Source organism: Cupriavidus sp. 94F1 (assembly GCF_057798875.1).
The window spans coordinates 113,187-155,980 of record NZ_JBYOJT010000012.1 but is presented as its reverse complement, the minus strand read 5'-3'; the positions used below and the strand labels follow the sequence as shown (position 1 = coordinate 155,980).

The window sequence follows — 42,794 nt, the reverse complement described above, 5'->3', positions numbered from 1 at the left end:
CTGCCGCGGCGTGGGTAGGGTGAATCCGCCATTGGCGCTGATCACCTGGGTGTCGCCATTGGTGTCCGCGAGCTGCAGGCTCTTACCGGTGGCAAGGCCCGACACCGTGCCGCCTACCGTATAGGTCGGTGGCAGCGCGGCATTGCGCGTCAGCGCAGCGTTTGCGCAGAGTCGCCCGCCGGCCGGGGCGTCGGCGCAGGCGGTCAGTGTTGCAGCGCCGGCCGCGGTGGCCGAGTTGGGACTAGCGACCTGGGCACTGCGGCCGTCGGCGGCTGGCGTCGCCACGAAGCTCGCGTCATCGCTGGTCCACGACCAGTGGGTGAGATCCGCTACCCCGTCCACGCCGTCCGACCGGCGCACGGCCACCGTCACAGTCTGTGCCGCGCCGCCCGCGCTCACGGCAACGGTGGCTGGACTCAGCACGAGGGTATACGACTTGGCAGGCGCCGCCTGGACCACCAGGTGCGTGACGCTGGTGATGCGGCTGCCGTCGGCGAGCGTCGCCGTGGCCGTGATGTCGGCTGCGCCGGCGGCCAGGGTCTGGACCGTTGCATAGGTGCCGACCGGCGTCGGAGCGGCCGCCATCACCGACGCCGACACCGCAGCCGGCGCCTTGTCCGAGGCAGACACCACGGTAGCCACGGTTAGGTCGGAGGACGTCCACGCAAAGCTGGCGCCTTTCAGCTCGCTGCCGTCGGCCGCCAGTAAGCTCGCCTTCAGAGTTAGCGTGCCGCCGGCGACCGGCGCGGCGCTGCCCGTGTCGACCACGAGGCGCGAGGCCGCCGGCGTGGCGGCCGGTGTCGGGGGACTGTCGTCGGAACCGCAGGCGGCGAGCAGCGCCGCGGTGAGCAAGGCGAGGCCGGCAGCGCGCGCGCCGGCAAGAGCGTGTGGAAACATGGACCCAACCCGTATTTATATAGAAGTGGCCGCCCTCCCTTTCCGGGGCGCGCGGCCAGTGGCGCCCTCGTCGGGGGCTTGCGCGCGACTGTAGCAGCGCGAGAGGGGCGGCACATCCCCCAGTTGGGGGTGACTCATCAACAAGGAGGTCTATAGGACGCTTTATTTGATAAGGGACCTTTTTTACGGTTCTTGATAACCTTTCATATCAAGAACCGAAAGAACACTCTTCCATTAGCCAATATGGGTTACTGCTCGCTTGGAGAAAGCGCCGAGCGCGTCTTGATCTGCGAGGTGACGACTCGCCAAAGAGTGCCCTTTTTCTAAGCCACCGACCCGGTTCGCTGCATTCCGCAGGCTTTTCAGCATGGCGGCCACGGCGGATCGCTTGAGACCGTCATCGCGCCAGTACATCGACACCGACCCAAAACAGGCAAGCCGCAACGGCATGATCCGCAGGGCGCCCAACTCTTCCAGCCGGCGCACCGTGCGGTGCAACGCCAGCCCGATCATGTCGCTGTTGAGCAGCGTGAGATTGAAAACGGTGGAGTTGACTTTCCACTGCGGAAGGCGGCAGCCGGAAAGCCGGCACTCGGCAGCGCGGGCGCCCGCAGCAAATCCAGCAATGCGCCAAGCACTGCGTCTTGGTTCCGAAGGCTAACGAGTGCAATCTCGCCTATTACATATGGATAAATTAGCACACGCCCCTCAGTTATCAGCATCGAATCAGAAGCGATGAGGTCGTCGATCCAAACCGAGGTGTCGGCAAGAATCATTCGATTTCTTGCCGACGACTTGGTACCCCTTCGATGCCCGGCTGGCTCCCGCCGAGGTTCGCCGGTCGTTTGGCGGCTTCACGTTGGATCAGGGCCTTTAGCGCTTCGCGTACGAGCGCTGTCTTCTCCTTCAACCCTGTGTAGGCTTGGGCCTTGGCCAATAAATCATCATCGAGCGCAATCGCGGTACGCATGGGAACCTCTTACTTTAAGCATCAAATGATGCCTACAATCTGGCGCCTATAGCACTTCGGCGCCTTTGGATGAACGCTGTTTGCAAATTTAATGCAAAAACATACAATTCGACGGGGCTTCGTGCATCCAAAACCGTACATGGCAAAAAATGCGCAACAAGCCACTTCATAATCTAATGGCGCAAGCGCCACGTGGCCAGCCGATGGACACACAGATGCTCCGCGAAATTGGCGTGTCTGAGCGCTCCCTTAGTCATATGGTCAGCGAAGGGTGGCTCGAACAGCTTGGGAGGAGCGCTGGAGTTGCCCCTGTAACTCAGGACACTCGAACACCGTTAGGTTGATGACGCAGCAGCCCTTCTGAACTCGCGGGGCGAGCGGTATTTCAGGGCTTTGTGCGGGTGACGCTCGTTGTAATGCTCAAATGCAACAGCCAGACGCGACGCGAGAGCGCCGTAGGTGCGTCAGGCTTGTCCATATAAGCGACGTAGTTGTGTTTCATGGTCTTCACGAACGATTCGGCCATGCCATTGCTTTGCGGCGAGCGCACAGGCGTTGTCAGCGGCTCCAGGCCCAACTCACGTGCGAAGTGTCGCGTGCGACGGTCAATATACGCCGAGCCGTTGTCCGTCAGCCATTCGATGGGCTGTGTGGTTTGCGTGGTTCCGAAGCGCCTCTCCACGGCGGACAGCATCACGTCGCGCACCACGTCGCCGCTATGCCCGCCGGTCGTTGCTGCCCAGCTAATCGCTTCCCGGTCACAGCAGTCCAACGCAAACGTCACACGCAGCGGCGTGCCGTCGTCACATCGGAACTCGAAGCCGTCGGAGCACCAGCGCGTATTACTTCGGTCCACGGCCACGCGGCCGTCATGCCGCCGAGTGTCTCGGCGCACGCCAGGCCGGCGCAGCAGCAACTCATGTTCGCGCATCACACGATACACGCGTTTGTGGTTGATGCACGGCGCGCTGGCCTGTTCTCGACTGCGCTGCAGCAGCGCCCAGATGCGCCGATAGCCGTAGGTTGGCAGGTGCGCGACGTGGGCCTGGATTTCTTCGACCAGTTCCGTGTCGTCAGTCACTCTAGCGCTGCGACCATCTTGCCAATCGTACGGGCGAACCCGTTTCACCGCCACACCGGAGCGCGCTACGCCGAGAACTTCGCAGACCGTTTTCAATGGTCGTCCCCCGGCAGCAAGGGCGAGCGCGCAATCAGGTTTTTTGAGCGGCCCCACTCAACAGCCTCCTTCAGGATCTCGACTTCCATCGTCTTCTTCCCAAGCAGGCGCTGCAGTTCCTTGATTTCCTTGATGGCGGAGGCCAGCTCCGATGCCGGGACTACAGTTTCGCCAGCTTGCACCGCTGCCAGACTGCCTTCCTGGTATTGCTTGCGCCAGCCGAACACCTGGTTCGGGTTCACGCCGTGCCGCCGCGCCACGGCTGACACCGATGCGCCCGGTGCCAGTGTTTCCTGCACGATGGCGATTTTTTCCTGAGCCGTGCGTCGCCGACGACGTTCCGGCTCGGTCAGAATTTCGATGGGTTCCACGTAATGACTAGGCTTACTGATAGACACAAGACTATCCCTTATTTTAAGAGAGTCCTCGTGTCCTCAGATACGGGGGGCCGCTCCAAGCGCCTACTTACTTCGAGGCGACAAACCCACCCGTGACGGAATACTGGCGTTCTTGGGCCGTCGAGTCCAAGGTCTTCACGTCGGGGGAAAAACCGCTCTGGATTGGCATGGCGCACCCCACAACATTGCATTCGGCGAGAACGTCATGCTCTGGGGTCAGAGTTCATACCGGTTTCCGGAATGGGTCGGCAAGTACCTCACCTACACGTACCAAACGACCAATCTGTTCGACAATTCGCTCCCCTACGACCAAGGCCTCAAGCCAATATCAGAAGAAAATCCATCTGTTCTCGTCTCCGTGCCAGAACGCGCCTTCCTGGAACTCGTCAGCGATGTAGGGAAGGGACAAACCTTCGAGGAGGTCAAGAACATCACCGTCACAATGCCAAGCCTTCACCCTGCCGTCCTCCGCAACTTCCTGGACCATTGCACACGGTTAAAGGTTCTCAAACTGGTGAAGACGCTCGGCGAAGAAAGCGGCCTCGCTTGGACGCACAACCTGAACGAGCATGTCCAACTACGCGTGGAAGCTAAACAGGCGGCAAGGAAGCTGATAGCCAGCGTCATCCAAAGGCCATGAATAACAGCTACCTCATTGCCGATCGGGCGTCGGGAACCGACGCCAGGCTGTGAAGAAGGCAACCCTTCAGTATATAAATCTCCGCGGACAAACGAGGGTTGGATGACGGTCGCTGGCTATATCAGTCGGCGCTCAATCTGCAGCTTGAGGGCGTGGTCGGCCTGGCCCAGGCGACGGTCACCGCCTATTCGACGCACTATCACCGGCTCGACATGCTGGCGCACGTAGCCATGCGACAAGACGCAGGCAACTGGCTGGACAGCGACGAAGCGTTGCCAAGGCAGGAGCTGCTGCGTTCCGAGTTTTATACGGACTACCTAAAACCGCACGGCCAGGCTCAGATCCTCGCACTGATGATCAAGCGGAATGAGCACGGCCTCTGCGCTATGGCATTCCAGCGTTCGCGCATCGAGCAAGGAGCCCGTCAGCGATTGGCTTCGGACGAAGCCGGGATTTTTGTCGGCGCCTTACCGCGAGATCCCAGGTGGCATTTTCCGACGATGGTTCGCTCGCCGCGTATGTCAATGGCCGCGGCGAGTTCGTCTTGCGGAAGCTCGCCAACGGGGAAGAACAGGTGCTCCGATCCAACTTTCCGCTGGACGACATCTATTTCTTTCAGATCCTCGGCAACCGGTTCATTGCCACCTCCGGCACGAATTCCGAGGTCTTCGACGCGACCGGCAAATCCCTGGCAGCGTCGTACCGGCAGAGCGCTGCAATGGTCGGCAACCGACTACCGCCCGCTATGTTCGGCGGCACTCGCCGCCTAAAGCGCCTACGGTCTGCTCCAAAGAAAACAGCCGACATCGTCGGCTGTTTTCCTTGCGGGCCCGCCTGTGGCGTCAACTCGCAGACCTACTGTCGTATTACTGCTTCTTGACGGCGGCTGCGGGCGCGGCGTTTTCTGCCTTGACCGTAGCCTTCTCGGCCTTGGCCGGCGCAGCAGGCTTCTCGGCGCTCACCTTGGTTGCCTTGGCGTGCTTGGTGGCGTGCTTGTGGGTCGCGGTAGCGGCAGGTGCTTTCGCAGCCGGCGCCGTAGCTGCCGGAGCGGCCGGCGCCGTGGGAGCGGCCGTGGCGCCGGCCGGGGCAGCACCCTGAGCAAAAGCGGCGCCAGTGATGGCGAAAGCGGCAATGGCAGCGAACAGCTTCTTCATGATCGACAATCCTTCTGAGAGGTTTAGGCGCTGCGATGTGCCGCGCTTAGCCAAAAAACGGGGCAGCTTCACGCTCAGTTGACTGCTAACTCGTGACAATCCGTAACTAGTGTTTCCGCAGAGGCAAGGCCGCGTTACAGACGACCCAAACGTGTCGCAATCAAGGGCAACCATCCGTAGAAGTCGACCCCGCTGCCGCACGCCTTACGATCTGCAATTGCACCTTATTGATATCGCAAGGTGGGGGGCTGCTACCGGCCAGGAACTCCGAGCATGCCCCTACGGATGGTGCCAGGAAGAGGCCGCCTTCCGGAGCGACCGAACCGCCCTCCTCGCTCGCCCTCAACGCTAGAACCTCCACCGCAATCCCAACGTGCCGGTATGGTCCTGGTTGCCGCCACCGAACTGGCCGGTATAGCGCAAGCCAAGCGTGGCCATGGGCGAAATGGCGAAGTCGGCGCGCAGTTCGGCCAGCGCCGCGTTCTGCGCAATCGGTGCACCCGTCACCGTGAAAGGCTGGCTGCCATCGAAAGCCAGCGTGGTAGCCGGGCGTACGTCGCCAAACGCATGGCGCCAGCCGGCTCCGACGTAGAACGCCGCGTCAGTGCCGCCAAACTGGACGCGGGCGCTGGTACGCAGGCCGAGCGTTGTGGTGGTCAACGTGTTGCTATCGCCAGGGCTGTGCAGGGCCGCCGAGCCGCCCGTCTCCGCGAAGCTGCGCGTGCGTGTGTCGCTCCACGCCATGCCCCCGTACGGTTCGAGCTGGATGGTCGCCGATAGAGGCACGGCGAAGCCGGCTTCCGTGAAGACTTGCGCCGTGCTGGCGTGATAGCTGGCGGTTAGGGACTGCACCGTACTTCCGCCGAGGCTGGCCTGACGATCCGTGTCGGCGTCGTGCCAGCTATAGGCGGTACCGAACAGCCATTTGAGCTTGCCGCCGCCAAGCGCGAATGCGCGGCCGCCGTAGAGCGTGGCGCTGAATGAATCGGTGATGGCGCGCGACGACCGTTCGCTCACTCGCAGCGTACTGTTGGCGTAGCCGAACGCGCCGCCGATGCGCCAGCCTTGCCCCACCGCACCGTCGCCACCCAGATAGAAGCCGCCAGTCTGCTGGCGCACGCGCGCTGCATCCGCGCTCCCATGAAAGTTCTGCCAGTTGCCAAGCACTTCCACCCACAGCGGCTGGGCGGCGGAAATGGGCAGTGCCGCAGCCGGCAGGAGGCCGCCAAGCTGGGCGATGGGCGCGCCGGGCAGCATGCCGGCGGACAGGCTGTCATTCAAATGCGCCAGCGGCAGCGCCCGCGCCCCACCCGCCAGGGTCATCAGACCCGTGGACACGCTGGCGTGGGCCTCCCCGGAAAGGCTGTCGAAGACGGCCGGCGGCGCGCCCTCGGGCAACGTCACCACGGCTTCGTGCACCGGGTTGCTGTCCGTCAGGGTCTCCAGTGCGTTAGCCACGGCACGCTGGTTGCCGGTGACTGCGGCATCGGCAAAGCGCATCGCACGCGCGGTGCCTCCACTAGTGCCACCACCTGCGCCCGGAACGAGCGGCGAGACGGGCGGCACGGGGTCCGTCACCACCTTGCGCGTGAGTGCCAGGGTGACTTCATTGGCGCCATAGGTCAGCGTCGGGTCGAGGAACGCGTAGTTCGAACTGATCGATGCAAAGCGGCCCTGCACCGTGCCGGCGGTCAGGATGCTATAGCGGCGCGTGGACGCGAAGTTGCCGTCGGGGCCGACATGGACCACCGCACCGCCCAGTGTGGCTGTACCGCTCACCGCAACGCGGTCGCTGGCCGACGATGCCGGGTCGGCTTCCACTCGATAGGTCGAACCCGACGCCAGCGTCAAGTTGCCGTTGACCGTCAGCGTGCCGATGGAATTGCCCGGTGCCAGCGTGCCGCCCGATGCAATCACGGTACTGCCGACGCTGCCAGCGCCGCTCAGCGTGGCGCCGTTGTTCACCGTGACCGCCCCTGCCACACTGCCGTTCACGGCCAGCGTGCCCGCGTTCACCGTCGTCGCCCCGGTATAGGTATTCGCGCCGCTCAGCGTCAGCGTGCCAGCGCCGATCTTGACGAGCCCCCCGCCGCTGCCGCCACCGGCCCCGCCATCCTCGATCGTGCCGCTTACGGTGGTGGACGTGTTGTTGCCCCCCACGGTCAGGACGTTCCGGCCAAGCTGGAAGCGCCCCGCCCCGGCGATGGCGCCGGCGGTGATCCGATGGTCGAACGCCGGACCGGACGTGCCCGAGAAATCGACCCAGCCCCCGGCCTCCGTCACCAGCGAGGCGTTGCCAGCGGTACTCCAGCCCCAGAACTCGGTGTAGCTGCCACTGCGGGTCGTCACCTGGCTGTTACCGCCGGTGCTGCCCTCCTGAAACGACATCACGCCGCCGTTGTTGACGATCGTCGCATTGGCCGCCGTGCTGCTGCCGAGCAGGTATGTGAACCCGCCGAGGTTCGTCACCTGCGCATTGCCAAGGCTGCCTGCGCCGAAGAGTTGGATGTAGCCGGATCGATTGACCACCTGCCGGCCACCGAGATCAAAGTTCCCATACAGGCGAAGCGTGCCGCCATCGACACTGACCCCGCCAGTGCCCAGCGCCCCATTGACGTTTGCGCTCAGCGTGCCAGCACTGACCAGCGTGCCACCGGCATAGGTGTTCACGGCGTTCAGGTCGAGCGTGGCGCTCCCCGCCTTGGTCAGACTGCCGGGGCCGTCGATGACACCGTTGTACGTGAGCGTGCCGTTCGTCACCTCGAACGTACCGCCCCCCGCCCCGAGCGTCGTTGCGCGCGCCGTGGTCATGGCTGCGGTAGTCCGCAGCGTGCCGCCGTTCAACCCAAGTGTGCCGGCTGGCGCGCCAAGGTTGGCGTCCGAGGCAATCGCCAGCGTACCGCCCAGGATTTGCCAGCTTGTGATATCGGTGTTGGTACCGGCGAGGGTCCAGACCGAGGCACCGATTTTTTCGAAATGCTCAAAGCCACGATAGAGGCCGGAGTTGCCGATGCCGCCGGTCAGTGTGGCAGTGCCGGCGTCGCCAGCCAGCGCCAATGTGTCGTCATTGCCGTAAGCGTCGATTTGCCCCACGGTGCTGTTGGTCCAGAACTCGAAGCGGTTCGTGCCCCCCGTGAACTGGACAGCCGGCACGCCGAGGCCACCTGCTGCGATGGTCCCCTTGTTGACGATGGTTAGATTGCTGCCGCGCACGCCCATGCCGTCGATCCCTCGCATTCCGTCAGCGGCCCGCGAACCATCGAAGTTCGTGCCGCCCGCGCCGCCCAAGCCGCCCGTACCGCCCCTGATCGTGCCCTCGTTCATCAGCATGGACCCGCTGGCCAGCTCCATGCCGGTCGCGCCTATGCCACCCTTGCCGCCCCGGCTGCCGTAGATATCGTAGACGCCATCGCCGCCGTTGCCTCCCACCCCGCCGTTGCCGCCCGCCACCACGGCATTGGCTTCGATATGCACCGTGGCAGCGGCGCTCACCAACATGCCGACACCACCGTCGCCGCCGTCGCCCGCGCCTGATAGGCCCGGCATTGGCATCGGCTTCGAGCCCCCGCCATTCCCGCCATTGCCACCCCAACCGCCGTACACCCCGCCACCCGCCTTCACCAAAATCTCGGCGCTCCCCGCGTGGATCAGGCCGTAACCACCCTCGCCACCGCCACCGCCGCCACCTGGGTAGCTCGCTAGCGGGTCGGTCAGATCCCGTCCACCGTTGCCACCTTTGCCGCCGTTGCCGCCGCGCACGCTGGCCGAGATGGTCGTGGGCACAGCGCCCGTCACCATGCCATCCGCACCCCCGCCGCCGCCGCCACCACCACCGCCTGTGAACAAGGCATAGTCGAATTGACCGTCACCACCATTGCCGCCGAACTGGCCTGGCGCGGTACCCGCTGTGCCCGCCAGCCCCAGCGGCGTTGTCTGAGACGGACTGATGCCACCCGAGCCACCGGCCCCGTTTCGAGCGCCACCGCCGCCGCCAGTCCCATCGCCATCGAACACTGTAAGGCCGCTCTGCCCTGCCTGGCCCGCGAGGTAGCCTCCCCACCCACCCGGTAGGAAGGCGGTGTAGCCCCCGGCACCGCCGTTGCCGCCAGCGGCTTGTGCCGGCGACGCGGCGAGGGACATCATGAAGAGGGAGACGGCGCCGGCAATGGCGCGCAGGCACGGCTGTTCACCGGCGGAGAGACTCGAATGTCTTGTCATGCGGATTTTTGGCCGGCCAAGCCGGCGCCCCTTTTTGCGCGCGGCAGCCGTCTGCTTGCTGGCTATGTCCGCGCTTTCATTGTTTTAATGTGCGGGCGCCCGTGCGAACCTCAGCGGCGTCGGCGAAAAGCCGCAACGGCATAGGCGACTGGTCCCTCGGGACCGGATTTTCGCATTTTACGGATCGAAAGATGCGTTTACGAGGCTTGGAAGCGCTGCGGCCTGCAGGCTCCGTGTTGCTTTTGAACCACTACGAAAGGCTTCTGTCGATTCCGAGGCATCATCGATCAAACGTCGACTGGCATAACCGAGCGGCGATAAGAGGTGCCGGCTACAGATGCAGAAGCGCCCTTCAACGCCACCCGAGACCGGGAGACACCTGCTGCAGAACGGTCTCAATGACGTGGGCGCAATATTCCACGCCGAGCTGGTTCGGGATTGTCAGCAGTAGCGTATCCGCCGCGGCGATGGCCTCATCCTTTGCCAACATGTCGATGAGTACGTCAGGTTCTGCAGCGTAATTCCGCCCAAAAATCTTCTGCACGTCATCCTCGAGGAAGCCGAAGGTATCCGCGGTCTGCGTGCCACGGCCGAAATAGGCCCGGTCCTGCTCGTTGACCAAGGGGAAGATGCTACGGGTAACCGAGACCCGCGGCTCCCGGGTATGACCTGCCTCTTTCCATGCGGCACGGTAAGCGCGAATCTGCTCGGCTTGCTGGATATGGAGCGGACGGCCGGATTCGTCGTTCTTCAGCGTCGAGGTCTGCAGGTTCATACCCATTCTGGCGGCCCATTGCGCGGTCGCATTAGAGCCCGAACCCCACCAGATGCGGTCCCTGAGCCCATCGGAATGCGGCTCCACGCGTAGCAGGCCGGGCGGGTTAGCGAACATCGGACGTGGATTGGGCTGCGCAAAACCCTTGCCTTGCAGGACTTCGTAGAACACCTCTGTATGCTGCCGTGCCAGATCGGCGTGGCTTTCGCCTTCGGCAGGCGCGTAGCCGAAATAGCGCCACCCGTCCACGACCTGCTCACCGGAGCCTCGGCTGATGCCAAGCTGCAGCCGGCCGCCGGAAATCAAATCAACCGCACCGGCTTCCTCCGCCATGTACAGAGGGTTTTCGTAACGCATGTCGATGACCCCCGTGCCCATCTCGATGCGTGTGGTTCTCGCGCCGACTGCCGCAAGCAGCGGGAATGGCGAGGCCAACTGCTGCGCAAAATGATGGACGCGGAAGAATGCCCCATCCGCGCCCAGTTCCTCGGCGGCGACAGCCAAATCGATCGACTGCAGCAACACGTCTGCAGCGGTTCTTGTGCGAGAGCTTGGGCTTCGGCCCCAATGGCCGAAAGAGAGAAATCCGATCTTTTTCATGGGACTGCAGTGTTGTTCCGATTCGGGTTGGCGCGGTCGCGCGTTGGTCGATCAGTCAGCAGGGCCTACAGGATGGCAGATCATTCCGCCGGGAAATCTGTCGACGCCGAGAGCGTCTTCCATGCCTCCGTCTCTGTCGCCACGTACGCATTCTTGCCGGCGATAGCTTGCAGCGTATCGGTGCCGAGCGGCAAGCGCAACGGCGGTGTTTCCGCGTTAACCAGCGCGACGACAGCCGTTGCCAACCGCTCTGGATCGCCGGGCTGGTTGTGATTGATGCCAACGGCAAGCTCGCGCAGCTTGCCCGAGCTCTCGGCGTAGTCGTCGATGACGTCCGTGCCGACCACAAGCGACGATGTGTCCAGGAAATCCGTGCGGAAGAATCCTGGCTCGATCATTGTTGCATGGATGCCCAGCGGCTTCAGTTCCGCGTGCAGCGCTTCCGTAATGCCCTCGACCGCGAACTTCGTCGAGCTATACACGCCCACGCCCGCTGACGCCTGATAACCCACGATCGACGACAGGTTGATAACGTGGCCCGAACGCTGCTTGCGCATCGTGGGAAGCACCGCTCGTATCACGCCTAGCAAACCGAAAACGTTGGTTTCATAGATCCGACGGACGTCGGCGTCGCTCGATTCTTCGATGGCAGCAAGCAGCCCGAACCCCGCGTTATTGATCAGTACGTCGATGCGACCGAACCTGTCGATGGCGGCATCGACAGCCGCCTGAACTTGCCCTGCGTCCGTCACGTCAAGGCGGAGCGCCAGCAGCGCGGGCGAATCGCCCAGCCGCTCGACGATTGCGGAGGCGTTGCGACCTGTTGCAACAACCGCATTGCCATCGGCAAGGGCAGCCTTCGCCATCTGCGCGCCTAGGCCGCGCGTTGCACCGGTGATGAACCAGACGCGCTTGAAATGTTCATTCTTATGGGTAGTCATGAGTTGCTTCCGAGTTAGAGGGTAAAGTTCGATGATTGGGCTTAGCATTGCTGGCGTGACAGGACCGCACCGGCTCGATCTGGGATCACTCCGGGACTTCTGGCAGCGACAGCGAGCGCCGTCGCGACACTCAACGCCAGAACGCCGATTAACGCGCCAACGACACCGATCTCGGGCAGGCCAAGCGCGCCGATGACGTTGCCGCCAACGACCGCACCCATGCCGATTCCGGCGTTGAAGATGGAAACGCTGAGCGATGCCGTTACGTCTTGGAGCGCAGGAGGCACTGCACGAATCGTCCGCACGTGGTTGGTCACGAACCCGGCCGCATGCGCGGCGCCCCAGATCGCGAGCGCTGCCATGGCAGCGAGACGGCTATCGAGGAGGTAGGGAAAAGCCGCCATGGCGAGACCGGCGATGACAACGGCGGCAACTGCCGCACGTAGAGGATTCACATCCACGAACCGGCCCGCGATTTCATTGCCAACGACGCCCGCAACGCCGAACCCCATCAGGATCCAGCCGGTCGAGGTACTGCTGAAATGCCCGACCCGCGTCAGTAGGTCGGCGAGGTAGGTGTAGGACGTAAACATGGCCGTCAAGGCGAGAAAAGACATCGCCAGATGGCTCACGATTTTGGGTTGGATCAGCGACCTGAAAGACGCATGGGTGGTGTCCTCGGGCAGCGCCTCCATGCGGGGAAAGAACTTCCACATCAGGAGCGACATGGTGGCGCAGAGTGCGGCGCCGGCGGCAAATGCCATCCGCCATCCAAACGCGTCGGCCAATATCGTGGTGATAGGCGATCCGATGACGCTGGCGATGGACACGCCGGCGAATACTGTGGAGATGGCGCGCACCGCATGATCAATCGGGGGGGGGGGCGCCAACCGCAAGGGCCGGCGCGTGGAGACTTTTCCAGAGGCGGCGGCGCGATACCGGCCGCCCTGCTTCTTAGAAATCCTGCACCGTGGGACGGATCACGATCTCATTCACGTCGACGGACGCAGGCTGGGCGATGGCATATGCGATAGCCTGCGCAATTGCATCGGCCGGAATGGCCATCTTGTAGAAATCGACGACGAAATCGCGGCTTGCCTTGTCACCGGAGCCGAACTTGAGATCGGTGTCGATCGCCCCAGGCGAGATCACGGTGGTGCGAATGTTGCCCCCCACCTCGTGGCGCAGCCCTTCCGAAATGGCGCGAACCGCGAACTTGGTGCCCGAGTACACCGTACCGCCCGGGCTGAAGACCTTCAGCCCAACAACCGACGCGATGTTCACGAAATGACCCGATTGCTGCTGCTCGAATATCGGGAGCGCAGCAGCGACGCCGTAGAGAAGCCCCTTGATGTTGATGTCGATCATGCGTTCCCATTCTTCGGTCTTCCGAAGCGTCAGGGGCGCGATGGCCATCAGCCCAGCGTTGTTCACCATCACATCGAGACGGCCGTGCTGGGCGACGACATTGCTGACTAGGCGATCGACCTGCGCCTGGTCGGTGACATCGACGTGGTGCGCGGACGCCTTGCCGCCTTTTGCCTGGATATCTGCAGCGATTTGCTTGAGCTCGTCTATGCGACGCGCGGCCAGTGCGACGGTTGCGCCTTGCGAGGCCAGCAGCCTTGCGGTGGCTTCTCCGATTCCACTCGATGCACCGGTGATGAGGACGACTTTGCTTGACATGACTGTTCTCCAAGGGAGGTTGAACTGCTTGGAGACAAGTCTCGGCTACGGCGCGATTTTTGATTAGACTAGAATATCTGGAATCTCTTTTCCACGTATGCAAAAGTCGCCATGACCGAACTTACGGATCTGAACGACATCGCCGTCTTCGTGCGTGTGGTGCAGCTCGATAGCTTCAGCCGCGCAGCGCAGGCGCTGGGCATGCCGGTCTCGACGGTGAGCCGGAAGGTCACCGCCCTGGAACAACGCCTTGGCGTGACGCTCTTGCAACGTACGACGCGCAAGCTCAGCCTGACGACGCAGGGGCGCGCTTACTACGATCAGTGCAGTGAGCCGTTGAGTCACCTGTTCGACGCGGAGCATGCGATAACCGAGACGCAGCGCAAACCGGAAGGGCTGCTGCGAGTATCGGGGCCGGTAATGCTGGAATATGAGCCCTTTTACACATTTCTATCGGCGTTCTTGAACAAGTATCCAGGTATCCAGGTGGACCTTTACTTCACGAACCTGTTCTTGGACCTGATCGCAGAGAACGTGGACGTTGCCATTCGCTTCGGCGATTTGCAAGACTCCAGCCTGATCGCGCAACGCGTAGGAAGAAGTGTGCGGTATTTGGTTGCGTCGCCGGAGTATGCGCGGACTCATGCCCTCCCCTCTCGGCCAGAAGACCTCAGCGAGCATCCATGCGTTCTGATCAATGCCCGGAACAATGAGACGGACTGGCACTTGATGAGCGGCCGAAAGTCGGCAAAGATCCGGGTGACCGGCCCTGTCGCCGCACGTGACTTCCACATCGTCAACGCATTTGTACGCCGCGGGCATGGTATCGCGCTCCTTCCTTCCGGATATGCCGATGCGCAGATCGCCAGCGGTGAGCTTGTGCGTATCTTGCCGAACTGGTCATCGCCGGAGATATCGGTGCACGCCGTTTATCCGACGCGCCGCTTTATGCCGTCGAAGCTAAGAGCTTTTCTTGAGGAGTTGAAGGCTTGGGACAGCCCTCTTTGGCTTCCGCAGTGAGTCGCGAGCCCTAATTGCAATCGGGGAGACTTCCGAAGACGGTGGTGAGCAAGCCGGCGTGGAAACCCTCAGCAGCGGCCCGTTCGACGACGCTGGCAAACGTCGCAAGAATTGGTTAGAGGAAAGCGTGGACAGTACGGCCGCTCGGCTCGCCGCGTCGGCATTCTCGGTCCGCGTGGCGATGCGTTTTGACGCCTTCTTCTGGAAAGACAGTCGGTGGACCACGGAAACACTGCTTCCCCTACCGTCTGTCCCAGGCAAGATGCGGCCGCATTTTGCCTGGGACACCCGGAGGCTTCAGCCACTTCGTTGCCTCTATGGCTGGGCAGACTACTCCCGGCTAGAGCGCTTGCCGGGGGGACTTGCACCCACTGGAGCGCCTCCTAAGCACGGCGCACGCCAGAAGCCATCGGTCGACCACGCATCCCATTCGAATAGCCGAGATCTCGGTCTCCCGCTCAACGACCGGTTATCCGCCAACGAATCGCCGATGGCGCCGCCTCAAGGCTGCAACAATGGGACCCTCGACGGGACTGGTTACATCGTAGACAATTGATCTTCAATTCTCCGACGATGTCCTAACGACACAATCGCAATGATCGATCTGTTCAATCGCATCAAGGAAGCAAACAAAAATACGAAGGCCTATCACCACGATTCGAGCGACACATCGCTTCGCGGGCATGAAGCTGAACACGAGGTATGCAACGCGCTGGCGCCTCGATTGATCGGCACCGGATGGGAGTTGGTCAATGGCGTTCGTGTCCCTGACCCAACCGCGAAGCGTCGCAGGGAGATGGATTTCGTTTTCACTGGCCCCAACGAGGCAATCGTTGTGGAACTGAAAAACTGGACCGGAGAGGTTAGCTTAGGCCGCGACGGGAGTGTGATGCAGCGCAACCGTAAGGGCGACTTGATCAACGGCGGGAAACTGTTCGAGGACGTCGCCGATCGCACTGAGATCCTGCGGCTTCACCATATGAGCAAAGGCCGGACACCCGTAGCGATGCGACATTTCGTCGTCTTCTACGATCCTTACGGCAACCTCTGGTTGGATGACGCGATTGCCAGTCGCCCGGACGTGCTCCGATTCGAAGAGTTGGAAGACCTCATGCCCAACGGTCAGGAACCATTCTTGCTTCGGCTGCTCCATGCGCTGATGCGCTTCTTTGGCTGCAAACCACAAGTGGGGGAAGCGCCGAGCCCCTCCCCCGAGATCGTCGCGTTTCGCCAGTCGCTTGCGGAGTTGGGCGGTTGGGATGTGATCTTGCTCCATGGTGGTCGAACGCTTTGCGGGGACATCCTGAGTATTGGCAAACATCGTTCGGACGAAATAGAAGGCACTAATTTCAATCGCAAATTAGTGTCTCGGGCGGAGTTTGACGTTGACCGGAGCATCGTGGCCTCTATCTTTCGTGCCCCTTCTCCTTATGCCCTGGTGTCATCGACGGGGCGAGATGCCTCTAACAAGGTATGGAATGTCCCTACGTCAGCACAACTGACCTTCCACCGTGCCGGAGATCGAGAACCCAGCGTTTATGAGGTCAGGAACATGCAGGCCATCCAGTTCGGCTACCAAGCGAAACCGAAGACCACCTTCAGCTTTGACGATTTTCGTGTGGGAATGAACGTGGTTGGCAAAGTCACCGCCATCAATGACAAGGGCGTTTTCATCGACATTGGCTACCGAGAAGAGGGAGCGGATCGTCACGCGCGAGCTAACCCGATCGCATCGGGCCCCGTAATTGTTGGCCAGCGGATTCTGGCGCGCATTACCCGTCTGATTGAAGATAGAAAACTTGTCTCTATCGAGATCCTCGAGCCGCGGCTTGGATAAGGCGCGGCGACTTACGATGGGAGAGCCCGTAAGGGGCAACTAATTGGCCGTTACTGTTAATGCGCCTTTGTGTTGTTCAAGAGCGCAGTGACTAAAGGCTCAGAGGTAGGATTTGCCCCGGCTCTCAGGCTAGCATCTATCGATTGACATTGAACGGCCGTTTCCCGGATTTCTGAAGGCAGGTCAGCCATCAAGAGACATTGCATCGGCGTTATCAAATGATCGAAGTCCGGTACATAGCCAATGGAATATGGGCGAACGGTTTCAAGAGGCATGGAAAGTTGCACGCTGCTGGCACGCTCCACTGCCCACATCGGCTACCCCACGATACCGCTAAGCCGGCGTGATTGCACGAACCTCATTGCCTGACTTGGTGAAAATGTCGGTTCTCCAGTGGAGAGACAGTAAGCGCAGCCACCAACTCGCGACGGCGTGCAGGACACGTCGCAGCCATCTTTTCATTGCGTCGTTGAGCATCAAGAGTTCCGAAGTAACCGCCTTTCATATAGACACCCTCATTCGCTCCCAGAACGCAGTCAGCGGCGCCGTCTGGCCACCATCGCACCTCATACTGACGGAGACGCAGTTCCTGCTCGCAGCCTGCAAGTGCAAGACTGACACGAGCGGTAAAAATTCCGAGGCGCGTGCCTGCCACGCTCAGCCCCCTAGCATCCGCCGATACTCTGCTTCCAGGTGCGCATCGACACGCTCGACATCGAGACTCCCTTGCCGCACCAAGGCAGTCAACTCCTTCAAGGCCAGGGAACCAAGCCGCACCCACGCAATCAGATTACTGCGCAGCATGAACTGCACCAGGTCACCGCCTGATCGCAGCGTGGCATCCGCGACGTCCACCAGGCACAGCGCACCATGGGCGACCAGCAACATCCGGCGAAGCTCCGAGACGCTCGCCGAAGGGATGCAATCCCGCCACGGGCGCTTGTGATAGAAGCGCTGCTTGATCACCCATAGCAGGCGCGTCAGCATTTCTGTTATCAAGACCGGAATGGCCATCGCCAAGCCATGGCGCAGGTCGTAGCCGTCCTCGAACACCTGGACCGCAATGGTGGCGAAGGTCTGTCGGTGCTGTCCGAATTCGCCAGCGTCGATGAACTGCAGCAGCGAATAGAATGGAATCGGAATGCCGGATCCCCGTCCGGATGCGCCGGAAGAGCCTGCCACATCGGAGAACAGGTGTCCCAGCCAGTTGGCAAAGCCCGCGAAAAGCTTCGCGGCCAGCGTGCCGCCCTGCAACTCGAAGCTCTCGGTATCGATAGTGATCAGCTTCCCACCCGACACGAAGTGCGCCGTGTTAGTGAATTGTCCGAGGATGGAGAAGAACAGCCCCACCAGGTCTGGGGAATGCCCCAAACTTTTGATGTGATGGTTCATCGTGCTCATCCTGAACGCGCCGTTCACATCGCCACCATGCCGGTGGTCATAGTTCACGCGATACAGGCGCTCCAGGTATCCGATCGCGCTGGCGGTCGGATCCTTGCCATCGCGCGCGCCCTTCCAGCCCACCATGGAAGCGAACTTGCGCACCGCACTGTTGACCCATTCGTCCGTAACCTTCGTGAGTACGCCTTGTCCTGGCAGACCAACAAAGAGAATATCGATGATGCCGCCGATCAGGCCCACCGTTCCCGCGATCATGTAGTCGTACTTGTCGCAGCAGGGCCCCTGAATCGAGAACTCCGTCTTGATTCGCTGCTCCAGGGCTACGCGCTGCGGGGGCGTCATTAACTGGTTGAATGGGCTTTCCAGGGCGCCCAACTGGTGGCGTGACCGGTACGACTCCATGTCGACCAGGTATTGCGCCCATCCGGATGCGCCAGCGTCTGGCGCCCCGATGGTGTCGAGCAGCGCGATCGCTGGCGCGGCAGGACAGCCGTCGCCGGCAGCGTCTTTGGGCGCGTCGAACCAGAGGTCGGCCTCATCAAAGACGATCGTTACGTGCTCACTTGCCTGCATCGAGAGGGTGGCCACGGCGATCGCCTCGTCCAGCAACACTGCGTTCTGGCGTTGCGATGCCTGCATCGCATCCATCGCCAATTCGAGCTCGCCAAGCTTCCTGTCGGCCTGCTCAAGCTGATGCGTCTGGATGAGGAGCGCACGCGCCTCGTCGTCAAACTTGCCGGAACGACTCACGAGAAGAGCCCTGCGATCTTGTCTTTCGCCCTGCCTGCCGCGTCCATGGCCGATCCCATGAGGACGTCACCAACGTTAAAGTAGCCGATGGCTTCGAATGCCCGCGCGAGTGTTTCCAGCTCACGCGATGTGTGCGTGCGCCGGATGACCATGTGGTTAACCTTCGACTCCGTCATCTCTCGCTCCTCGTAGAAGCTCACGATAAAGTCGTAGAGATCTGCCTTGGTCGGCTCGCGGGTGAGCATGCGTAGTTTGTCCAGATCCAGGTTGGCGGCGCAGCGCAAGCGCGTCGCGCTGCTCTGAACGTCTTCGGCACGGTTCCTCAACACCGTACCTGCCGCCGTCATCTGGGTAATGACGTTCAGCAACTCCTTGACCTTCGCGTCCTGTGTACCGTGCGCCTGGACCGTTTCGTTCAGGCGCGTGGTCATATAATTGATATCGCCGATCAGCAGCGAGATAGTACTTTGCGTCTGCTTAATGACTTCCTGCAGCATTAGCTCCCGGCGTCGCGCGCGCGTGAGTTCGTTCGCGCCCGTCAGCTTCTTGATACCCGCGTAGGTACCCACCCCGATGAGGATTGCAACCCCAATGCCGGTGGCCATGCTCGAGAGGCCGAGAAATCCGCCCATGCCGAGCGCGGCGAGCCCGGACGTCATTCCCGCCGCCGATAGACCGATCACCGATCCCGACAGGTAGACGGCAGCCAGGGGCGTGCCGACCGCGGCGGCTCTGGCCGAGATGTCCTTCAGCGCCGCGACGATCTGGTCATCCGAGAAATCCTCGTTGATCATGTTGTGATCGTTGCGGATCACACGCTGCGCTAGGTCGATCTCGTCGTCCGTCACCTTCCAGAGGCTCCGATGGTTATCGAGAAATGCGAACTCCTTGACATCCTTGCCGCCCGTGCTCAGGTAGACGTTAATCAGGTCCTTGACCAACGAGACGTGGACTGAGCGCTCTTGGCCATCGGGACAGGCAGCGTCGAGCTCGCCAACCAATGCCTCGACCGGCACGAGCGCCTCAGGCGAGGCCATGTACCCGCGCAGCGCAAAGCGCGAGTCCGTGGTCAGCTCAAGGCGCGTCATCAGCATCAGGATCTCGGCGAACTCGCGACGGTCGATCGTGGCGTCGTCGGCTACCGCCATGTTGACGATCAGCTTCAGATAGGCAATCTTCAGCGTCTCGCTCATCTCGCTGATCGGCAAGAACTGCTTTTCTTCCTTGTATTCCTCGAACGACTGCGTGGCAGAATTCAGAATCTTGGCCAGCAGCACATAGTCGCACTCCAGCAGGTTCTTGAACTGGACGCTCCCACCGCCCTTAAGCGAGACCGCGATCCCTTCCATCTTCGTGTCGTCCTTGGCCGTGGGCAGCGGGCGCACGGCGTCCACCTTCGCGTACGGAATCCCGATCGGATCTCCGAACGTCTCCCGATATACCACGCGTTCGCCAGTGAACAGCAGACCCTCTTTGGCACTGCCGAACAAGGTGTTGTCAAACAGGGCCACGACGTGGGACGGGACGTGGGAGATGCTGTCGCCGTGCGAGAACGCCTTCACGGCGTTGTTGAGCTTCTTTTCCGGAATGTCCGGTGCGACCAGCATATTCTTCGAAACCTTGCCAAGGTTGTCGCGCAGAAATTGATTGATATTGGTCATCGTAGATTGTGTGCTGCAATGAGAATGACAGTCTTGCTTTTCGCCCTTGGGACTGACCAGCCGTTGTAGCGAACGTGATCAACTCCTATCGGCCAGCCTTCCCCGCACTGAAGCCTACTTCGGTGGGGTGGGCCTTCCCGATCTGTAGGATTCGCACGCAGGCATCAGGGCACCGGATAGTGTGCTGACCAGCGACTGTCGTTTCGAGGCGGAAGCGGCCGCGAATCACCGATGCCTTCGAAGCGGCCCTCGCGATCCACGATCACGCGATATCCCCATTTAGAGGCCGTGCCCAGGTTTCCCTGTGTCCATGCTCGCCTCGTTCCGTGGGAAGCAGCATTCCGGCCTGCGAAGGCCCGACGCACCAAGGTGCCTCGGCGGGCGCCGCGCGACTTGAGCAGTGTCCAGCTCGTACGCACGTTGACCCTGGCCCACGCAGTCGGGCCGTTGGTTGTTTGACGGCTTGGCGAATCACGTTCTCGACGGGCCCCGGTTCCGCGACGAGGCACCTTTGGTCGTCTTGGGCTTGGGCCAGCCGAGTAAGGGTTAAAGGAGACCCTCCAGGGGGCCCTTCGAAATCGCCTTGTATGCAACCGAAAGCGCACAGGTAGAGGCCGCCACTACGATCGCTCCGAACAGGGTCGTTGCAAGCCAGGCGCCAAAGGCCGCCATCGCGGTGTCGAGCAGCAGCGTAAAAGTTGCCCAGAAGGCAGTGAAAATGATCATTTCGTAGACTCCTCAGGTTACGCGGTTTCCCGCTCGTGCGTGGCCGTACGACGGTAGCGCCACGTCGCGTGCAACAGCAAGGTCAGTGTCGTATGGCAACTGGACAAATTCTGTCCAGTCGGCGGAGTCGTCGCCTCCCCGAGGATTCGTGGAACGATTACGGTGCGTTGATGATCTTCTCCACCCCTACCTGGGCGCAGGTAGCACCCACTACGAAGTTCGCTGCCTTCCTCAGCGTGCGGGGCGTGTTGTCCCGCCAAATCATGGGTCTCTTCTAATGTATTGCCCTGGAGCTCCACGGACGTCGCCCCAACCTCTTCAACATGGCCTTCGAAGCGCCACTCTGTAGCGCTCATTTGTAGAGTAAGTCACCACGGTCCATGGCGATTCGGAACCACCGCATAGCCGGCGAACCGGACAACCAGTGTCCAGTACGGGGGTAAGCCATCCTGGACAGCCACTGTCCACCTGGAGGTTAAGACTCGGAGCATCGCAACAGATCAGGTCGAACCCATGCCGAAGCTTTCCTATCGTGAGGACCATGCCAGCCCCCCGAACCATCCGATCGGTCCCGGTAATGCCGACGAAGTCGGCCACATCCCACCAATGCGGTTGTCGGTGCAGCGCTGGGGCATTGCCCGCGACGCACTTCGAGCCATCGTGGATACGTTGAATGCCGCCGATCGGCGTATCGTCTGGTCGGACCATAACGATGGCGGGCCCACTGACCTAATCGTGCATATGGTTAGCATCGAGGGTCTTGCCGGACCGTCGATGCAGGCACCGTGGAATCTCATGGGTCCCGTCGAGGCGTTGCGCGTGGCACGCGAGCAAGGCGTTGCGGCCGTCGTGCTGGTCGAAGGCGAAGCGCGACATCTGCCAATGGTCCGCACGGGATGCTGGATCACGTCGAGTTCCTGCAGCCTCGTGACCGCCGCCCGCATCCTGGCAGGTGCGGCCATCATCGACGTGAGCGAAGTAGATGAAAATGCCCGGTGGAAGCGGCTTGCCTCGCTGGCATCGTGTAACGTGCTGGCGCGCCTGCATCGCGTTGTTGGTGCGTCTCCCACGACCTTGGCGTCAAGCGTCCGGACGTTGATCGACAACGCCCAGCGTGGCGGTTACGCGGCCATGTCGTATGCCAGCATCGGGGCCGCGTCGGACGTTGATATGGAAGTTGCGCATAGTAGTACGCCAACGCAGGTATTGCGTTCGCAACTAGCCAACACCGAAGCCGATGTGTTACTAGCCTATGCGTGGCCAGACCTCTCGTCGTCAGCGGCCAACTTCGCCTCGCCGTAGGCGCCCAGCGCGCGCCGCAACCGACCCGCAATGTCGGCGCGCAGGGCCGCCGGCGAGACTACCTCAACTGCATCCGCGCGTTCCAGCAGCAGATTGCTCAGTGCGATCGAGGGCGTGACGGTGGCCGTCAGCATGAACCCGCCGTCCATCTCTGTGATCGCTTGGTCCTCCGAAAATTTCAGCTCGCGGAAGGGGCTGAGGAAACCGCCCGCCTCGCGCACGCGGAGCACCATTTGCACGGGCGGTTCGGAGAAAAACTCGAAAGTCCGCTCGTCCCGTACATATGCGTCGAGCGAGAATGCCGCATCCCGTGCCAGCACGGCATCGCATGAGGCCGCGGCGTGAATTCGGTCCATGCGCAACAGGTGTCGCTTGGTGCCACCATCGGTACGCGGGCGGTCAGCCACTAGGTACAGGACCGGGCCTTTCTCCACCAGCGCAAGCGGCAATATGGTGAATTGCCGGGGCTCCACGGTGGAAGTCCGTCCATTCTGATAGTGAATCTTGACACAGCCATCCTGATAGAGCGCGTTGAGCACAGCATCCAGTACACCCTCGCGAACCTGAGGCGCGATCAGCGGATAACGTCCGTCGAGCCGTGTCGTCTTGCCCATCCATGCTCGGGCCGTTGCTAGCCGCGCGGCCGCCACGTTTTCTTCCAGCACGCGCACGGCACCGCGGAAGTAATCCGCCAAGCCATCCGTTACTGTGGCCGGCAAATGTGAATTAGCGAGTTGCCGCAGTTTCAGTAAGGCGACGGCCAGGTCCACCGGCGGCCGCAGTGCATCCTTGTTGACAGCGACGGCCGACATGGCGCGCCATTCGCGATTGGCATCTTCGCCACGGCGCTGCGCTAGTTGATGGTTTTCTAGTTTTAGGAAGGACCGCGTGACCTTCTTCGGGTAGGCAGAAGCATCTCGCGCGGCGACCTCACGAATCAGGTCCCCCGACCGCTGCCATCTTCCGGCGTGCGCGCGAAGCACCTTCAGCACCAGATAGTCGAAATCGCCTAACAGCATGGGCACTACGGAGGGAATTTGCGGGGCGCCTACTTTAGGCGAACATGGCCCCCCGTGTCTATCCCACCGTAGCGGGTCTGCCGTATAACCGACTACGTTCAGCGCGACGCCGACCGCACGGAAGGCACTCATACGACATTAACCTGACTGGAGTTGATGGACTCCCGGGTTACCAGACTGGGCTCTCCGATCCGATTCGACAGGCCTACGAAAAGACCGGGACGGTTCTCAATGAAAGTTGAGGCTCTGAAGTACCACTCCCTACCGACGTGGGGAGCAAAGAAACCCGTCCTGCATCAGGATGCCGGACGTGTGTGCGATGATCCGCTCGGCAACCTCGATCGCCGCAGATCCGGAGACATACCGCAACAACATGACAAATTCATCGCCACCTAGTCGGCCAACCAGGTCATGGCTTCGGGCGTCTTGCCTGGTTAGCGAGCAGAGACGGGGCTGACTCTCTTATCGTCGTCCCGCGCTGCCTCCCTTAGCGTCGGAGTCTGTAGTGCGCTGCCCGAACAAGCTTTCGCGGCGCTGTATACAGGCGTGGCGTGGCCCAGTGGCTGTACACGACCCTTCCCACCTGTCGCGCCCGGGCGCACGCAAGGCCATCGGCGCCGTCGCCACGCCAGATTTTTGACCGAAATGGCTCTCATTGACTGCATCCCGTACTTTCGGCACCAGAGTCGTCTAAAATTCATGTGATCCGAAGCGCGCAGAGGCTGAATTGCCCCCATCCCGGGTGGGGCCACATCGCCATCTGTCCTGACATTGAATCGGCTATGACAAAAGAGCTTGTCCGCGTACAAAGCGGCGTTCCCGGCCTGGACACGATCCTCTGCGGTGGCCTGGTGAAAGGCGCCGCCTATATCGTTCAAGGCAGCCCTGGTGCCGGAAAGACCATCCTGGCCAACCAGATCGCATTCAACCAGATCCGCGATGGCGGCCGGGCGCTATATGTGACCCTCCTTGCCGAGTCGCACGACCGGCTCTTTCAAGCCCTGTCGATGTTCGACTTCTACGATCCGTCTGCAGTCGGGCGGGATCTGTTCTATATAAGCCTGTTCAAAGTACTACGTGAGGAAGGGCTCGCCGCACTGGTCAACGCATTGCGCAGTGAGCTTGCACGGCATCACTGCACGACCCTAGTGCTCGATGGACTGCTGATCGCAAAAGACAAGGCGGAGTCCGCGCTTGACGTCAAGACATTCGTGGCCGAACTGCAGAGTCATACCGCTTTCACTGGTTGCACGGTGCTATTCCTGACCAGCGCCCCAATCGACGATGTGAGCCCAGAGCACACCATGGTCGACGGGGTCATACAGCTCAAGGAAGAACTAGTAGGTATCCGCACGGTCCGCCAGCTGCGCATTTCCAAGTCTCGAGGCAGTGCCGCCCTGGGTGGCTTGCATCAGTACCGGATTTCGGAGACCGGCATTGACGTGTATCCCCGGCTGGAGGCACTTCTTGGTACGCCGTCTAGCGAGGAATGGCTGCGCGACGAGCGCATTGCAACAGGCGTACACGGCCTGGAACAGTTGATCGGAGGCGGCCTGCCCCCTGCGGCCGTCACCCTCCTGATGGGCCCTGCCGGCAGCGGCAAAACGACCTTCGGGCTGAACTTCCTAAGTCTCGCGACGCCCGAGAAGCCCGCGCTCTACTTTGGCTTCTATGAATCGCCACAACGACTGAAAGCCAAAGGCCGAGCACTCGGGATTGATCTGGAGGCACTGGAACGCGCCGGTGCGCTCATTGTCCTTTGGAACCCGATGACCGAAAACCTGCTCGACTCTCTCGGTCATCAGCTTCTCGATACGGTTCGCCAGCGACGCGTGCATCGCCTGTTCATTGACGGTATGACCGGATTCGAACGGGCGGCGGTTTATCCAGCGCGGCTGAGCGAATTCTATACGGCCCTGACGAACGAATTGCGCGCCTTGGGTGTGTCGTCCGTCGCGACGCTGGAGATGCGAGACCTCAATGGGCTTGCCGGTACAGACCCCCTTCCTGAATTCACCAGCTTGATGGACAACCTTGTCTTGTTGCGACAGGCAGGCATGCACGGCGAACTGAGGCGGTTTATTGGCGTGGTGAAAATGCGCGACAGCGCTTTTGATACCGCTTTCCACAATGTCGTCATTGGCCCGGGGGGCTTGCAGGTTGCGAACCGCTTGATCATCCCTGGCGATACGGTCGACAAAGACTCCGGCATCGCACCCCCCAGTGTCCAAGCGCCCTCGGGGGCCTGAGTATCATGGCTACAGTAGTGGTCATCGACGACGAGACCATGAATGCCGACGCCCTGGCATTCGTGCTCACGGCCGAGGGACTGGAGGTTCGAACCGCAGCGGACGGCGAGGCCGGATTGCGGCTGATCTCGGACCTCCGGCCGGATGTCATAGTCACTGATTTCATGATGCCGATCATGACAGGACTTGACCTAGCACGCGCTGTTCGGGCGGACGCCTCGCACGCAAACTCTAAAATTCCAATCATTCTCTTCACTGCGGCACAGGCAGAAATCGGGCGCAGCCATCCTGATTTGTTCGACGTTGTCTTTGAAAAGCCTTGCTCGCCCAAGGAAATTGTTGCGGCAGTGCTTCGTCTGGCGAAACAGCAACGCAACACGTGAATGCCCGCCTGGTACGCGTCACTGGCTGCTTTTGGCATCATCAAGGCTGATGCCAATCGCTCCAAAGGCGTTGCGGGCACGGAGACCATAGATTGGAGCAAGGGCGAAGGACCCAGCCGCGCGGTGCGCGAATATCTTGCTGCGCTCGAAGAGGTCAATCAAGCGCCAGCCGCTGAGCCCGCGACTGCGCCGAAGAGTATTTCGCTGACTGATCCAGCGTCGCGGTGGACCGCCGCACCAGGTGGTCCAGCCTTCTTCGCATATTCGACCAACTACCTGATAGACCTGCACGCAGGAATCATCCTCGATGTGGAGGCCACGCCTGCGCATCGAACCGCAGAGGTCGAGTCAGCGAAGACAATGATCGATCGTGTCGAAGAACGCTTTGCACTCAAGCCTGATCGCCTTGCGGGTGATATGGCCTACGGGACAGCGCCGATGCTTGGTTGGATGGTCGAAGAGAAGGCAATCGCGCCGCATGTTCCGGTTTGGGACAAGACCCGCCGCGACGACGGTACGTTACCGAGGGACGACTTCAGTTGGGACGAGCAAGCCAATGAGTACCGCTGCCCCGGTGGGAACGCGCTGCGCAGCGATTGGCGTGCATTTTTGAACCCCCGCACTCACGTCACGAAGGCCGACACGGTCATCTATCGAGCCAGTCAGCATGACTGCGGCGGATGCGCGATGAAGAATCAATGCTGCCCGAACATGCCATTCCGCAAGATAGCGCGCAGCGTCCATGAGAATGCGCGTGACGTAGCACGGAAGCTTGCGGGAACAGCCGAGTACAAGCAGTCGCGCCGGGATCGAAAGAAGGTGGAAATGCTATTTGCTCACCTGAAACGAATCCTGAAACTTGATCGCTTGCGGCTACGGGGACTGACTGGAGCCCGGGATGAGTTCTTACTGGCGGCAACAGCGCAAAACCTGCGACGAATGGCAAAGCGGTTGATGCCACTCGGTGAAGATCGGGATGCGATGGCGACCTAGAAGCGATGCGGCGGGTCAAAAGACCCTCGAAGTTCGAGCGCGAAGGCTCAACGCGAGTCTCTCCGCACGCGCATACCTCTTCTGGCCGATGCTGAAGTCGGGTTTTTCAACAGAATCGGCCATGAGCAGTCAGTCGGAACGTTGTCCTAATCAACACGGGGAACTCCATGAAGGCGGCGGGGCGGTGCCCATACGAGAATCGGCGTAGTCATGTCAAAAGCTTCGCCGGCATTAATTAGAAGCCGCAGGATCCGGATGCTTCGTAGCCACGACAGCACATCGATATAATCAGCCCTTCACTTCAATTCCGATTGCTGGCATGTATATCCTGATCACAGGGGCGGCAGGCTCCGGCACATCAACGTTGGCTACCGCCCTTGGCGAAGCTACCCACGCGCGTGTCCTCGAAACCGACGACTATTTCTGGCGCCCCACCGATCCACCGTACCAACAGAAGTTCGGAGCCGAGGAACGCTGCTCCTTACTGCTGAACGACTTGCACGGGAGTCCCGAAGCTGTCGTGGCGGGCGCTGTAATCGATTGGGGCCAAGAACTTGAGAATGCTTTTGATCTTTTGGTCTTTCTCTACCTTCCCACCGCTATCCGTCTAGCTCGGCTCAAGCTGCGTGAAGAGCGCCGCTTTGGGCAGGCTGATCCGGAATTTATGGCGTGGGCCGCCCAGTATGACGCTGGCACTGCAGAAGGTCGTAGTCTTGAACGCCACAGGCAGTGGATGAAGAAGCTGAATTGCCCTGTGCTCTGCTTGGAGCGCGACGAATCGGTAGAAATCAGGCTGCAGAGCGTTCTCGCAGCCCGAAACGCCATCATCCAAGGAAGCCATTAGATATGAAAAGCCAATCTCGTTTTAGCATTTTTAACCACGAAATCGACACGGACGCAAAGGTGGTCCGGTCATTTCAGCGTTATCCGTTATGAACAAGGCGCGCCTCGCTCTCAGCGTATGGCCCCATCGCCGGATCCGCGCCATAGTCCAGGCTGCTGGAAATACGGGCCGGGATGCTCGGCGCGCGACAGATGGCGATCATCAAATGAGCGAAATCCCGGCACACCCCCGTACGCTCCACGAGCGTATCGATCGCCGACGTCCCCTCGTTGGTCGACCGTGAAAGAAAGCACACATGGTTGCGCACCCACCCCCGTATAGCATACGCGCGCGGGTAGCCTTGCCGCATGCCGCCAAACTCGCGCATCGCAAATTCCATCATGCGGTCAGATTCGCAATAACGGCTCGGGGCCAGGTAGGGCAGCACTTGGAATGGCAAGTCGGCGACCGCGACCTGCGATAGCGTTTCGCCATCATCGAGCCGATGCTCGATCTCCACCACGGCCTCATACCGAATTCCCAAGCGGCCCTTGTTCTTTACTCAGGACACGTTGCTCGCTGTCTCACGTACCTCGCTAACTAGACGCCGTATATTGACCCGGCTGAGCCACCTGCTGAGGCCGACCGTTCACAAAAGTACGCTTGCAACGCTTTTATGATTCGACTATATTCGAATCATGGAAACCGATAACGCCCTCGAAGCGCTTGCCGCGCTCGCCCACGCCGTCCGTCTGGCTGTGTTCCGCCTGCTCGTGCAGGCCGGCCCCCAAGGCCTGCCGGCTGGCCGCATTGCCGAACTGATGGAGATGCCGGCCTCCTCGCTGTCATTCCATCTCAAGGAATTACACCGCGCCGGTCTGCTGGCCAGCCGCCAGGAGGGCCGCTCGATCATCTACATGGCGCGCTTCGAGACCATGAATGCCCTGCTCGGCTATCTCACGGAGAACTGCTGTGGCGGCAATCCGTGTTCGCCGGTGTCCTCCTGTTCCGTCGCCACGGAGTCCTGAACCATGAAGCGCTTCCACGTCCATGTCAGCGTGGCCGATCTGCCGGCCAGCATCCGCTACTACTCGGCCCTGTTCGCTGCCGAACCCATCGTCGTCCGCGACGACTACGCCAAGTGGGCGCTGGACGACCCGCGCGTGAACTTCGCGATCTCCAATCGCACGGAGAAGCTGGGGGTGGACCATCTGGGCATCCAGGTGGAGACCGACGCGGAGCTTGCCGAGATGCAGGCGCGCCTCGCCAGCGCCGACCTGCCCATGCAGTCCCAGTCCGAGACGAACTGCTGCTACGCAACCTCGAACAAGCATTGGTCGGTCGACCCGACGGGGATCGCCTGGGAGTCGTTCCACACGCTCGGCAGTGCGCCGACGTATGGCGAATCGCGTGACCGTACCGCCGAAGCCGCCGCGTGCTGTGTACCAATCCCGGTGACCGTCACGCCGAAGCCATCCGCCAAGACCGCCTGCTGCACCCCGGAATCCGGCTGCTGCTGAGTACTCGCTAACCCGCCTCCCCCATCGAGCCTCATACGAGGAGGCACCTGCTCGCCCGAACGTCGCCCAATCACCCAACGACCACATGCCCGACAAGACTTTCAACGTACTGGTGCTGTGCACCGGCAACTCCGCCCGCAGCGTCATGGCCGAAGCGCTGTTCAATGTCCTCGGCAAGGGACGCTTTCACTCCTACAGCGCCGGCAGCCATCCCTCTGGCACGGTCAACCCCTTTGCCATCGAGCGCTGCCAGTCGATCGGCTACGACACATCCGGCCTGCGCAGCAAGAGCTGGGACGAGTTCGCCCTGCCCGACGCACCCAGGATGGACTTCGTCATCACCGTCTGCGACCAGGCCGCGGGCGAGGTCTGCCCGATCTGGCCGGGCACGCCCATCACCGCACATTGGGGCTTCATAGACCCCGCCGCGATTCAGGGCTCGGACGAAGAGAAGCGCAAGGTCTTCGACCAGGTCTTTCGTCAGATCCTGACCCGCGTCAGCCAGTTCGTGAACCTGCCATTGCACGTACTGGACCATAACGCCATCCAGAAGGAGATGCGCGCCATCGGCGAACAGCCTGTAGAGGCCGGGCAATGAGCACCGCGCAGCGGGCCGCGGGGGCCGCGCAGCCCAGCGCCATTGGCTTCTTCGAGCGCTACCTGACCGTCTGGGTGGCGCTCTGCATCGTGGCGGGCATCCTGCTCGGCCAATGGCTGCCACCGGTCTTTCAGGCCATTGGCGCCATGGAGGTCGCACAGGTGAACTTGCCGGTCGGCGTGCTGATCTGGATCATGATCATCCCGATGCTGATCAAGATCGATTTCGGTGCCATGGGCCAGGTCGCGGGACACTGGCGCGGCATCGGCGTGACGTTGTTCGTGAACTGGCTGGTCAAGCCGTTCTCGATGGCGTTGCTGGGCTGGATCTTCGTGCGCCATCTATTCGCTGGCTGGCTGCCCGCCGAGCAGCTCGACAGCTACATCGCCGGCCTGATCCTGCTGGCGGCGGCACCCTGCACAGCGATGGTGTTCGTCTGGTCGCAACTCTGCAAGGGCGACCCCTACTTCACGCTGTCGCAGGTGGCGCTCAACGACGCGATCATGGTCGTGGCCTTCGCGCCCGTCGTCGCGCTGCTCCTGGGTCTGTCGTCGATCACCGTGCCGTGGGACACGCTCATCACTTCGGTCGCGCTCTACATTGTGGTGCCGGTGCTGATCGCGCAGGTCGTCCGCAGGGCGTTGCTGGCACGAGGCGAAGCCACCTACAAGCGAGTGGTCGGTGCGCTGGGGCCCTACTCGATCACCGCGCTGCTCGCGACGCTGGTGCTGCTGTTCGGCTTCCAGGGCAATGCCATCGTCGAGCAGCCGCTGATCATCCTGCTGCTGGCCGTACCGATCCTGATCCAGGTCCTGCTGAACTCCGGCCTGGCCTACCTGCTCAATCGCAAGCTCGGCGTCGCCCACTGCGTGGCGGGCCCATCGGCGCTGATCGGCGCAAGCAACTTCTTCGAGCTGGCCGTGGCCACCGCCATCAGCCTGTTCGGTTTCCAGTCGGGCGCGGCGCTCGCCACCGTCGTCGGCGTGCTGATCGAGGTCCCCGTGATGCTGTTCGTCGTCGGCGTGGTCAACCGTTCGCAGCACTGGTACGAATCGCACTGAGATACCCCATGACCGTCACCATCTATCACAACCCCGCCTGCGGCACATCGCGCAACACGCTCGCCATGATCCGCAACGCCGGCATCGAGCCGACCGTCGTCGAGTACCTGAGCACGCCGCCCGACCGGCAGACCTTGCAGGCAATGATCCGCGACGCCGGGCTTACCGTGCGCGAAGCCATCCGCGAGAAGGGCAGGCCCTATGCCGAGCTTGGTCTCGCCGACCCGTCGATGACCGATGGCCAATTGCTGGACGCGATGCTGGCCCATCCGCTCCTGATCAACCGGCCCTTCGTCGTCACCGAGTTGGGCGTACGGCTGTGCCGGCCGTCGGAGCTGGTGCTAGACATCCTGCCGGCGCCGCAGCAAGGCGCCTTCACTAAGGAAGACGGCGAGCCTGTCATCGACGCGCAAGGGCGGAGAATCCAATGACCGCGGATCTTCCCAATATCGTCCATGCGGTGCTCGATACGCCTGAGCTCTATAAGCTGGAACCGCCACGCGTCAGCACCCACCCGCCGCGCATCCTGCTGCTCTACGGTTCGCTGCGCGAGACTTCCTATAGCCGGCTGCTGGTGCAGGAAGCCGAACGGATTCTCCAGCACTTCGGGGCGGAGACCCGCGTGTTCGACCCGCGCGACCTGCCGATGGCGGACAGCGTGCCCGCTGATCACCCCAAGGTGGTCGAACTGCGCAAGCTCTCCGAGTGGTCGGAAGGCCAGGTCTGGTGTAGCCCCGAGCGCCATGGCACGGTGACGGCCGTCTTCAAGAACCAGATCGACTGGCTCCCGCTGGAGATTGGCGGCATTCGCCCGACCCAGGGCCGCACGCTGGCCGTCATGCAGGTGTGCGGCGGCTCGCAGTCGTTCAACGCCGTCAACACGCTGCGCGTGCTGGGCCGATGGATGCGCATGATCACGATTCCGAACCAGTCGTCGGTGGCCAAGGCGTACCAGGAGTTCGACGGCAACGGCCGCATGAAGCCGTCGTCCTACTACGACCGCGTGGTCGACGTCATGGAAGAGCTCGTCAAGTTCACGCTGCTGGTGCGTGACCGCAGCGACTACCTGACGGACCGCTACAGCGAGCGCAAGGAAGCCGCGCCCGCCAACGCGACGACGCTGGCAGCGGCGGCCATGCAGCACGAGAACGAGGCCCAGACCGGCGACACCGACAGCAGCGAAGTGGAATAACCAGGAACGGGATGGCCATTGAGCCGAGCAGTAGCGTGATCGCCAGGCTGGGGATTGCCCAGACGCTGGCCTGGGGTTCGACCTACTACCTGCCCGCCATGCTCGCAACGCCCATGGCCAAGGATCTTGGTGTCTCCACGCCGACGATCTTTGCTGCCTTCAGCGTCGCACTGGTGGTGTCCGCATTGCTGGGGCCCGCTGCTGGGGGCATGATCGATCGCACGGGAGGACGATCGGTGCTCGTGGCCACAAGCCTTTTGTTTGCTATCGGACTCGCCGGGCTTGGCCTGGCACAGGGCGCCGTGGGCCTCTTCGCCGCCTGGGTGATTCTGGGTATCGGCATGGGCGCCGGGCTCTACGAAGCGGCGTTCGCCACGCTGGTAGCGCTGTACGGCAACCGTTCGCGCGGCGCGATCACCGGCATCACACTCATCGCCGGCTTCGCCAGCACGGTCGGCTGGCCGCTCTCGACCTACATGGAGGCGCACATCGGGTGGCGCGGTGCCTGCCTGTCCTGGTCGGCGCTGCATCTCACGCTTGGGCTGGCCCTGAACCTGAGCATGCCGCGGATGGCAGCCGGAGCGAATGCGCCCAGCGAAGCCGTGCCATCAACGCGTAGTGATCGGCCGCACCCGGGTGACGAGCGTTCGCAGCGGACGGCTTCCTATGCGCTGACCTTCGTTTTCGCGGCGACCTGGTTTATCAGCACAGCGATGGCCGCACACCTTCCGCGGCTGCTGCAGGCGGCTGCTGCAGGCGGGTGGGGCGTCGTTGGCCATGGCCGTGATGGTGGGCGCGCTGATCGGACCCGCGCAAGTCGGTGCCCGGATCCTGGAGTTCGGCCTGCTGCGCAAGGTCCACCCCTTGCTGTCGGCGCGGATCGCGGCGGCGCTGCATCCCATCGGCGCATTGGCGTTCGGTGTGGCCGGGGCGCCCGCGGCGGCCCTGTTTGGCGTCCTACACGGGGCGGGCAACGGCATTCTCACGATTGCCAAGGGCACGCTGCCGCTGGTTATTTTCGGGCCGGGCGGGTATGGCCACCGTCAGGGCTTGTTAATGGTGCCGGCCCGCGTCGCCCAAGCAATGGCGCCGTAGCTCTTCGGCATGCTGCTCGATTCCTTGGGCGCTAGGGCGCTCTGGGTGTCGTCGGCTCTTGGATTCGCCTCGATCCTAACGCTATTTCTTCTGCACGGACAGAGGCGCACGGCAGCCGCCGCTGCATAAGCCACGGTTCGCTTGCTTTCGAACGACCGCTCTGCGGCGGTGTCCTGCCTCTGGGAGCGCAGTTGCTGGCTGGCGGGAATAGGCTGTCACCGCCCACTCATCAAGACCCACCTCTGTCCCGGACAGAAGCTCGGCGATTGAATCTCGGCAATCAGTGAATCGGCAAGATCCGAAACTGCCCCCGCACGAAAATGTTGGTCCTATGCTTGCGCTCTTCGGAGCCTGCTGTGCCCTCGCGCGCATCCTGAGAAAGATTGGCAACTCGCTGATCCATGGAGATCTCCGGCCGTCACATGCTGTAATCCCCTTTTCTGCCATGGAGATACGCGATGGATGACCATACCCAAATTCTCGTCTGCAAATGCGGCGTCACCGTCCGGATCCGCGAACTGCACTTCGAGATTGGAGGCAACCAGGCCTTGGACTGGGCGCCATGTCCACTGTGCTATCGGAAGCTCTACCAGATGAGCGTCGAAGGCGTCGTGTCAGCGGAGTTGGTTTCGGAAGCGGAGTGGGACTAGCGCCCGCCACTTGAGAGGTTCCGGCACAGGCGCAGAATGGGCTCCCATCCACTCCAGGAGTGAGTCATGACTACCTCCCAACCATCTGTAAGCCGCCGTGCCCCGTGGAACAAGGGAAGACTAACGGGGCAAAAGCCTCCTCTGAAGCTGTCCGAGATTTGGGCAATCCGTACGCGCCTTCAGCTCACCGCTAGCACGAGAGACTTGGCGTTGTTCAACCTCGCCATCGACAGCAAGCTGCGCGCTTGCGATTTGATTCGTCTCCGCGTACAAGATGTCAGCGTAGGAAGCCAAGTTGGCATGCGTGCGACGGTCATGCAACAGAAGACGCATCGACCCGTGCAATTTGAGATTACTGGACAGACTCGGGAATGCCTCCAGGCCTGGATACGCGCACGGGGATTGAGCTGTGGCGACTTCTTGTTCCCCAGTCGTTTGCGCTCGTCGCCCCATCTATCGACCCGACAATATGCGCGGTTGGTCCATCGCTGGATAGCGTCAATCGGCCTTGACACTTCCGCTTATGGGACGCATTCAATCCGGCGAACCAAGGTCTCGCTAATCTATAGACGGACCAGAAACCTGAGAGCTGTCCAACTGCTCCTCGGGCATACAAAGCTCGAGAGTACCGTCCGGTATCTGGGAATTGAGGTAGATGACGCCTTGGAGATTGCTGAGCAAACTGAAGTCTAACCATACTTCTGGCCGGCAGGCGGGCGCTTGCCGGCCAGAAGCGGTCCGTTGATGGGTCCCGTGCCAATGACCGTTTAGCAATCCGTTTTCAGCCATAGATGCGAGAGCCAGCACAAATCTTCAGACCACGATGCGGAGGCCACGTGCGCTACGCTGGATTGACATGGCAAAGGTCAGAGGCAAAAAAGTAGGCGCTGTCGCGCTCAGCCGCCACGACCAGACAGCTCTGGGCCGGAGGCAACTTCGCTTTCGGCCAGGCTTCGCGCATTTCGCAGGCGGAGCAGTTCCGCATGGCAGAGGCGCAAACACTGCAAGGTCCGCATTGCCAGCGCGACGTCGCCCCCGTCCTTGGCGGCCGCTCGGACGCGGCAGATCTGGCAGCGGATGCGCTCACGCGCTCGCTGAACTTCATCGCCTAGTTCGCCGGCAGTCCGTCCGTATCTCGCTTCATATATCGCCCCGCACATGCCACGCCCCGTCGGCCTGTCCCATTCCCACGGTACCGGAAAGCCGTTCCGTCTCGCATATCCACAACGCATGGATTTTGAACACCAGACCCGGTCCGGTCGTGCCTGTGCGGGGGTGGAGACCCATCGCCGGCTTCGCACACCAGCGGACGAAATTTCCCAACCGCCCGACCTTGCCTACTCTCAATAGAGCCGCATGCCCTGCAATAGCCGGCGCCGGGGCGCCTGAGCCGCTGTACTTAAGGCGATGCGCGAACGGCGGTGCTGCAGTCGATCTGAGCAGGATTGTGGAAACAGTAGAGGCGGACGCGTTGACAGGACGATGCACTCGGAGCGCGTCGAAGTCGCTGAGCGCCGTACATCTTCCAGACCGTCCACCGCAGATGTATCGCTGTCAGGGACCGCAGAAATTGGACAAACCGAGACAGCATCAAAAAAGACACTCACTTGAACACGCGCCTATTGTAGTTCCACTCGCGCAGACGGACTGGCACGGACGACGCACCTGGAGCTACCTTATGGTCAAGATCTATGGAAGAATGCGCACGGCCAGTGGCTATGCGATTCGCGACTTCCTTCATCGCAGCGACATCCCTTTCGAATGGATCGAACTTACTTGCGATGAAGATGCCGCATCGCTTGCACGCGTGCAGCATCTGTCTGATCCTCGCTTGCCCGTGTGCGTCTTCAATGATGGAACACGGCTCGAAGGCCCTACCATCCGGCAGATCACCGAAAAGCTCGGCTGGTTTGCCTACCCCTCACGCTCGGAATACGACCTCGCCATTTACGGCGCCGGACCCGCAGGACTGAGCGCGGCGGTATATGGTGCATCGGAAGGGCTACGCACGGTGCTGGTGGAGCGGTGGGCCCTCGGGGGTCAAGCCGGTAGCAGCTCGAAGATTGAGAACTACCTCGGTTTTCCGGATGGCATCGGCGGCCGGGAACTCGCCGACCGTGCCCGCGCCCAGGCAATGAAATTCGGCTCGGAGATACTTCTTGCGCGTGCCGGCATGCGCGCGGAATTTCCGCCGGGCAAGGGCATCGTCCACCTGGAAGACGGCACCCGCATCACGGCTCGAACGTCAATCTGCGCGACCGGCGTGACGTATCGAAAGCTGGGGCTGGCAGACGAGGAACGCTTCTTCGGCTCCGGCCTTTACTATGGCGCAGGCGCGAGCGAAGCGGCGCTGATGCATGACGAGGACGTCTACATCGTCGGCGGGGGAAACTCGGCGGGCCAGGCGGCGATGTACTTCGCGCAGTCTGCCAATCGCGTCTGCATGGTCGTGCGCGACGCGTCGCTCAAGCATACTCTCTCGCAGTATCTGGTGGACCGCGTAAACTCTGCACCGAATATCGAAGTTAAGACATGTACCGTTGTCACGGCGCTTGTCGGGGACGAGACGCTGCGTGAAGTCACGCTGACCGATGCGCGCACCGGCCAGCGCCGCAACGTGAAGACACACTGGCTCTTTGTCTGCATCGGCGGCGTGCCCCAAACAGAATGGGCCGAACAGGTGGGCATCGTGCGTGATGAGGCGGGTTACCTCGTCACCGGTCCAGACCTGCGCGAGTTCGATCACGGGCTGCGATGGCCTCTGGAGCGCGCACCTCTACATCTTGAGACCAGCATGCCGGGCGTGTTCGCTGCGGGAGACGTGCGACACGCGTCGATCAAGCGTGTGGCATCGGCAGTAGGTGAAGGGGCAATGTGCGTGGCACTGGTGCATCGCTATCTGAACGGCGGCTGAACGGCCGCGCCCGGTTGTTCCGAGGATGGCCGAGGCTCGCAGGCGACCCGTGCAAGCGGACATCGCCCAGAGCCTTCCATCACGCGTATCACACGTGCGCCGGTTTCTCCTCCTGGGTCTGCCGCGCCGCCTCCGCATTGGCGGCTGCCTTCTGCACGCGCACCGCATTCGCGCCAGAGTCGTAGGTGATCGTCACCTTGTCGCCGTCGCGCACATCGCCACGCAGCAGCGCATCGGCGAGTTGAGACTCCACTTCCGCCCGAATCTTGCGCTTGAGCATCCGTGCGCCGAACTCGGGGTCGTACCCAATCTCCGCGAGATGATTACGCAGTGAATCGTCGAACGACAAGTTGATATTCTGACCGGCCGCTGTGCGCTTCACGCGCGAGAGTTGCAGATCAACAATACTGCGGATCTCCGCCTTTCCGAGGGCGTGGAACACCACCACTTCATCGATGCGGTTCAGGAACTCGGGTCTGAAATGATGGCGCAGCACTTCCATCAGCCGGTCGCGCAGCGCGGGATAGTCGAGCTGCTTCTTGTCGGCACGCATGTTGTCCTGAATCATCTGCGATCCAATATTGCTTGTCGCGATGATGATCGTGTTCGTGAAATCCACGAGGCGTCCCTTTCCGTCGGTGAGACGGCCTTCGTCGAAGAGCTGCAGCAGAATATTGTGCACCTCGGAATGCGCCTTCTCGATCTCGTCGAGCAGCACCACGCAATAGGGGCGGCGCCGCACGCGCTCAGTCAACTGACCGCCTTCCTCATAGCCAACATAACCCGGAGGCGCTCCCACCAACCGCGCCACGGTATGCCGCTCGGAATACTCACTCATATCGATGCGAATCAACGCGCTCTCATCGTCGAACACGCAGGCAGCGAGCGCTTTGGCGAGTTCGGTTTTGCCCACGCCAGTCGGCCCAAGAAACAGGAAACTCGCAGTCGGCTTGCCGCCTTCAGTGAGACCGGCACGTGACAGCCGCACAGCTTTCGCGACGGCGCTGACCGCCTCATCCTGGCCGACCACGCGCTCCCTCAGGCGCTCCTCGAGACGAAGCAACTTCTCTCTGTCCTCCGCGGTGAGCTCTGACACCGGCACGCCGGTGAGCGACGCCACGACCTGCGCGATATCCTCCGCCGTCACATTCTGCGAACTCGTGCCGCGTTCCTTCTTCCACGCTTCTGTCGCATCGTTAAGGCGCTCCTGCTCGGAGTTGAGTTTCTCTTCCAGTTCCTTCGCCTTGTCGAACTGCTTCGCGGCACTTGCCGCATCCTGTTCCTGACGGGTGCGCCGGATACTTGCCTCGATGTCGTGCAACTTCGTCGGCCTGGAATTGGATGCGATACGCACGCGCGCGGCCGCCTGATCGAGCAGGTCGATCGCCTTGTCTGGCAGGAATCGCGCGGCGATATAGCGGTCCGACAGCTTCGCCGCAGCGGCGATGGCCTCCTCGGTGATCTTTACCTTGTGATGCGCCTCGAGGCGGTCGCGCAAACCGCGCAGAATTTCGATGGTTTCCGCGACGCTCGGCTCGGGTACGTTCACCGGCTGAAAGCGGCGCTCGAGGGCGGAGTCCTTCTCGATGTACTTCTGGTATTCATTGAGCGTCGTGGCGCCTACTAGGTGCAGTTCGCCGCGCGCGAGCGCCGGCTTGAAGACGTTACCGATGTCCAGTCCACCCTCTCCGCCGCCCTGGCCAGCGCCCACGATCGTATGCAGTTCATCAATGAAGACAATCAGCCGGTCCTGGTTCTCGACGATCTCATCGAGCACCTGCTTCACGCGCTCTTCGAACTCACCACGGTATTTAGCCCCCGCGACCACACTGTTAATGTTCAACTCGACGACACGCTTGCCGCGCAGTACTTCCGGAACCTGGTCCTGCGCGATACGCTGCGCGAGTCCTTCCACGATGGCCGTCTTGCCGACGCCCGGCTCGCCGATCAACACTGGGTTGTTCTTGCGCCGGCGGGCCAAAACCTCAATAGTCGTTTCGATTTCCTTATCGCGGCCGATCACCGGATCGAGCTTGCCGCGACGCGCGAGATCGCTGAGGTCGCGCGCGTACTTGTCCAGCGTTGGCGTGGTGGATCGTCCCTCGACGGTCCCTTCCTCGGCGCCCTTGCCGACCACCTTGACAGTCTTCTGCCGGAGCGAATGCGACGATAGCCCGTACTTCCGCAGCAACTCGCCCGCGAAACCATCTTCCTCTTCGACGAGCCCGATCAGGATATGCTCCGGCCCAACATAACTGTGACCGAGCTCCCGCGACGCGGTGAGCGCGCTCTCCAGTGCGCTTTTTGCGCGCGGCGATACGCCGATGCGTTCCTCTTCCGCCCTCTCCGCGCGTGTGCCACGTGGGGCGCTCTGATCGACAGTCTTCTTGATCTCTTCGGGATCCAGCTTGAATTCGCGGAGGATCTCCTGCACCACGTTATTGTCGGTGAGTGCGAGCAACAAGTGTTCAGTATCGACTTCTGACTTGCCGAACTCGACCGCTTTTTGCGCGGCCGCCTGCAAGCGGTCGAGACCGCTATCACTCAGGAACGTCTGCAGGTCAACAGCTTCGCGCGCACGGCGATGCCGACGCGGCCGCCCCCCAGGTGTCCCCCCGCGTGTACCCTCGCCTGCGCCACCGTTGCCACCTTCACTAGCGCTCGCACGCGTCTCGTCCGCGTGGCCAAGGGAATACGAGCCGCTCCGCCTACCTTCAGGCGGCGACCACATATCGTCAAAAAGACTTTCAAAGAGCCCGCCGTGAAAGAGCGACTCAAGGGGCGAGAGGCTGCGCTGGTGGCGAGCCATGAACTCCACATAGTGTTTGTCGCACAGCGTCAACTGACGGCGCTGGCCGTTCTCGGTGATTGTGATCTGCGAGGTCGCCGGCTTTCCACAAACGCTGCAAGTGGCCATGATGATCTCCGTTGGAGAGATAGTAGAGGACTGAAGGTTCGCCTCGGTGCGACTCCTATTCCATGGACTCGCCGAAGCGGCCCGAACCGTCAGTCACGCGTGCTGCGGTGTCGCCGCCCGATATCAGCCCTTGGCATACTCGAACTCCGGCAGTTTTTTCAGCGCATCCTTGTTTGCGCCGGGCAGGACTGCCTTCGGTGCAATCTGCTTGAAACGCTGTACGGGGATGGCGACACGATGCGTCGCCATCCCGAGAAAGCCGCCCACGTCGATAATTGCCGCAGAGAGCGAGCCATCGGGCGCCACAATCAGGTCGTCGACTCGGCCGATCTTCTCGTTCTTTTCGTTGTAGACATCGGTGTGGATCATCTTCGATGCGCGCCAGCCCGTTGCAACCACCTGCGCCTCGGTGACGGTTACGCCAAGTGTCGTCTTGCCCACGATGGGCGCATCCTGCGCTGTCGCGGCGTTGCCCAATAGGCCACCCGCGAATAGCGAAAGCAAGAGGGCCGAAAGCCTTGCGGCCGATATCAGGTGAGTCTTCATGGTGTTCTCCGGAATGCGCAGCGGGATAGATGTACGCCCGACGCAGGATGTGGTCACGAGTGCATGGGTATGTTCTGGCACGCCCGTCCCGCGCACCCAGGCCGAGGACCAGTAGCTTCGCGCCTGTGACAAATCGCGTCGGTATTTGTCATCCAGACGAGAGCAAGGGCGCCTGCGGGGCGAGCAACACAAAGATGCGACTGTGGTAAAGCATACGTCCAGGACGCGTCTGGTTCTTTCGAGTTTCTGCGCAGAGGTGTCGGATTCCTGCACGTGTCGTTGACTCAGGATCGGGGCCTGAGGGGGTCACCAAGTCGTCGGTTGGTTCTGTGCGAGACGGAAAGCCCTGGGCGTGCAGCCCACATATTGATGAAACACCGCGGTGAAGTGCTGCTGTGTTTGAAAGCCTGCGCGTGCCGCCACATCGACCAGCGGGAGACTTCCTTCGTGAAGCATTAGCTTCGCAAGTCTCAACCTTCTGGTAGTCAGATAGAAGTGCGGCGTAAGTCCCGTCGCGTTCTTGAAGGCATGCGCAAAATGCGACGCACTCATGTTCACCAGCGCGGCGAGGCGCTCGATCGGCATGTACTCCGCGATGTGCTCTTGAATGAAATCGTCCACGACGCTCAGCTTTAGCTGGGAGAGACTCGAGCCTACGGCAGGTATATCGTCGTAGCATCCGTACCGGCATGCGAGATGAATTGAAATGACCTCGGCGAACGCTGCGACGCACACGGGGTCGGGCGGCTTGCCGATATGCAGCGCCGAAACCGTGTCCGCCGCTCCGCGTAGGAAAGGGTCCCACGCCGTGAACCAGCTTGGGATGTCACACGCCAGAGTTCCGAGCCCCTTTCGCGCGGTGTCCCTCAGCCTTGCCGAACTGAGCGCAAGTACCATGCCCCGCTGATCATCTCTATTCTCCACTTCGATGCTAGCCCACGCTGGCACGATGGCGATAAACGGCGCCCTGACACTAATACCCGCGCCACCACTGGTGGCGCTTGCGCGCACGGTCGTCCCGTCCGCCGGGATAACACACAACATCCATTGCACTGCGTTTACGGATCTGTCGGTGCAGGACACGCCGACGGAGTGGCAGTAAAGACAACGCACTTCTAAGGTACGCGAAATTTTCCCCATGGTGCGTGTATTCCAGGAGGGCGGATCGAACTTGACCCACCGAAGTCTAGTGCCCCGTGACTGTCTGCGTTAGGTGTTCTTTCCATCCATTTCGGACCCTGTCTTTGGTATGGGCCCCTTCATTTCGGAAACCGTCTTTGGGAACGAGTCACATCCATTTTGGCCCGGTCTTCGCTAGAGTGTCCGTCCACATCCATTTCGGACACCCCATTCTCAGACGCGCTCGTTGCAATTTTGTACCGCGCACTCGGAGGTCGCGGCATCGACGGGATCGTCGCGTTGCCGCATCAGCCAGTAGACGCTGCCAAGCGCAACCAGTCCAGCCGCGAGTGCGGCGATGTGAGCCGGGTCCGTGGCCGGATCGAGAATGATGAACTTGCGCGCTATTGCGAGCATCGCGACGAGAATCACGGTCTTGACTTGCACGATGTGATCTCTCCGCAAAACGACGCGGATAATCGAGTGCTTGAACTCCATCGCGATCAAGAGTGTCATCACCATTCCGAAGACCGCCTGGAAGACCGCATGATCCAGAACGTCGAACGCCCCCGACAGCAACAGCGCGATGACGGCCCGGATCAACTGCCACAGCGACACAAGGATGACCACCGAGATCACTAAGCTCAGAACGTGGGCGATGATCCGCTCGAAGCGCTCATAGAAGGTCAACACGCGCCATTGCAGCCGAAGCTTTTCAAGGATCAAAGAAATGGTCCGCCTCATGTGGATACTAATGGGCTTGCGGAAGTGCTGCCGCATCAGGAGACGCCGATGGATGGATGCTTGATCAAAATTGGTCGTGGAATCAGGCGTTCGAAGTTTCTGAGAGCGCGTTCTATCCGGCACTAACCCGTCTTACCAGGCCCTGACGACTTCCGCGTCCGGCTTGGAATCCCGCGCTCGAAAGCGAGGAACCACATGAGTGCCAAGCTCTTCGACGACTTCGGTCGCGCTTCGGTGGCCGTACTTCAGATTCAAGATGACGTGATCGACTCCAATCTGCTGCAGGAGATCAAGCAAGGCAATCAGATGATTCCTGCCGAGCTTAAATCCCAAGTGAATCGGCGATGGCGGCACCGCCGGCGATGCATCGAGGTCAATGTAGAGCGACTGCAGGAACGGCTTGTACTTGCTCCCGGATTGCACGGCAACTTCTTGTCGCCATTTATCTACGAACGACCGTTGGAGGTGAGGAGGACGGGGATAGGTGATCCAACCGCAGCTATGTTTGGCAATCCAATCCAGCGATTGGCGACTGTGTCCGGTCACAAAGAGCGGTATCTCGCTTGTAGTGGGCTTTGGGATCAGGTCGGCGCCGACTAGCTGTCCGTCACTCCAACTAACGCGTTCAAAGCTTGTCTGCTGAACCCGTCGGATCACTTCCACCCTCTCGCGGAAGATCTCGCCTCGCTTTTCCGGGTCGATGTTGAACGCTGGAAACTCAACCGGACGGTCGCCAGAGGCGACTCCCAATAGTAGCCGGCCATTACTCAGTTGATCGATGCTCGCCGCCGCTTTGGCGGTATGCAGCGGGTTGCGCA

37 protein-coding genes and 6 pseudogenes (1 of these 43 only partly in view) are annotated in these 42,794 nt (G+C 61.5%); 22 read left to right on the top strand and 21 right to left on the bottom strand.

What is annotated here, in order from left to right:
- The 3 genes and pseudogenes from AC3FJ6_RS23525 to AC3FJ6_RS23515 all read right to left on the bottom strand — a co-directional run.
- Positions 1–897, bottom strand: a pseudogene (locus tag AC3FJ6_RS23525) (hypothetical protein); the annotation flags it as partial.
- A 234-nt stretch (positions 898–1,131) separates the two neighbouring features.
- A complete protein-coding gene (locus AC3FJ6_RS23520) occupies positions 1,132–1,410 on the bottom strand; it encodes a hypothetical protein (protein ID WP_488773982.1) in 279 nt (92 codons plus the stop codon).
- Positions 1,411–1,669: 259 nt separating this feature from the next.
- Complete coding sequence (locus AC3FJ6_RS23515) at positions 1,670–1,867, bottom strand: type II toxin-antitoxin system VapB family antitoxin (RefSeq protein WP_488773981.1); 198 nt, start codon at positions 1,865–1,867, stop codon at positions 1,670–1,672.
- A gap of 149 nt (positions 1,868–2,016) precedes the next feature.
- On the opposite strand from AC3FJ6_RS23515, the gene AC3FJ6_RS23510 reads away from it, so the two are divergent.
- On the top strand, positions 2,017–2,211 hold the full coding sequence (locus AC3FJ6_RS23510; RefSeq protein ID WP_488773980.1) for an AbiEi antitoxin N-terminal domain-containing protein: 195 nt from the start codon (positions 2,017–2,019) through the stop codon (positions 2,209–2,211).
- On the opposite strand, the pseudogene AC3FJ6_RS23505 reads toward AC3FJ6_RS23510, so the two are convergent.
- Positions 2,203–3,406 (bottom strand): annotated as a pseudogene (locus tag AC3FJ6_RS23505) (IS3 family transposase). The gene AC3FJ6_RS23510 and the pseudogene AC3FJ6_RS23505 sit on opposite strands and share 9 nt — an antisense overlap.
- 25 nt (positions 3,407–3,431) lie before the next feature.
- Between AC3FJ6_RS23505 and AC3FJ6_RS23500 the strand changes: the two are divergent.
- The 3 genes and pseudogenes from AC3FJ6_RS23500 to AC3FJ6_RS23490 all read left to right on the top strand — a co-directional run.
- A pseudogene (locus AC3FJ6_RS23500) lies at positions 3,432–3,623 on the top strand (AbiEi antitoxin N-terminal domain-containing protein); the annotation flags it as partial.
- 24 nt (positions 3,624–3,647) lie between these two features.
- On the top strand, positions 3,648–4,082 hold the full coding sequence (locus tag AC3FJ6_RS23495) for a type IV toxin-antitoxin system AbiEi family antitoxin domain-containing protein (protein ID WP_488773979.1): 435 nt from the start codon (positions 3,648–3,650) through the stop codon (positions 4,080–4,082).
- Positions 4,083–4,566: 484 nt separating this feature from the next.
- Positions 4,567–4,962, top strand: coding sequence for a hypothetical protein (locus tag AC3FJ6_RS23490; protein WP_488773978.1), 396 nt, complete (start codon positions 4,567–4,569; stop codon positions 4,960–4,962).
- Here AC3FJ6_RS23490 and AC3FJ6_RS23485 read toward each other — a convergent pair.
- The 6 genes from AC3FJ6_RS23485 to AC3FJ6_RS23460 all read right to left on the bottom strand — a co-directional run bounded on the left by AC3FJ6_RS23485 (position 4,949) and on the right by AC3FJ6_RS23460 (position 13,456).
- The gene (locus AC3FJ6_RS23485; protein WP_488773977.1) at positions 4,949–5,236 is read right to left on the bottom strand and encodes a hypothetical protein; all 288 of its coding nucleotides are present in this window, start codon (positions 5,234–5,236) and stop codon (positions 4,949–4,951) included. The genes AC3FJ6_RS23490 and AC3FJ6_RS23485 overlap by 14 nt on opposite strands.
- Before the next feature lie 348 nt (positions 5,237–5,584).
- Positions 5,585–9,034, bottom strand: coding sequence for an autotransporter outer membrane beta-barrel domain-containing protein (locus AC3FJ6_RS23480; RefSeq protein WP_488773976.1), 3,450 nt, complete (start codon positions 9,032–9,034; stop codon positions 5,585–5,587).
- Between the two features lie 772 nt (positions 9,035–9,806).
- Positions 9,807–10,829, bottom strand: coding sequence for an LLM class flavin-dependent oxidoreductase (locus AC3FJ6_RS23475; protein ID WP_488773975.1), 1,023 nt, complete (start codon positions 10,827–10,829; stop codon positions 9,807–9,809).
- Between the two features lie 80 nt (positions 10,830–10,909).
- Positions 10,910–11,770: an oxidoreductase gene (locus tag AC3FJ6_RS23470; RefSeq protein ID WP_488773974.1), complete on the bottom strand. Its 861-nt coding sequence runs from the start codon at positions 11,768–11,770 to the stop codon at positions 10,910–10,912.
- Between the two features lie 41 nt (positions 11,771–11,811).
- Entirely contained in the window at positions 11,812–12,630 is an 819-nt protein-coding gene (locus AC3FJ6_RS23465; RefSeq protein ID WP_488773973.1) for an MFS transporter, read from the bottom strand.
- Between the two features lie 94 nt (positions 12,631–12,724).
- Positions 12,725–13,456 carry an SDR family oxidoreductase gene (locus tag AC3FJ6_RS23460; protein WP_488773972.1) on the bottom strand — a complete coding sequence of 244 codons (732 nt, stop codon included), beginning with the start codon at positions 13,454–13,456 and terminating at the stop codon, positions 12,725–12,727.
- A 111-nt stretch (positions 13,457–13,567) separates the two neighbouring features.
- Here AC3FJ6_RS23460 and AC3FJ6_RS23455 point away from each other — a divergent pair, with 111 nt between their 5' ends.
- Both AC3FJ6_RS23455 and AC3FJ6_RS23450 read left to right on the top strand, forming a co-directional pair.
- Positions 13,568–14,476 (top strand): LysR family transcriptional regulator, encoded by a 909-nt coding sequence (locus tag AC3FJ6_RS23455; protein WP_488773971.1) that lies wholly within the window; start codon positions 13,568–13,570, stop codon positions 14,474–14,476.
- A 595-nt stretch (positions 14,477–15,071) separates the two neighbouring features.
- Positions 15,072–16,313, top strand: a complete 1,242-nt coding sequence (locus AC3FJ6_RS23450; protein ID WP_488773970.1) for an NERD domain-containing protein — start codon at positions 15,072–15,074, stop codon at positions 16,311–16,313.
- A 657-nt stretch (positions 16,314–16,970) separates the two neighbouring features.
- Here the strand turns inward: AC3FJ6_RS23450 and AC3FJ6_RS23445 are convergent.
- The 3 genes from AC3FJ6_RS23445 to AC3FJ6_RS23435 form a co-directional block, all read right to left on the bottom strand.
- Complete coding sequence (locus AC3FJ6_RS23445; protein WP_488773969.1) at positions 16,971–18,464, bottom strand: hypothetical protein; 1,494 nt, start codon at positions 18,462–18,464, stop codon at positions 16,971–16,973.
- Positions 18,461–20,125: a hypothetical protein gene (locus tag AC3FJ6_RS23440; protein WP_488773968.1), complete on the bottom strand. Its 1,665-nt coding sequence runs from the start codon at positions 20,123–20,125 to the stop codon at positions 18,461–18,463. Before AC3FJ6_RS23440 ends, AC3FJ6_RS23445 begins: the two co-directional genes overlap by 4 nt.
- A gap of 546 nt (positions 20,126–20,671) precedes the next feature.
- The gene (locus AC3FJ6_RS23435) at positions 20,672–20,851 is read right to left on the bottom strand and encodes a hypothetical protein (protein WP_488773967.1); all 180 of its coding nucleotides are present in this window, start codon (positions 20,849–20,851) and stop codon (positions 20,672–20,674) included.
- Positions 20,852–21,364: 513 nt separating this feature from the next.
- On the opposite strand from AC3FJ6_RS23435, the gene AC3FJ6_RS23430 reads away from it, so the two are divergent.
- Positions 21,365–22,153 carry a hypothetical protein gene (locus AC3FJ6_RS23430; RefSeq protein ID WP_488773966.1) on the top strand — a complete coding sequence of 263 codons (789 nt, stop codon included), beginning with the start codon at positions 21,365–21,367 and terminating at the stop codon, positions 22,151–22,153.
- Here AC3FJ6_RS23430 and AC3FJ6_RS23425 read toward each other — a convergent pair.
- Together AC3FJ6_RS23425 and AC3FJ6_RS23420 are read right to left on the bottom strand one after the other, a co-directional pair.
- Positions 22,102–23,172 carry a helix-turn-helix transcriptional regulator gene (locus tag AC3FJ6_RS23425; protein WP_488773965.1) on the bottom strand — a complete coding sequence of 357 codons (1,071 nt, stop codon included), beginning with the start codon at positions 23,170–23,172 and terminating at the stop codon, positions 22,102–22,104. The two genes, AC3FJ6_RS23430 and AC3FJ6_RS23425, sit on opposite strands and share 52 nt — an antisense overlap.
- Before the next feature lie 261 nt (positions 23,173–23,433).
- Positions 23,434–23,589: pseudogene (locus AC3FJ6_RS23420) on the bottom strand (diguanylate cyclase domain-containing protein); the annotation flags it as partial.
- 365 nt (positions 23,590–23,954) lie between these two features.
- On the opposite strand from AC3FJ6_RS23420, the gene AC3FJ6_RS23415 reads away from it, so the two are divergent.
- From AC3FJ6_RS23415 to AC3FJ6_RS23400, 4 genes and pseudogenes are all read left to right on the top strand, one after another.
- Entirely contained in the window at positions 23,955–25,421 is a 1,467-nt protein-coding gene (locus tag AC3FJ6_RS23415) for an RAD55 family ATPase (RefSeq protein WP_488773964.1), read from the top strand.
- 5 nt (positions 25,422–25,426) lie between these two features.
- Entirely contained in the window at positions 25,427–25,804 is a 378-nt protein-coding gene (locus tag AC3FJ6_RS23410; protein WP_066737576.1) for a response regulator, read from the top strand.
- A gap of 36 nt (positions 25,805–25,840) precedes the next feature.
- Positions 25,841–26,797, top strand: a pseudogene (locus tag AC3FJ6_RS23405) (transposase); the annotation flags it as partial.
- Positions 26,798–27,116: 319 nt separating this feature from the next.
- Positions 27,117–27,641 carry an AAA family ATPase gene (locus AC3FJ6_RS23400; RefSeq protein ID WP_488773963.1) on the top strand — a complete coding sequence of 175 codons (525 nt, stop codon included), beginning with the start codon at positions 27,117–27,119 and terminating at the stop codon, positions 27,639–27,641.
- A gap of 79 nt (positions 27,642–27,720) precedes the next feature.
- Here the strand turns inward: AC3FJ6_RS23400 and AC3FJ6_RS23395 are convergent, their stop codons facing one another.
- Positions 27,721–28,143 (bottom strand): transglutaminase-like domain-containing protein, encoded by a 423-nt coding sequence (locus tag AC3FJ6_RS23395; RefSeq protein WP_488773961.1) that lies wholly within the window; start codon positions 28,141–28,143, stop codon positions 27,721–27,723.
- 175 nt (positions 28,144–28,318) lie between these two features.
- Here AC3FJ6_RS23395 and AC3FJ6_RS23390 point away from each other — a divergent pair, with 175 nt between their 5' ends.
- The 11 genes and pseudogenes from AC3FJ6_RS23390 to AC3FJ6_RS23340 all read left to right on the top strand — a co-directional run bounded on the left by AC3FJ6_RS23390 (position 28,319) and on the right by AC3FJ6_RS23340 (position 36,650).
- Positions 28,319–28,648, top strand: coding sequence for an ArsR/SmtB family transcription factor (locus AC3FJ6_RS23390; protein WP_488773960.1), 330 nt, complete (start codon positions 28,319–28,321; stop codon positions 28,646–28,648).
- 3 nt (positions 28,649–28,651) lie between these two features.
- Entirely contained in the window at positions 28,652–29,140 is a 489-nt protein-coding gene (locus tag AC3FJ6_RS23385; protein ID WP_488773959.1) for an ArsI/CadI family heavy metal resistance metalloenzyme, read from the top strand.
- Positions 29,141–29,225: 85 nt separating this feature from the next.
- Positions 29,226–29,738 (top strand): arsenate reductase ArsC, encoded by a 513-nt coding sequence (locus tag AC3FJ6_RS23380; protein ID WP_488773958.1) that lies wholly within the window; start codon positions 29,226–29,228, stop codon positions 29,736–29,738.
- Positions 29,735–30,799 (top strand): ACR3 family arsenite efflux transporter, encoded by a 1,065-nt coding sequence (gene arsB / locus AC3FJ6_RS23375; protein WP_488773957.1) that lies wholly within the window; start codon positions 29,735–29,737, stop codon positions 30,797–30,799. Before AC3FJ6_RS23380 ends, arsB begins: the two co-directional genes overlap by 4 nt.
- Before the next feature lie 8 nt (positions 30,800–30,807).
- On the top strand, positions 30,808–31,230 hold the full coding sequence (gene arsC, locus AC3FJ6_RS23370) for an arsenate reductase (glutaredoxin) (RefSeq protein WP_488773956.1): 423 nt from the start codon (positions 30,808–30,810) through the stop codon (positions 31,228–31,230).
- A complete protein-coding gene (gene arsH, locus AC3FJ6_RS23365) occupies positions 31,227–31,991 on the top strand; it encodes an arsenical resistance protein ArsH (protein WP_488773955.1) in 765 nt (254 codons plus the stop codon). The genes arsC and arsH overlap by 4 nt, the downstream gene beginning before the upstream one ends.
- A 17-nt stretch (positions 31,992–32,008) precedes the next feature.
- Positions 32,009–33,215: pseudogene (locus tag AC3FJ6_RS23360) on the top strand (MFS transporter).
- A gap of 329 nt (positions 33,216–33,544) precedes the next feature.
- Positions 33,545–33,736, top strand: coding sequence for a hypothetical protein (locus tag AC3FJ6_RS23355; protein WP_029051498.1), 192 nt, complete (start codon positions 33,545–33,547; stop codon positions 33,734–33,736).
- 66 nt (positions 33,737–33,802) lie between these two features.
- Positions 33,803–34,429: a tyrosine-type recombinase/integrase gene (locus tag AC3FJ6_RS23350; RefSeq protein WP_474230707.1), complete on the top strand. Its 627-nt coding sequence runs from the start codon at positions 33,803–33,805 to the stop codon at positions 34,427–34,429.
- 290 nt (positions 34,430–34,719) lie between these two features.
- A complete protein-coding gene (locus AC3FJ6_RS23345) occupies positions 34,720–34,848 on the top strand; it encodes a hypothetical protein (protein WP_488773954.1) in 129 nt (42 codons plus the stop codon).
- A 566-nt stretch (positions 34,849–35,414) separates the two neighbouring features.
- The gene (locus tag AC3FJ6_RS23340) at positions 35,415–36,650 is read left to right on the top strand and encodes an NAD(P)/FAD-dependent oxidoreductase (protein ID WP_488773953.1); all 1,236 of its coding nucleotides are present in this window, start codon (positions 35,415–35,417) and stop codon (positions 36,648–36,650) included.
- 88 nt (positions 36,651–36,738) lie between these two features.
- Here the strand turns inward: AC3FJ6_RS23340 and AC3FJ6_RS23335 are convergent, their stop codons facing one another.
- The 5 genes from AC3FJ6_RS23335 to AC3FJ6_RS23315 form a co-directional block, all read right to left on the bottom strand.
- Positions 36,739–39,567 carry an ATP-dependent Clp protease ATP-binding subunit gene (locus AC3FJ6_RS23335; RefSeq protein WP_488773952.1) on the bottom strand — a complete coding sequence of 943 codons (2,829 nt, stop codon included), beginning with the start codon at positions 39,565–39,567 and terminating at the stop codon, positions 36,739–36,741.
- 123 nt (positions 39,568–39,690) lie between these two features.
- A complete protein-coding gene (locus AC3FJ6_RS23330; RefSeq protein ID WP_488773951.1) occupies positions 39,691–40,113 on the bottom strand; it encodes a PRC-barrel domain-containing protein in 423 nt (140 codons plus the stop codon).
- Between the two features lie 306 nt (positions 40,114–40,419).
- The gene (locus tag AC3FJ6_RS23325; RefSeq protein WP_488773950.1) at positions 40,420–40,734 is read right to left on the bottom strand and encodes a helix-turn-helix transcriptional regulator; all 315 of its coding nucleotides are present in this window, start codon (positions 40,732–40,734) and stop codon (positions 40,420–40,422) included.
- Positions 40,735–41,466: 732 nt separating this feature from the next.
- Positions 41,467–41,976 (bottom strand): phosphate-starvation-inducible PsiE family protein, encoded by a 510-nt coding sequence (locus tag AC3FJ6_RS23320; protein WP_488773985.1) that lies wholly within the window; start codon positions 41,974–41,976, stop codon positions 41,467–41,469.
- A 132-nt stretch (positions 41,977–42,108) separates the two neighbouring features.
- Positions 42,109–42,794: the 3' portion of an LLM class oxidoreductase gene (locus AC3FJ6_RS23315; protein ID WP_488773984.1), read on the bottom strand. 316 nt of this gene lie beyond the right edge of the window; 686 of the gene's 1,002 nt are visible here — the last part of the coding sequence; its start codon lies off the right edge, out of view — the gene reads right to left on this strand; the stop codon is at positions 42,109–42,111.

Excerpts from the sequence above, each read along its gene's own strand:
- AC3FJ6_RS23520 (WP_488773982.1), bottom strand. The coding sequence starts at position 1,410 with ATGATCGGGCTGGCGTTGCACCGCACGGTGCGCCGGCTGGAAGAGTTG.
- AC3FJ6_RS23515 (WP_488773981.1), bottom strand. The coding sequence starts at position 1,867 with ATGCGTACCGCGATTGCGCTCGATGATGATTTATTGGCCAAGGCCCAA.
- AC3FJ6_RS23510 (WP_488773980.1), top strand. The coding sequence starts at position 2,017 with ATGCGCAACAAGCCACTTCATAATCTAATGGCGCAAGCGCCACGTGGC.
- AC3FJ6_RS23495 (WP_488773979.1), top strand. The coding sequence starts at position 3,648 with ATGCTCTGGGGTCAGAGTTCATACCGGTTTCCGGAATGGGTCGGCAAG.
- AC3FJ6_RS23485 (WP_488773977.1), bottom strand. The coding sequence starts at position 5,236 with ATGAAGAAGCTGTTCGCTGCCATTGCCGCTTTCGCCATCACTGGCGCC.
- AC3FJ6_RS23480 (WP_488773976.1), bottom strand. The coding sequence starts at position 9,034 with ATGGTGACGGGCGCTGTGCCCACGACCATCTCGGCCAGCGTGCGCGGC.
- AC3FJ6_RS23475 (WP_488773975.1), bottom strand. The coding sequence starts at position 10,829 with ATGAAAAAGATCGGATTTCTCTCTTTCGGCCATTGGGGCCGAAGCCCA.
- AC3FJ6_RS23470 (WP_488773974.1), bottom strand. The coding sequence starts at position 11,770 with ATGACTACCCATAAGAATGAACATTTCAAGCGCGTCTGGTTCATCACC.
- AC3FJ6_RS23460 (WP_488773972.1), bottom strand. The coding sequence starts at position 13,456 with ATGTCAAGCAAAGTCGTCCTCATCACCGGTGCATCGAGTGGAATCGGA.
- AC3FJ6_RS23455 (WP_488773971.1), top strand. The coding sequence starts at position 13,568 with ATGACCGAACTTACGGATCTGAACGACATCGCCGTCTTCGTGCGTGTG.
- AC3FJ6_RS23450 (WP_488773970.1), top strand. The coding sequence starts at position 15,072 with ATGATCGATCTGTTCAATCGCATCAAGGAAGCAAACAAAAATACGAAG.
- AC3FJ6_RS23440 (WP_488773968.1), bottom strand. The coding sequence starts at position 20,125 with ATGACCAATATCAATCAATTTCTGCGCGACAACCTTGGCAAGGTTTCG.
- AC3FJ6_RS23435 (WP_488773967.1), bottom strand. The coding sequence starts at position 20,851 with ATGATCATTTTCACTGCCTTCTGGGCAACTTTTACGCTGCTGCTCGAC.
- AC3FJ6_RS23430 (WP_488773966.1), top strand. The coding sequence starts at position 21,365 with ATGCCGAAGCTTTCCTATCGTGAGGACCATGCCAGCCCCCCGAACCAT.
- AC3FJ6_RS23425 (WP_488773965.1), bottom strand. The coding sequence starts at position 23,172 with ATGCTGTTAGGCGATTTCGACTATCTGGTGCTGAAGGTGCTTCGCGCG.
- AC3FJ6_RS23415 (WP_488773964.1), top strand. The coding sequence starts at position 23,955 with ATGACAAAAGAGCTTGTCCGCGTACAAAGCGGCGTTCCCGGCCTGGAC.
- AC3FJ6_RS23410 (WP_066737576.1), top strand. The coding sequence starts at position 25,427 with ATGGCTACAGTAGTGGTCATCGACGACGAGACCATGAATGCCGACGCC.
- AC3FJ6_RS23400 (WP_488773963.1), top strand. The coding sequence starts at position 27,117 with ATGTATATCCTGATCACAGGGGCGGCAGGCTCCGGCACATCAACGTTG.
- AC3FJ6_RS23390 (WP_488773960.1), top strand. The coding sequence starts at position 28,319 with ATGGAAACCGATAACGCCCTCGAAGCGCTTGCCGCGCTCGCCCACGCC.
- AC3FJ6_RS23385 (WP_488773959.1), top strand. The coding sequence starts at position 28,652 with ATGAAGCGCTTCCACGTCCATGTCAGCGTGGCCGATCTGCCGGCCAGC.
- AC3FJ6_RS23380 (WP_488773958.1), top strand. The coding sequence starts at position 29,226 with ATGCCCGACAAGACTTTCAACGTACTGGTGCTGTGCACCGGCAACTCC.
- arsB (WP_488773957.1), top strand. The coding sequence starts at position 29,735 with ATGAGCACCGCGCAGCGGGCCGCGGGGGCCGCGCAGCCCAGCGCCATT.
- arsC (WP_488773956.1), top strand. The coding sequence starts at position 30,808 with ATGACCGTCACCATCTATCACAACCCCGCCTGCGGCACATCGCGCAAC.
- arsH (WP_488773955.1), top strand. The coding sequence starts at position 31,227 with ATGACCGCGGATCTTCCCAATATCGTCCATGCGGTGCTCGATACGCCT.
- AC3FJ6_RS23355 (WP_029051498.1), top strand. The coding sequence starts at position 33,545 with ATGGATGACCATACCCAAATTCTCGTCTGCAAATGCGGCGTCACCGTC.
- AC3FJ6_RS23350 (WP_474230707.1), top strand. The coding sequence starts at position 33,803 with ATGACTACCTCCCAACCATCTGTAAGCCGCCGTGCCCCGTGGAACAAG.
- AC3FJ6_RS23345 (WP_488773954.1), top strand. The coding sequence starts at position 34,720 with ATGGCAGAGGCGCAAACACTGCAAGGTCCGCATTGCCAGCGCGACGTC.
- AC3FJ6_RS23340 (WP_488773953.1), top strand. The coding sequence starts at position 35,415 with ATGGTCAAGATCTATGGAAGAATGCGCACGGCCAGTGGCTATGCGATT.
- AC3FJ6_RS23335 (WP_488773952.1), bottom strand. The coding sequence starts at position 39,567 with ATGGCCACTTGCAGCGTTTGTGGAAAGCCGGCGACCTCGCAGATCACA.
- AC3FJ6_RS23330 (WP_488773951.1), bottom strand. The coding sequence starts at position 40,113 with ATGAAGACTCACCTGATATCGGCCGCAAGGCTTTCGGCCCTCTTGCTT.
- AC3FJ6_RS23320 (WP_488773985.1), bottom strand. The coding sequence starts at position 41,976 with ATGAGGCGGACCATTTCTTTGATCCTTGAAAAGCTTCGGCTGCAATGG.